50 protein-coding genes and 1 pseudogene (1 of these 51 only partly in view) are annotated in these 57,671 nt (G+C 74.3%); 38 read left to right on the top strand and 13 right to left on the bottom strand.

The features are described 5' to 3' along the window. Window positions 1–21: 21 nt before the first annotated feature. On the top strand, window positions 22–1,659 hold the full coding sequence (locus ACN267_RS02100) for a MinD/ParA family ATP-binding protein (protein ID WP_204959259.1): 1,638 nt from the start codon (window positions 22–24) through the stop codon (window positions 1,657–1,659). A 56-nt stretch (window positions 1,660–1,715) separates the two neighbouring features. Continuing rightward, the gene (locus ACN267_RS02105; protein ID WP_421487786.1) at window positions 1,716–2,678 is read left to right on the top strand and encodes a DUF2567 domain-containing protein; all 963 of its coding nucleotides are present in this window, start codon (window positions 1,716–1,718) and stop codon (window positions 2,676–2,678) included. Here ACN267_RS02105 and ACN267_RS02110 read toward each other — a convergent pair. Next, on the bottom strand, window positions 2,593–3,291 hold the full coding sequence (locus ACN267_RS02110; protein ID WP_204959258.1) for an LON peptidase substrate-binding domain-containing protein: 699 nt from the start codon (window positions 3,289–3,291) through the stop codon (window positions 2,593–2,595). The two genes, ACN267_RS02105 and ACN267_RS02110, sit on opposite strands and share 86 nt — an antisense overlap. Window positions 3,292–3,397: 106 nt before the next feature. On the opposite strand from ACN267_RS02110, the gene hisD reads away from it, so the two are divergent. From hisD to hisF, 12 genes are all read left to right on the top strand, one after another. Continuing rightward, window positions 3,398–4,720, top strand: a complete 1,323-nt coding sequence (hisD, locus tag ACN267_RS02115; RefSeq protein ID WP_281895607.1) for a histidinol dehydrogenase — start codon at window positions 3,398–3,400, stop codon at window positions 4,718–4,720. Further along, on the top strand, window positions 4,717–5,790 hold the full coding sequence (locus ACN267_RS02120) for a histidinol-phosphate transaminase (RefSeq protein ID WP_421487787.1): 1,074 nt from the start codon (window positions 4,717–4,719) through the stop codon (window positions 5,788–5,790). Before hisD ends, ACN267_RS02120 begins: the two co-directional genes overlap by 4 nt. Continuing rightward, a complete protein-coding gene (hisB, locus tag ACN267_RS02125; RefSeq protein ID WP_204959255.1) occupies window positions 5,787–6,398 on the top strand; it encodes an imidazoleglycerol-phosphate dehydratase HisB in 612 nt (203 codons plus the stop codon). Before ACN267_RS02120 ends, hisB begins: the two co-directional genes overlap by 4 nt. Before the next feature lie 31 nt (window positions 6,399–6,429). Further along, on the top strand, window positions 6,430–6,600 hold the full coding sequence (locus ACN267_RS02130; protein WP_204959254.1) for a hypothetical protein: 171 nt from the start codon (window positions 6,430–6,432) through the stop codon (window positions 6,598–6,600). Window positions 6,601–6,614: 14 nt separating this feature from the next. After that, window positions 6,615–7,241, top strand: a complete 627-nt coding sequence (hisH, locus tag ACN267_RS02135) for an imidazole glycerol phosphate synthase subunit HisH (RefSeq protein ID WP_421490374.1) — start codon at window positions 6,615–6,617, stop codon at window positions 7,239–7,241. Between the two features lie 39 nt (window positions 7,242–7,280). Continuing rightward, entirely contained in the window at window positions 7,281–7,604 is a 324-nt protein-coding gene (locus tag ACN267_RS02140; protein ID WP_204959252.1) for a hypothetical protein, read from the top strand. A gap of 16 nt (window positions 7,605–7,620) precedes the next feature. After that, window positions 7,621–8,349, top strand: a complete 729-nt coding sequence (gene priA, locus ACN267_RS02145; RefSeq protein ID WP_421487788.1) for a bifunctional 1-(5-phosphoribosyl)-5-((5-phosphoribosylamino)methylideneamino)imidazole-4-carboxamide isomerase/phosphoribosylanthranilate isomerase PriA — start codon at window positions 7,621–7,623, stop codon at window positions 8,347–8,349. Beyond that, window positions 8,346–8,762, top strand: a complete 417-nt coding sequence (locus ACN267_RS02150) for a RidA family protein (RefSeq protein WP_204959250.1) — start codon at window positions 8,346–8,348, stop codon at window positions 8,760–8,762. The genes priA and ACN267_RS02150 overlap by 4 nt, the downstream gene beginning before the upstream one ends. A 100-nt stretch (window positions 8,763–8,862) precedes the next feature. Beyond that, window positions 8,863–9,309, top strand: a complete 447-nt coding sequence (locus ACN267_RS02155) for a MarR family winged helix-turn-helix transcriptional regulator (protein ID WP_204959249.1) — start codon at window positions 8,863–8,865, stop codon at window positions 9,307–9,309. Window positions 9,310–9,314: 5 nt separating this feature from the next. Beyond that, window positions 9,315–9,746: an organic hydroperoxide resistance protein gene (locus tag ACN267_RS02160; protein WP_239485624.1), complete on the top strand. Its 432-nt coding sequence runs from the start codon at window positions 9,315–9,317 to the stop codon at window positions 9,744–9,746. A gap of 46 nt (window positions 9,747–9,792) precedes the next feature. Beyond that, window positions 9,793–10,791 carry an NADP-dependent oxidoreductase gene (locus ACN267_RS02165; protein ID WP_421487789.1) on the top strand — a complete coding sequence of 333 codons (999 nt, stop codon included), beginning with the start codon at window positions 9,793–9,795 and terminating at the stop codon, window positions 10,789–10,791. 158 nt (window positions 10,792–10,949) lie between these two features. Further along, the gene (hisF, locus tag ACN267_RS02170) at window positions 10,950–11,717 is read left to right on the top strand and encodes an imidazole glycerol phosphate synthase subunit HisF (RefSeq protein ID WP_088643065.1); all 768 of its coding nucleotides are present in this window, start codon (window positions 10,950–10,952) and stop codon (window positions 11,715–11,717) included. Window positions 11,718–11,737: 20 nt separating this feature from the next. Here the strand turns inward: hisF and ACN267_RS02175 are convergent, their stop codons facing one another. Then, window positions 11,738–12,196, bottom strand: coding sequence for a hypothetical protein (locus tag ACN267_RS02175; protein ID WP_204959245.1), 459 nt, complete (start codon window positions 12,194–12,196; stop codon window positions 11,738–11,740). A 57-nt stretch (window positions 12,197–12,253) separates the two neighbouring features. Further along, window positions 12,254–12,964: a YczE/YyaS/YitT family protein gene (locus ACN267_RS02180; RefSeq protein ID WP_281895622.1), complete on the bottom strand. Its 711-nt coding sequence runs from the start codon at window positions 12,962–12,964 to the stop codon at window positions 12,254–12,256. A gap of 58 nt (window positions 12,965–13,022) precedes the next feature. On the opposite strand from ACN267_RS02180, the gene ACN267_RS02185 reads away from it, so the two are divergent. Both ACN267_RS02185 and ACN267_RS02190 read left to right on the top strand, forming a co-directional pair. Further along, window positions 13,023–14,483 (top strand): PLP-dependent aminotransferase family protein, encoded by a 1,461-nt coding sequence (locus ACN267_RS02185; RefSeq protein ID WP_421487790.1) that lies wholly within the window; start codon window positions 13,023–13,025, stop codon window positions 14,481–14,483. Between the two features lie 133 nt (window positions 14,484–14,616). Continuing rightward, the gene (locus ACN267_RS02190; RefSeq protein WP_421487791.1) at window positions 14,617–15,921 is read left to right on the top strand and encodes a low temperature requirement protein A; all 1,305 of its coding nucleotides are present in this window, start codon (window positions 14,617–14,619) and stop codon (window positions 15,919–15,921) included. Window positions 15,922–15,979: 58 nt separating this feature from the next. On the opposite strand, the gene ACN267_RS02195 is transcribed toward ACN267_RS02190, so the two are convergent. From ACN267_RS02195 to ACN267_RS02205, 3 genes are all read right to left on the bottom strand, one after another. Further along, complete coding sequence (locus tag ACN267_RS02195; RefSeq protein WP_421487792.1) at window positions 15,980–17,806, bottom strand: AMP-dependent synthetase/ligase; 1,827 nt, start codon at window positions 17,804–17,806, stop codon at window positions 15,980–15,982. A gap of 89 nt (window positions 17,807–17,895) precedes the next feature. Continuing rightward, window positions 17,896–18,987, bottom strand: a complete 1,092-nt coding sequence (locus tag ACN267_RS02200) for a terpene synthase family protein (RefSeq protein WP_421487793.1) — start codon at window positions 18,985–18,987, stop codon at window positions 17,896–17,898. A 196-nt stretch (window positions 18,988–19,183) separates the two neighbouring features. Further along, window positions 19,184–19,813, bottom strand: a complete 630-nt coding sequence (locus ACN267_RS02205; protein WP_421487794.1) for a TIGR03085 family metal-binding protein — start codon at window positions 19,811–19,813, stop codon at window positions 19,184–19,186. 190 nt (window positions 19,814–20,003) lie between these two features. Between ACN267_RS02205 and ACN267_RS02210 the strand changes: the two genes are divergently transcribed. The 3 genes from ACN267_RS02210 to ACN267_RS02220 all read left to right on the top strand — a co-directional run bounded on the left by ACN267_RS02210 (window position 20,004) and on the right by ACN267_RS02220 (window position 24,651). Further along, a complete protein-coding gene (locus ACN267_RS02210) occupies window positions 20,004–21,878 on the top strand; it encodes an ABC transporter ATP-binding protein (protein ID WP_204959239.1) in 1,875 nt (624 codons plus the stop codon). 101 nt (window positions 21,879–21,979) lie between these two features. Further along, entirely contained in the window at window positions 21,980–23,770 is a 1,791-nt protein-coding gene (locus tag ACN267_RS02215) for an ABC transporter ATP-binding protein (RefSeq protein ID WP_204959238.1), read from the top strand. A gap of 101 nt (window positions 23,771–23,871) precedes the next feature. Then, the gene (locus tag ACN267_RS02220; RefSeq protein WP_204959631.1) at window positions 23,872–24,651 is read left to right on the top strand and encodes a DUF2470 domain-containing protein; all 780 of its coding nucleotides are present in this window, start codon (window positions 23,872–23,874) and stop codon (window positions 24,649–24,651) included. A 117-nt stretch (window positions 24,652–24,768) separates the two neighbouring features. Here ACN267_RS02220 and ACN267_RS02225 read toward each other — a convergent pair whose 3' ends face one another. The 3 genes from ACN267_RS02225 to ACN267_RS02235 are packed head-to-tail and all read right to left on the bottom strand — an operon-like array spanning window position 24,769 to window position 26,956. After that, the gene (locus tag ACN267_RS02225; protein ID WP_281895633.1) at window positions 24,769–25,458 is read right to left on the bottom strand and encodes a TetR family transcriptional regulator; all 690 of its coding nucleotides are present in this window, start codon (window positions 25,456–25,458) and stop codon (window positions 24,769–24,771) included. A 5-nt stretch (window positions 25,459–25,463) separates the two neighbouring features. Next, complete coding sequence (locus tag ACN267_RS02230; protein WP_088643074.1) at window positions 25,464–26,219, bottom strand: ABC transporter permease; 756 nt, start codon at window positions 26,217–26,219, stop codon at window positions 25,464–25,466. Further along, window positions 26,216–26,956: an ABC transporter ATP-binding protein gene (locus ACN267_RS02235; RefSeq protein WP_421487795.1), complete on the bottom strand. Its 741-nt coding sequence runs from the start codon at window positions 26,954–26,956 to the stop codon at window positions 26,216–26,218. The genes ACN267_RS02230 and ACN267_RS02235 overlap by 4 nt, the downstream gene beginning before the upstream one ends. A 192-nt stretch (window positions 26,957–27,148) precedes the next feature. Here ACN267_RS02235 and ACN267_RS02240 point away from each other — a divergent pair, with 192 nt between their 5' ends. The 5 genes and pseudogenes from ACN267_RS02240 to ACN267_RS02260 all read left to right on the top strand — a co-directional run bounded on the left by ACN267_RS02240 (window position 27,149) and on the right by ACN267_RS02260 (window position 31,849). After that, the gene (locus ACN267_RS02240) at window positions 27,149–28,135 is read left to right on the top strand and encodes an aldo/keto reductase (RefSeq protein ID WP_421487796.1); all 987 of its coding nucleotides are present in this window, start codon (window positions 27,149–27,151) and stop codon (window positions 28,133–28,135) included. 683 nt (window positions 28,136–28,818) lie between these two features. Next, window positions 28,819–29,142: pseudogene (locus ACN267_RS02245) on the top strand (phosphoribosyl-AMP cyclohydrolase); the annotation flags it as partial. A gap of 126 nt (window positions 29,143–29,268) precedes the next feature. Further along, window positions 29,269–29,712 (top strand): phosphoribosyl-AMP cyclohydrolase, encoded by a 444-nt coding sequence (hisI, locus tag ACN267_RS02250; protein ID WP_372445994.1) that lies wholly within the window; start codon window positions 29,269–29,271, stop codon window positions 29,710–29,712. Next, a complete protein-coding gene (locus ACN267_RS02255; RefSeq protein WP_204959232.1) occupies window positions 29,709–31,262 on the top strand; it encodes an anthranilate synthase component I in 1,554 nt (517 codons plus the stop codon). Before hisI ends, ACN267_RS02255 begins: the two co-directional genes overlap by 4 nt. Beyond that, the gene (locus tag ACN267_RS02260; RefSeq protein WP_204959231.1) at window positions 31,259–31,849 is read left to right on the top strand and encodes a Trp biosynthesis-associated membrane protein; all 591 of its coding nucleotides are present in this window, start codon (window positions 31,259–31,261) and stop codon (window positions 31,847–31,849) included. The genes ACN267_RS02255 and ACN267_RS02260 overlap by 4 nt, the downstream gene beginning before the upstream one ends. On the opposite strand, the gene ACN267_RS02265 is transcribed toward ACN267_RS02260, so the two are convergent. Beyond that, the gene (locus ACN267_RS02265) at window positions 31,842–32,102 is read right to left on the bottom strand and encodes a hypothetical protein (protein ID WP_204959230.1); all 261 of its coding nucleotides are present in this window, start codon (window positions 32,100–32,102) and stop codon (window positions 31,842–31,844) included. The two genes, ACN267_RS02260 and ACN267_RS02265, sit on opposite strands and share 8 nt — an antisense overlap. A gap of 478 nt (window positions 32,103–32,580) precedes the next feature. Here ACN267_RS02265 and trpC point away from each other — a divergent pair, with 478 nt between their 5' ends. The 5 genes from trpC (at window position 32,581) to ACN267_RS02290 (ending at window position 38,190) form a co-directional block, all read left to right on the top strand. Next, a complete protein-coding gene (trpC, locus tag ACN267_RS02270) occupies window positions 32,581–33,384 on the top strand; it encodes an indole-3-glycerol phosphate synthase TrpC (RefSeq protein ID WP_176738808.1) in 804 nt (267 codons plus the stop codon). Between the two features lie 105 nt (window positions 33,385–33,489). Then, window positions 33,490–34,719 carry a tryptophan synthase subunit beta gene (trpB, locus tag ACN267_RS02275; RefSeq protein ID WP_204959229.1) on the top strand — a complete coding sequence of 410 codons (1,230 nt, stop codon included), beginning with the start codon at window positions 33,490–33,492 and terminating at the stop codon, window positions 34,717–34,719. A 4-nt stretch (window positions 34,720–34,723) separates the two neighbouring features. Beyond that, on the top strand, window positions 34,724–35,527 hold the full coding sequence (trpA, locus tag ACN267_RS02280) for a tryptophan synthase subunit alpha (protein WP_421487797.1): 804 nt from the start codon (window positions 34,724–34,726) through the stop codon (window positions 35,525–35,527). Between the two features lie 255 nt (window positions 35,528–35,782). Continuing rightward, complete coding sequence (lgt, locus tag ACN267_RS02285) at window positions 35,783–36,991, top strand: prolipoprotein diacylglyceryl transferase (RefSeq protein WP_421487798.1); 1,209 nt, start codon at window positions 35,783–35,785, stop codon at window positions 36,989–36,991. A gap of 11 nt (window positions 36,992–37,002) precedes the next feature. After that, window positions 37,003–38,190, top strand: a complete 1,188-nt coding sequence (locus ACN267_RS02290) for an FAD-dependent oxidoreductase (protein ID WP_204959226.1) — start codon at window positions 37,003–37,005, stop codon at window positions 38,188–38,190. 395 nt (window positions 38,191–38,585) lie between these two features. Here ACN267_RS02290 and ACN267_RS02295 read toward each other — a convergent pair whose 3' ends face one another. After that, window positions 38,586–39,431 (bottom strand): GNAT family N-acetyltransferase, encoded by an 846-nt coding sequence (locus ACN267_RS02295; protein ID WP_421487799.1) that lies wholly within the window; start codon window positions 39,429–39,431, stop codon window positions 38,586–38,588. Window positions 39,432–39,577: 146 nt separating this feature from the next. On the opposite strand from ACN267_RS02295, the gene gltB reads away from it, so the two are divergent. Together gltB and ACN267_RS02305 are read left to right on the top strand one after the other, a co-directional pair. After that, entirely contained in the window at window positions 39,578–44,233 is a 4,656-nt protein-coding gene (gene gltB, locus ACN267_RS02300) for a glutamate synthase large subunit (protein WP_421487800.1), read from the top strand. Then, entirely contained in the window at window positions 44,226–45,734 is a 1,509-nt protein-coding gene (locus ACN267_RS02305) for a glutamate synthase subunit beta (protein WP_421487801.1), read from the top strand. Before gltB ends, ACN267_RS02305 begins: the two co-directional genes overlap by 8 nt. A gap of 607 nt (window positions 45,735–46,341) precedes the next feature. Here ACN267_RS02305 and ACN267_RS02310 read toward each other — a convergent pair. Then, window positions 46,342–47,880, bottom strand: a complete 1,539-nt coding sequence (locus tag ACN267_RS02310; protein WP_421487802.1) for a M1 family metallopeptidase — start codon at window positions 47,878–47,880, stop codon at window positions 46,342–46,344. A 200-nt stretch (window positions 47,881–48,080) separates the two neighbouring features. Between ACN267_RS02310 and ACN267_RS02315 the strand changes: the two genes are divergently transcribed. The 4 genes from ACN267_RS02315 to ACN267_RS02330 all read left to right on the top strand — a co-directional run bounded on the left by ACN267_RS02315 (window position 48,081) and on the right by ACN267_RS02330 (window position 54,949). After that, window positions 48,081–48,893 (top strand): SGNH/GDSL hydrolase family protein, encoded by an 813-nt coding sequence (locus ACN267_RS02315; RefSeq protein ID WP_421487803.1) that lies wholly within the window; start codon window positions 48,081–48,083, stop codon window positions 48,891–48,893. 107 nt (window positions 48,894–49,000) lie between these two features. Next, window positions 49,001–51,682: a hypothetical protein gene (locus ACN267_RS02320; RefSeq protein ID WP_421487804.1), complete on the top strand. Its 2,682-nt coding sequence runs from the start codon at window positions 49,001–49,003 to the stop codon at window positions 51,680–51,682. 81 nt (window positions 51,683–51,763) lie between these two features. Beyond that, the gene (locus ACN267_RS02325; RefSeq protein WP_421487805.1) at window positions 51,764–54,271 is read left to right on the top strand and encodes an FtsK/SpoIIIE domain-containing protein; all 2,508 of its coding nucleotides are present in this window, start codon (window positions 51,764–51,766) and stop codon (window positions 54,269–54,271) included. Then, a complete protein-coding gene (locus ACN267_RS02330) occupies window positions 54,272–54,949 on the top strand; it encodes a hypothetical protein (protein WP_421487806.1) in 678 nt (225 codons plus the stop codon). 70 nt (window positions 54,950–55,019) lie between these two features. On the opposite strand, the gene ACN267_RS02335 is transcribed toward ACN267_RS02330, so the two are convergent. Further along, window positions 55,020–55,379 carry a hypothetical protein gene (locus tag ACN267_RS02335; RefSeq protein ID WP_204959218.1) on the bottom strand — a complete coding sequence of 120 codons (360 nt, stop codon included), beginning with the start codon at window positions 55,377–55,379 and terminating at the stop codon, window positions 55,020–55,022. A 388-nt stretch (window positions 55,380–55,767) separates the two neighbouring features. Here ACN267_RS02335 and ACN267_RS02340 point away from each other — a divergent pair, with 388 nt between their 5' ends. The 3 genes from ACN267_RS02340 to ACN267_RS02350 all read left to right on the top strand — a co-directional run. Further along, on the top strand, window positions 55,768–55,989 hold the full coding sequence (locus tag ACN267_RS02340) for a winged helix-turn-helix domain-containing protein (protein WP_204959217.1): 222 nt from the start codon (window positions 55,768–55,770) through the stop codon (window positions 55,987–55,989). Window positions 55,990–56,392: 403 nt separating this feature from the next. Next, window positions 56,393–56,824 carry a hypothetical protein gene (locus ACN267_RS02345; RefSeq protein ID WP_281895665.1) on the top strand — a complete coding sequence of 144 codons (432 nt, stop codon included), beginning with the start codon at window positions 56,393–56,395 and terminating at the stop codon, window positions 56,822–56,824. A gap of 190 nt (window positions 56,825–57,014) precedes the next feature. Beyond that, on the top strand, window positions 57,015–57,671 hold the beginning of the coding sequence (locus ACN267_RS02350) for a DEAD/DEAH box helicase family protein (RefSeq protein WP_421487807.1). 2,781 nt of this gene lie beyond the right edge of the window; 657 of the gene's 3,438 nt are visible here — the first part of the coding sequence; the start codon lies at window positions 57,015–57,017; the stop codon falls past the right edge of the window.

Genomic DNA, 57,671 nt, shown 5'->3' on the forward strand with positions numbered 1-57,671 from the left:
GACGGCGCGGGAGGGCGAGCCTTGGACGGCACCGAGACCGGCTGGGGCCGGTCGGCCGAACCGGCACCGCGATGGCGGACGCTCTTCGAGCGCGCCCGCCTCGGTGGACGCGCCGCCGAACCGGCGGAGCCGGACCGCCGTGGCGGCGACGCGCCCCGGGAGCCGCTGCCCGGCCGGGCGCCCGGTGGCGGCTGGTCCGGCCGGGGGTCGGCCGCCGTGCCGCCACCGCCCGACCCGGGCTACGGCCCCGATCCCGGGTACGGCCCCGATCCGGGCTACCGCCCCGGCGTCAGCTACCCGGTGGACCCGGGCCGTCCGACCGACCAGGGCTACCGGGCTGCCCCGGGCTATCCGGCCGCCCCGGGCCGTCCCGCCGACCAGGGCTATCCGGCCGATCCCGGCTACCGTGCCCCCGGTGGCTACCCGGCCGACCCCGGCTACCTGCCGGAGCCGGCCCGGCCGCCGGAGCCGCCGGTCGTCCCGTCCCGCTACGCGCTGCTCGACAACGGTTACCGGGCCGAGCCGCCGCCCACCGAGTCCCGCTACGCGCTGCTGGACAACGGCTACCGCACGCCCGGCTACGCGCCCCCGGAGCCGACGTACCAGCCGCCGCAACCCGCCTACCCCGAGCCGGCGGCGTATCCCGAGCCCGGATACCCGGCGACGCCGACGTACCAGCCGGAGCCGGTCTACCAGCCCGAACCGACGTACCAGCCCGAGCCCGCCTACCAGCCGGAGCCGACGTACCAGCCGGAGCCGGTGGCGTACCCGCCGGCGGTGACCGCCGACCGGGGCTACCCGGCCCGGATCGAGCCGGCCCGCATCGAGTGGCGTCAGCAGGGTCCCCAGGACGAGCAGGAACGGGCCGCCGGCATCCTCCGCCGCGACCTGGGCACCCCCCGGGTGCTCGCCTTCGCCAACCCCAAGGGTGGGGTGCACAAGACCACCGCCACGGTGCTCGCCGCCGCCACCGTCGGCAGCGTCCGGGGCCGGGGGGTGCTCGCCTGGGACGACAACGAGCTGCGCGGCACCCTCGGGCTGCGCGCCGGCAGCGCCCGACACGCCCGGACGATCAGGCATCTGATCAGCGATCTGGCGCACATCGAGATCCGGGACGGCGCGGAGCTGCTGGAGTCCCTCGACGACTATCTGCGGCACGCCTCCGACGGCTCGTACGACGTGCTGGCCGGGGAGGAGAGCCCCCGGTTCGCCCAGCGGCTCGACCAGTTCACCGTCAAGCGGGTGCTGGAGCTGCTGCGCCGCACCCACGACGTGGTCTGCGTGGACACCGGCAACAACGTGGAGAGCCCCAACTGGCGCACCGTCATGCACGCCGCCGACCAGCTCGTGGTGACCACCGTGCCCCGCGAGGACGCCGCGTTCAGCGCCGACTGGATGCTGGACCTGCTGCACGAGGAGGGCATGGGCGAGTTGGCCGACAACGCGGTCACCCTGATCTCCTGCCCCACCCCCGGCCGGTCCACCCTCCAGGACGACCTGGAGCGGCACTTCGCCACCCGGACCCGGGCCGTCGCCGTCGTGCCGTACGACCCGGTGCTGGAGACCGGCTCGTCGATCGAGTACCACCAGCTCCAGGCGGAGACCCGGGCCGCGTGGCTGCGGGCCGCCTCGGTGATGCTGGAACCGTTCGCCCGGTGAGGGGTGGTACGGGCTCCGCCGCCCCGCCGTGCCACCACGCCTGAGAGGATCATCGGGTGAGCCCGGACACCCCCGATCCGTACCGCCCCGCCGACACCCCGGCGGGTGCCGCGCCCACCCCGCCCGCCGGGCCGTCCGCCGATGGGCCGCCCGCCGCCGAGTCGGCTGCCGCTGAGTCGCGCGGCGACGAGTCGTCTGCCGCCGGAGCACCGGCCGGGCCCGGCCACGACCCGGGTGGGTCGTACCTGCCGTGGCCGCCGCCGTCCGGCTGGCCGGCGCAGCCGGGGGAGCCGGGGGAGCCGCGACCCCGGCACACCCCGGCGGTGGCGGCCGGCCTGGTGCTGGGCCTGACCGCGCTGGGGGTGCCGCTGGGACTGCTCTGGGCCGCGCTGGCCCCGGACACCCCGGTGCTCAAGACCGCCGAGGGCGCCGTCTACGCCCAGCCCCAGCCGGAGCAGCCGATCGCCGCGGACGGCTGGTTCAGCCTGCTCGGGCTCGGCTTCGGGGTGCTCGCCGCGATCGCGGTGTGGATGCTGCTGCGTCGCCGCCGGGGCCCGGTGAACCTGGTCGCGCTGACCGTCGGCGCGCTCGGCACCGCCCTGGTCGCCTGGCAGGTGGGCCGCCGGGTCGGGCTGGACGGCTACCAGCGGCTGCTCGCCACCGCCCCCGCCGGCACGTCCTTCGACAAGCCGGCCGACCTGCGGGCCGGGGGCATCGACCGGCTCTTCGGCGTGCTGCCCGTGCCGTACGGCAACCTGCTGCTGGCCGCGTTCGCCGCCGCCGTCGCGTACACCCTGCTGGCCGGCTGGTCGCGGTGGCCGTCGCTGCGCCCGGAGCCGGAGCCCGGCGGACCCGGCTGGCCGGACGCGTCGGGCGCGGCCGGTGCGCCCGACGGGGGCGGCCCGCCGGGTGCGGTCGGCCCGGCGGGCGGGGTCAGTTGGGGGCCGGCGGGGACGCCAGCTCCGACAGCGGCACCGGAACCGCCCGCACCTGACGCAGCAGGGCCGACTCGCGGTTGAGCAGCCGCAGCTCGGCGCGCAGCCGGGCGGCGGTGTCGTCGATGGCGAGCAGCCGTTGCCGGTCGGCCACGGTCAGCACGGCGGTGGCCGCCACCAGGTGCGACAGCACCGTCGGGTCCTCCGGGAGCTGCTCGGACAGCTCCTGCGGGTCGTCCCGGATCAGGCCCAGGTACTGCCGGAACACCGCGATCACCCGGGCCGCCAGCAGCTCGGCGGCCTCGTCCGGGCCGGTCGGCTCGGGCAGCCACTCGACGTCGGCGGTCAGGTAGGGGGCGGCCTCCCGGTCGACCCCGGCGACCCGGAACCGCCGCCGGCCCACCGTGACGATGTCGAAGCCACCGTCGTCCAGCTCGGTGACCTGACGCAGCTCGGCGGTGCAACCCACCTCGTGCAGGGTCACCTCGCCGCCGCCCGGGGTGGCCCGGCCCCCGGCCGGGGCGACCTCCCAGCCGGAGCGGATGGCCACCACACCGAACTCGCGGGGCATCCCCTCGGGGCGCCCGACCAGGTCCCGTACCAGGTGGCGGTAGCGTTCCTCGAAGATGTGCAACGGCAGCACCAGACCCGGGAAGAGCACCGTTGCGAGGGGAAACACCGGCAGCCGTGCGGTCACGCGTCCGAGCGTAGCCCGATCCGGCGCGGTCGGCGTGTCCCGGCTCACCGTCCCGCGGTACGGGCGGCCCGGGTCGCCCTCCGGGCCGCCGCCTAGACTCGGGGGCGTGTTGAAACGGATCGACCTGCGCGGCGGGGTTTCCGACCCGCGTCGCCTGCTGCCCCGTGCCCAGCTCGACGTCTCCGTGGCGGTCGAGCGGATCCGCCCGCTCGTCGAGGCGGTCCGGGATCATGGGTACCCGGCGATCCGGGAGGCCAGCGAGCGGTTCGACGGCATCTGCCCGCCGGTGCTGCGGGTCCCGACCGAGGCGATCGCCGCGGCCGAGGGGGTGCTCGATCCCGACGTGCGGGCCGCGCTGCTGGAGTCGATCGCCCGCGCCCGCCGGGTGCACGACGACCAGCGCCGCACCGACCACACCACCCAGGTCGTGCCGGGCGGCACGGTCACCGAGCGCTGGGTGCCGGTCGACCGGGTCGGCCTCTACGTCCCCGGCGGGCTGGCGATGTACCCGTCGACCGTGGTGATGAACGTGGTGCCGGCCCAGGCGGCCGGGGTCCGCTCGCTGGTGGTGGCCAGCCCGCCGCAGCAGGACAACGGCGGCCTTCCCGACGCCCGGGTCCTGGCCGCCTGCGCGCTGCTCGGCGTCGACGAGGTGTACGCCGTCGGCGGTGCCCAGGCGGTCGCCATGCTGGCGTACGGGTCGACGGTCGACGCCGCGGGCACCCTGCGCTGCGCGCCGGTCGACATGATCACCGGGCCGGGCAACATCTGGGTGACCGCCGCCAAGCGGCTGCTGCGCGGCGTGGTGGGCATCGACGCCGAGGCCGGCCCGACCGAGATCGCCGTGCTGGCCGACGACACCGCCGACCCGGCGCACGTCGCCGCCGACCTGATCAGCCAGGCCGAGCACGACCCGTTGGCGGCCAGCGTGCTGGTCACCCCGTCGGTCGAGCTGGCCGACGCGGTCGACCGGGAGCTGGCCCGGCAGGTGCCGGCGACCAAGCACGCCGAGCGGGTCGGCACCGCGCTCGGCGGGGAGCAGAGCGGCGTCGTGTTGGTCGACGACCTGGCCGACGGGCTGCGGGTGGTCGACGCGTACGCCGCCGAGCACCTGGAGATCCAGACCCGCGACGCCCGCGACTGGGCGCTGCGGGTGCGCAACGCCGGGGCGATCTTCATCGGGCCGTGGGCGCCGGTGTCGCTCGGCGACTACTGCGCCGGCTCCAACCACGTGCTGCCCACCGGGGGCTGCGCCCGGCACTCGTCGGGGCTGTCCGTGCAGTCCTTCCTGCGCGGGGTGCACCTGGTGGAATACACCCGCGAGGCGCTGCGTGACGTCGCGCCGCACGTGGTGACCCTGGCCACCGTGGAGGACCTGCCGGCGCACGGCCAGGCGGTCGCCGCGCGCTTCGCCGGGGAGGCGTCGTGACCACCCTCGACGACCTGCCGATCCGCGACGACCTGCGGGGCCGCTCGCCGTACGGGGCGCCGCAGCTGGACGTGGCGGTCCGGTTGAACACCAACGAGAACTCCTACGCCGTGCCCGAGCCGGTGGTGGCGGCGATCGGCAAGGCGCTCGCCGCCGAGCTGCGCGGCCTCAACCGCTACCCGGACCGGGAGGCGGTGGCGTTGCGCGCCGACCTGGCCGGCTACCTCGGGCACGGGATCACCGCCGAGCAGGTCTGGGCGGCCAACGGCTCCAACGAGATCCAGCAGCAGCTGCTCCAGGCGTTCGGCGGGCCGGGGCGCAGCGCGTTGGGCTTCGTGCCGGCGTACTCGATGCACCCGTTGCTGTCCCTGGGCACCGGCACCCGGTGGGTGCCGGCGCAGCGGGGGGTGGACTTCGGGTTGACCGCCGACGAGGCCGTCGCCGAGGTCCGGGCGCACCGCCCCGACGTGGTCTTCCTCTGCTCCCCGAACAACCCGACGGGGACCGCGCTCGACCCGGCGGTGGTCGCCGCCGTGCTCGACGTCGCCCCCGGCATGGTGGTCCTCGACGAGGCGTACGCCGAGTTCGCCCGGCCCGGCACGGCCAGCGCCCTGGCCCTGCTCCCCGGGCACCCGCGGCTGGTGGTGACCCGGACGATGAGCAAGGCGTTCGGGTTCGCCGGTGGTCGGCTGGGCTACCTGGTCGCCGACCCGGCGGTGGTGGCGGCGGTGCAGCTGGTCAGGCTGCCCTACCACCTCTCGGCGCTCACCCAGGCCGCCGCCCGCGCGGCGCTGGCCCACCGCGACGTCCTGCTGGGCACCGTCGACGCGATCAAGGAGCAGCGGGACCGGATCGTGACGACCCTGCGGGCCCGGGGGCACCGGGTGGCCGACAGCGACGCCAACTTCGTGCTGTTCGCCGTCGGCGACGACCAGTCGGCGGCCTGGCGGACCCTGCTCGACGCCGGGGTGCTGGTGCGCGACGTGGGCCTGCCCGGCTGGCTGCGGGTCACCGCCGGCACCCCCGCCGAGACCGACGCCTTCCTCACCGCGATGGAGAAACTGTCATGAGTCGCACCGCCCGGGTGGAGCGGATCACCAAGGAGACCAAGGTCCTCGTCGAGATCGACCTCGACGGCACCGGCCGGGCCGAGATCAGCACCGGGGTCGGCTTCTACGACCACATGCTCCACCAGATCGCCAGGCACGGCGGCTTCGACCTGACCGTGCGTACCGTCGGCGACCTGGAGATCGACGCCCACCACACGATGGAGGACACCGCGCTGGCCCTGGGCGCCGCGTTCGACCAGGCGCTGGGGGACAAGGCCGGCATCCGGCGGTACGGCTCGGCCACCGTCCCGATGGACGAGGTGCTCGTCCGGGCCGCCGTCGACCTGTCCGGCCGTCCGTACGTGGTGCACGACGAGCCGGCGCTGGCCCCGTACATCGGGCCGGTCTACCCGACCAGCATGACCCGGCACATCTGGGAGTCCTTCGGCCAGGCGGCCCGGGTCACCCTGCACGTCGACGTGCTGCGCGCGGCCCGGCCGGGCGGCCACCCGGATGCGCACCACGTGGTGGAGGCCCAGTTCAAGGCGGTCTCCCGGGCGCTGCGGGAGGCCACCGCGCTCGACCCGCGTAACGCCGGTGTGGTGCCCAGCACCAAGGGCGCGCTGTGAGCGGCCCGGCCCGGGGCGGAGGGCGGCGCTGATGGGCCCGGTGCTGCCGACCCTGCTGCTGATCCTCGCCGGCATCCTGGTCGGTGGGGCCTGGTCGTTGTACCGGCAGGACGCGCCGCGTGGTGCGATCGTGGTCACCGGGCTGCTCGCCGTGCTGGCCACCGCCGGCGGGGTGCTCTGGCTGCTACCCGGGGAGGGCTGATGGGCGCGCACGGCATGGGCAAGCGGATCGTGGTGCTCGACTACGGGTCGGGCAACCTGCGTTCGGCGCAGCGGGCGCTGGCCCACGCCGGGGCGGACGTGACGGTCACCGCCGACCTGGCCGCCGCCGCCGCGGCCGACGGCCTGGTGGTGCCGGGTGTCGGCGCGTACGCGGCCTGCATGGCCGGGATCGAGGCGCTGGGTGCCGGCCCGGTGATCGCCGAACGGGTCGCCGCCGGTCGCCCGGTGCTCGGCATCTGCGTCGGCATGCAGGTGCTCTTCGCGCACGGCGACGAGCACGGCGTGGTGACCAAGGGGCTGGGGCTGCTGCCGGGCGGGGTGACCCGGCTGCCCGCCGAGCGGCTGCCGCACATGGGCTGGAACACCGTCGCCCCGCCGGACGGGTCGGTGTTGTTCGCCGGGTTGCCCGCCGACAGCCGGTTCTATTTCGTGCACTCCTACGGGGTGCTCGACCAGGCGTCGTTGCGTGAGGCGGGCGCCCGGGTGACCACCGCCCACCACGGCACGGACTTCGTCGCGGCGGTGGAGTGGGGTCCGCTGTCGGCGGCCCAGTTCCACCCGGAGAAGTCGGCCGAGACGGGTGCGGTGCTGTTGCGCAACTGGCTGGCCACGGTTGGCTGAGACCCGGGGCGGGGCCGGCCGGCGCGGGCCGGGTGCGCGGTGAGCAAGGAGCGGGCCCGGCGGCGGGCCGCCCGGGAGGCGCAGGCCGCCCGGGAACGGGTCGTTCGGGAACGTCGGATGGCCCGGCGTCGTCGTCGGCGTGCCCTGGTCCGCCGGGTCACCCCGCAGTGGCGGCGGGGCCGGACGGGCCGGCTGGCCCGGCGTACCCGGGGCGAGCGGGCCGCCATCATCGGGTTGACCGCGGCGGCGCTGGCGCTGATCTGGGTTTTCGTCGACGATCTCGCGCTGCGGGTGGCGCTGGTCGTGCTGTTGCTTCTGGTCCTGCCGGCGATCGTGGTGATCGCCCTGGACCGTCGGATCTGAACGAGGAGTAGGAAACGTGACCCTGACCCTGTTGCCCGCCGTGGACGTCGCCGACGGCCAGGCCGTCCGGCTGGTGCAGGGCGCCGCCGGCAGCGAGACCGCCTACGGCGACCCGCTCGACGCGGCGTTGGCCTGGCAGAACGACGGCGCGGAGTGGATCCACCTGGTGGACCTGGACGCCGCGTTCGGCCGTGGCTCCAACGCCGCCCTGCTGGCCGAGGTGGTCGGCAAGCTGGACGTGCGGGTGGAGTTGTCCGGTGGCATCCGCGACGACGCGTCGCTGCGTGCGGCGCTGGCCACCGGGGCGGCCCGGGTGAACATCGGCACCGCCGCGTTGGAGGACCCGCAGTGGTGTGACCGGATCTGCGCCGAGTACGGCGACCGGGTGGCGATCGGCCTGGACGTGCGGGGTCGTACCCTCTCGGCGCGGGGCTGGACCCGTGACGGCGGTGACCTGTGGGAGGTGCTGGCCCGGCTGGATGCCGCCGGCGCGTCCCGGTACGTGGTGACCGACATCACCAAGGACGGCACGATGCGCGGGCCGAACCTGGACCTGCTGGGTGAGGTGTGTGCCCGTACCGACGCCCCGGTGATCGCCTCGGGCGGCGTGTCGACCCTGGGGGACCTGCGCGCCCTGGCGACCCTGGAGGCGGCCGGCGTGGAGGGTGTGATCGCCGGTAAGGCGCTGTACGCGGGCGCGTTCACGGTGGCCGAGGCGTTGGCGACGCTGCGGGCCGCGGGGTGACCGACGCGGCGGACCCGGACGACGGGACCGTCACCCGGCTCGGCTCGGGCGGCCCGTGGGAGGCCCGCTACGGCTACTCCCGGGTGGTCCGGGCCGGCCGCTCGGCCTGGACGTCGGGCTGCACGTCGACGGTCGACGGGGTGGTGACGCACGTCGGTGACGCGGCGGCGCAGACCGCCCAGGCGCTGCGGATCGGCCTGGCCGCGCTGGCCGAGGTGGGTGCGGGTCCCACCGACGTGGTGCGGACCCGGATGTACGTGACCGACCGGCTCTTCGTCGACGAGGTGGGCCGGGCGCACCAGGCGGTCTTCGGTGCGGTCCGGCCGGTCGCCACGATGGTCGTCGTTGTCGGCCTGCTCGATCCGGACCATCTGGTCGAGATCGAGTTGGAGGCGCATCTCCCGCCGTCCTGACCGCCCCGATCCCGGCCGGGCTCGGTCGGGACCGGGAGACGGCTGTCACTCCCGGCCCAGATGAGTTGTGCACAATTGAATTGCGGGCTACCTTTGCCGGGTGAGTGACCATCTGGTGTTGCGCGATCAGGTCTGCTTCGCGCTCTACGCTGCCTCCCGGGCGCTCACCGACGTGTACCGGCCCCTCCTCGACGAGTTCGGGCTCACCTACCCGCAGTACCTGGTGCTGCTGGTGCTCTGGGAGCGCGGCGACGACCCGCCCACGGTCTCCGAGCTGGGGGCCGCGCTCCGGCTCGACTCCGGCACCCTCTCCCCGCTGCTCAAGCGGCTGGCGGCGGCGGGCCTGGTGGTCCGCACCCGCTCGGCGCTCGACGAGCGGCGGGTGGAGGTGGGGCTGACCGCCGACGGCGCGGCCCTGCGCCAGCGGATGGCCGACGTGCCGCTGCGGGTGGCCTGTTCCACCGGCCTCGACGAGACCGAGCTGGTCGCGTTGCGCGACACCCTCACCCGGGTCACCGAGACGATCCACCGACAGAAGGAGCAGTGATCCCCATGCAGGTGCTCTACACCGCCTCCGCGACGGCCACCGGCGACGGGCGCGACGGCCACGTCCGCACCTCCGACGCCACCCTCGACCTCGACCTGGCCGTGCCGAAGGAGATGGGTGGCGTCGGTGGCGCGGCCAACCCCGAGCAGCTCTTCGCCGCCGGCTACGCGGCCTGCTTCCACTCCGCGCTGCGCGTGGTCGCCCGCCGGGCCAAGGCCGACGTCACCGGCTCGGTCGTCGAGGCCGAGGTCGGCATCGGCGCGAACGGCAGCGGCGGCTTCGGTCTGGCCGTCACCCTGGTGGTGGACCTGCCGGCCGTCGAGCGCGCCGCCGCCCAGCAGCTCGTCGAGGCCGCCCACCAGGTCTGCCCCTACTCCAACGCGACCCGGGGCAACATCGAGGTGACCCTCACCGTGCGCGAGGCGGCTGCGGCCTGACCGCCGCACCGGGCCACGACCATCGGGTACGAGAGGACGAAACCGCATGACCAGCAACCGTGAGATCCACCTGGCCTCCCGCCCACAGGGCTGGCCGACCACCGACAACTTCCGCCTGGTCGACGCCGGGGTGCCCACCCCGGGGCCGGGGCAGATCGTGGTCCGCAACCAGTACATCTCGGTCGACCCGTACATGCGGGGCCGGATGAACGACGTCAAGTCCTACGTGCCGCCGTTCGCCCTCGACGCGCCGCTCGACGGTGGCGCGGTCGGCGAGGTGGTGGCCGGCGGAGGCGACGGGATCAACGTCGGCGACACCGTGCTGCACGGGCTCGGCTGGCGCGAGTACGCCCTGCTCGACGCCGGGTCCGCCCGCCGGGTCGATCCGGACCTCGCCCCGGTCTCCGCCTACCTGGGGGTGCTCGGGATGACCGGGCTGACCGCGTACGCCGGGCTGCTCGACGTGGCGGCGATGCGGCCGGGGGAGACGGTGTTCGTCTCCGGTGCGGCCGGCGCGGTGGGCAGCATGGTCGGCCAGATCGCCAAGCTCAAGGGGGCCGGCCGGGTGGTCGGCAGCGCCGGCTCGCCGGCCAAGGTGGAGCGGTTGACGGCGCTCGGTTTCGACGCCGCCTTCGACTACCACGACGGCCCGGTCCGCGACGCGCTGAAGGCCGCCGCCCCGGACGGGATCGACGTCTACTTCGACAACGTGGGCGGCGAGCACCTGGAGGCCGCGATCGGGGCGATGAACCTGCACGGCCGGGCCGCCATCTGCGGGATGATCGCGCAGTACAACGCGGCCGAGCCGCCGGCCGCGCCGCGCAACCTGGCGCTGGTCATCGGCAAGCGGCTCACCCTGCGCGGTTTCCTGGTCGGCGACCACGGCGGCCTGCGCGAGCAGTTCGTCACCGAGGTCGCCGGCTGGCTGCGCGAGGGGAAGCTCTCCTACGACGAGACGATCGTCGACGGCATCGAGAACGCCCCCGAGGCGTTCCTCGGCCTGCTGCGCGGCGAGAACCTCGGCAAAATGCTCGTCCGCCTCTGACCCACCCCATCCCGTCCCGCCCGCCCGCCCCGTTGACAGTGGTGATCAAGAGGTTTGCGTCAGTTCGATCTCGAAGGATGACGCAAACCTCTTGATCACCGGCGCACCGGCGTACCCGCGTGGGGGTGGCGGGGTGGGGCGTTGGATAGGCTCGGCGTATGACGGTGGCGGTGCGGGTGATCCCGTGTCTGGACGTGGACGCCGGGCGGGTGGTCAAGGGGGTCAACTTCCTCGACCTGCGCGACGCCGGTGACCCGGTGGAGCTGGCGGCGGCGTACGACCGGGCGGGCGCGGACGAGTTGACCTTCCTGGACGTCACCGCCTCCTCCAGCGACCGGGGCACCATGCTCGACGTGGTGCGCCGCACCGCCGAGTCGGTCTTCATCCCGCTCACCGTCGGCGGCGGGGTACGCCAGGTCGCCGACGTGGACACCCTGCTGCGCGCCGGGGCCGACAAGGTGGGGGTGAACACCGCCGCCATCGCCCGTCCCGAGCTGATCGCCGAGATCGCCGACCGGTTCGGCCGGCAGGTGCTGGTGCTCTCACTGGACGTCCGGCGGGCGCCCGCCGGCACCACCCCCAGCGGTTTCGAGGTGACCACCCACGGTGGCCGCCGGGGCACCGGGCTCGACGCGGTCGAGTGGGCGGCGCGCGGGGCCGAGCTGGGCGCGGGGGAGATCCTGCTCAACTCGATGGACGCCGACGGCACCAAGGCCGGTTTCGACCTGACCCTGATCGAGGCGGTCCGGGCGGTGGTCGACGTGCCGGTGATCGCCAGCGGCGGCGCGGGCCGGGTGGCGCACTTCCCGCCCGCGATCGGCGCGGGTGCCGACGCGGTGCTGGCCGCCAGCGTCTTCCACTTCGGCGAGCTGACCGTCGGCGAGGTCAAGGACGCCCTGCGCGACGCGGGCCACCCCGTGCGCTGACCCGCGCCCGCGCGGGTGGTTCAGCGCCCGCTCTGCCCCTCCGGGGAGCGGCGGGGGGCCGGGATCGACCGCACCACGTACTCCTGGACGGCGGCGGCGTGCTCCTCCTCGGCCAGGTGCCAGTCCGCGCTGCCCGGGGCGTGCCGCCGCACCAGCACCCCCTGCATGCTGTCGACCGTGCCACCCACCCCGGCCCGGGGGCGGGTACGCCAGAGCTGCTCACCGTCCGGGGTGATCCGGAACCAGCCGTCGGAGACGGTGACCAGCCCCGCGCCGACCAGTCGCCGGACCGCTGTCTCCACGTCCTGTCGTTCGGGGATCGCCTGGTTGAGGTGGTCGGCGGTGGACAGCACGTCGGTGAGTCGTACCCCCTCCGGGCGGCGGGAGTCCGCCGCCCGCCGGTGCCGTCCGGCCCCGCTGGCGATCACCAGTGACACGAAGATCCAGGCGTCCGTCCAGCGCCACGCGTTCTCCCCCATGCACGAATGATGCCCGTAGGTGTCCGTTGAGGAAACACCTACTTTCCCCCTGTCGTGTCAGCGCAGCTCAGCGTGCCCGGTTCCGGACGCAGCGCCGCACGGCGGGGTGGAAACCGGTGGCGGGGCACCGTTGGCCGGGGTGGTGCGGGCCGTCGCCGGCGGATCGGGGAGGGCGAAGCGGGGGATGAAGAACTGGGCCAGCGGGCCGATGCCGAGCGCGTACGCGACGGTGCCCACGCCGACCGTGCCGCCGAGCAGCCAGCCCAGGGCCAGCACGGTGACCTCGATCACGGTGCGCACGAGCCGGACGGAGCGGCCCGGCCGGCGGGCGACGTATCCGGTCATCAGGCCGTCGCGGGGGCCGGGGCCGAGCCGGGCGCCGAGGTAGAGGCCGGTGGCCGCGCCGTTGGCGACGATCCCGCCGAGCAGCAGGGCGATCCGGGCGGGCAGCGGCCACCCGGCGGGCAGCAGGGCCACCGTGGCGTCCACCACCAATCCGATCACCAGCACGTTGCTCACCGTGCCGAGCCCGGGTCGTTGCCGCAGCGGGATCCAGAGCAGCAGCACCACCGCGCCGACCGCGATGGTCACGGTGCCGAACGACAGGCCGGTCTGCCGGGACAGCCCCTGGTGGAAGACGTCCCACGGGTCCAGCCCGAGCCCGGAACGGATCATCATGGCCATGCTGACCCCGTAGAGGACCAGCCCGGCGTAGAGCTGGGTGAGCCGGCGGCCGGGCCGGTGCCGGAGATTGCCAATCGGAGCCATGCATGCCACCCTAGGGGCCAATATCGCCCACTGAAGAGCCAATTCCGAAGGGGTGGCCGTGACCAGCCAGGTGCGAGGGGTCCAATTGGCGCGGTTGCTCGGGCAGTGGCACGCTCTGCCCGGTCGCCGCCGCAGTCCCGACTACGCCGCCCTCGCCGCCGCCGTCCGGGGCCTGCTCGCCGACGGCCGGCTCCCCCTGGGGGTACGCCTCCCGGCCGAACGGGAGCTGGCCGAGGCGCTGCGGATCAGCCGTACCACGGTCACCGCCGCGTACCGGCAGTTGCGCGAGACGGGCCACCTGGCCAGCCGGCGCGGCGCGGGGAGCTGGACCATGCTGCCCGGCACCCACCGGGTCGCCAGCACCGGCCTGTGGACCCCGATGGACGACCGCGACATGCTCGACCTCGGGGTGGCCGCGCTGGGCGCCCCGCCCGAACTGGTCCCGGTCGCCCGGGCCGCCGTGGAGGACCTGCCGCGGTACCTGTCCGGCGCGGGCTACCACCCCACCGGCATCATCGAGCTGCGCGAGGCGGTCGCCCGGACGTACACCGCGCGGGGGCTGCCCACCAGCGCCGAGCAGATCATGGTGACCAACGGCATCCAGCACGCCCTGGACTTGGTGCTGCGGCTGGCCCTGGTGCCCGGCGGGAACGTCCTGGTCGAATCGCCCACCTATCCGAACGCGCTGGCCGCGCTGGCCGCCCGGCGGGCCCGGATCACCACCCACGGCCTCGCCGTCGACGGGATCGGGTGGGACGCCGACCTGCTGCTGGGCAGCGTCCGGCAGACCCGGCCCAAACTGGCCTACCTGATCCCCGAGTTCCACAATCCGACCGGGCACCTGATGGCCGCCGAACTGCGGGAGCGGCTGGTCGCCACCGCCCACGCCGCCGGCACGGACCTGGTCGTCGACGAGTCCTTCGTGGACCTGCCGCTGGACGACACACCGCTGCCCCCACCGATGGCCGTGTTCGACAGGCACTCCCGGGTGATCTCCATCGGCGGGATGAGCAAGCCCTTCTGGGGTGGCCTGCGCATCGGCTGGGTCCGCGCCTCCGCCCCGCAGGTGCAGCGGCTCGCCGCCGCCCGGGTCGGGGTGGACATGGCCAGCCCGGTGCTCGACCAACTGGTGGCGGTGCACCTGCTCGCCCAGGCCCCGGCCATCGTCGCGGCCCGCCGGGCACAACTGGTCACCCAACGTGACGCGCTGCTCGCCGCACTCGCCGAACGGCTGCCGGACTGGCGCTTCGACGTGCCCCGGGGCGGCGTCACGCTCTGGGTCGAGCTGGACGGCCCGATCTCCAGCGCGCTGGCCCGGGCGGCCGAGGAGGTCGGCGTACGGCTGGCGCCGGGCCCCCGGTTCGGCCTGGACGGCACCCTGGAACGGTTCCTGCGGCTGCCCTTCACCCTGCCCGCCGCCGACCTGGTGGAGGCGGTCGGCCGGCTGGCCGCGATCCGCTACGACCTCGACCGGGGCGCGGGCCGCCCGCGCTGGCGGGAGCCCGCGGTCATCGCCTGAGCCGGCCCGGTCGGGCCGTGACGGTGGCCGGGCCGCAGGCCGCCGCACCGGGCGGGGTGCCCGCCCCGTCGGCCGGGTCGCCGGTCGGGGCGAACCGGCCTGACCGGGCGACCCCGGCTGGGAGACTGCCGGTGTGGGCGGCCCGACGAGCTGGCACGGGGTCCGGCCCGGTGCGCCCGGCTCCCGGACCACCCGGCTGGAACTCTTCTACGACCTGGTCTTCGTCTTCGCGTTCTTCACCGTCACCGCGCTGACCTCGCAGGAGCCCACCGGCGTCAACCTGCTGCGCTGCCTGCTGGTGCTGGGCCTGCTGTGGTGGTGCTGGACCGGTTTCGCCGGCCTGGGCAACGCGGTCCGCGCCGACCAGGGGCCGCTGCCGCTGCTCGGTTTCCTCACCGTCACCGCCACCTTCCTGCTGGCGCTGAGCATGCCGGGGGCGTTCGTCGACGAGCCGGGCGGGTTGGACGGCCCGCTGGTCTTCGCCGGTTGCTACCTCCTCGTCCGGGCCTGTCAGTTGGCGGTCTTCGGCGTGCTGGCCCGGGGCGACCCGGACCGGTGGCGGCGGTGGACCCGGCTCGCGCTGCTGCCGGTGGCCGCCACGGCGCTGCTGGTCGCCTCCGCGCTGCTGACCCGCCGGGTCGCCACGGAGGGCACCGCGACCGCCCTGCAACTCACCCTCTGGACGCTGGCCCTGTTGCTGGAGTACGTGGCCGGGGTACGCCTCGGCGGAACGTACTGGGCGGTGCTCTCCGCCGGGCACTGGGCCGAACGGCACGCCCTGATGGTGCTGATCGCGCTCGGCGAGTCGATCATTGCGCTCGGCGTCGGCCCGAAGTTCGTCACCGGCCTGCCGCTGACCTGGCCGGTGGTGATCGCCGCGGTGCTCGGCATCGCCATCGCGTCAGTGCTGTGGTGGGCCTACTTCGACACCCTGGCGCTCGCCCTGGAACAGGCGTTGCACCGCAGCCGCGACCCGGTGCGCCGGGCCCGGTTGGCCCGCGACGCCTACACCTACCTGCACCTGCCGATCATCGCCGGCGTGATCTTCTTCGCCCTCGGCCTCAAGGACCTGCTCGCCGAGGTGGCCGACCCGGACACCCCGCTCTGGGGGGTGCCGCTGGGCGGCTACTGGGTCCTGGTGCTCTACGGCGGGGTGGGCCTCTACCTGCTCAGCCTCGTCGCCTGCGAGTTGCGGGCGGCCCGGGTGCTGCGCTGGCCGCCGGTGCTGGCGGTGCTGGCCCTGGCGGCGCTCTCCCCGGCCGGGGCCCGGGTGCCCGAGGTGGGCGCGTTGGCCCTGCTGGCGCTGGTCTGCGTCGCCCTGGCCGCGGTGCAGACCAGCGGCCAGGGCCGGCGTCGGCGGCGGGTGCGCCGGCTGGCGCTGGCGCAGGAGGAGGCCGTCGAGGAGGCGCAGAGCCGGTGGCGGCGCGAACACCTGTGACCGGCCGGTGGCCGTGTCCCGGGACGGGAGGACACGGACACCGGCCGGTCGGCGGGGGTCAGATCTCGGCCAGGCTGCCCGCGTACATCCGGTCGATCTCGGCGGCGAAGTTGCTCTCCACACCGCGCCGCTTGATCTTCAGCGAGGGGGTCATCTCGCCGTCCTCGATGGTCAGGTCCCGGGACAGCACGGTCACCTTCTTGATCGTCTCCCAGCGGTTGAGTCTGGTGTTGAGCTGGGCCACGTGCTCCTCGACCATCGCGCGGGCCTCGGGCGAGGCGACGATCTCGGCGTAGTCACGCCCCTGGAGGGGGCCGCCCGCCGCCCAGTCCCGGATCGCGTCCGGGTCCAGGCTGACCAGCATCGTGCAGTAGTTGCGGGCCTGGCCGATGACGATCGCCTGCGAGGTGTACGGGCAGATGGCCTTGAACAGGCCCTCGATGTGCGACGGCGCGATGTACTTGCCGCCGGACGTCTTGACCAGGTCCTTCTTGCGGTCGGTGACGCGCAGGTAGCCGTCGTCGTCGAGGCTGCCGATGTCACCGGTACGGAAGAAGCCGTCCTCGGTGAACGCGGCGGCGGTCTCCTCGGGCAGGTTGTGGTAGCCGCGCATCACCGGCCGGCCGCGGACCAGGATCTCCCCGTCGGTGTCGATCCGGCACTCCAGGTCGCCCATCGCCCGGCCGACCGTGCCGATCCGCAGCCCGTCGGGCGGGTTGATGAAGTTGCCGGCGCTGGTCTCGGTCAGGCCGTACCCCTCGGAGATCGGCAGGTTGGCCGCGGCGAAGAAGGTGGCGATCTCGGCGCTCAGCGGGGCCGCGCCCGAGACGAGCACCCTGATCCGGCCGCCGAGGCGGGCCTGGAGCTTGCTGAACACCAGCTTCTCGGCCAGCGCGTACCGCAGCTTCAGGCCGCCGGGCACCGGCCGGCCGGCCTGCTCCAGGGCGACCTTCTGCTTGCCGACCGCGACCCCCCAGGCGAAGATCTTCGCCTTGACGCCCCCGGCGTCCTGGGCGGTGGTGACCGCCTTGTTGTAGATCTTCTCGTAGACCCGGGGGGCGCCGCACATCAGCGTCGGGCGGATCACCCCGAGCAGGTCGACGAGCTTGTCCACCCGGCCGTCGACGTAGGTGGGCAGCCCGACGTGCGTCGAGCCGCAGAGCAGCGTCTTGCCGAACGAGTGCGACAGCGGCAGCCAGAGGTAGTGCACGTCGTCGTCGCGCAGCAGGCCCGTCTCGGCCTGCACCACCCCCTCCCAGCACCAGCCGCCGTGCAGCAGCTCGACCCCCTTGGGCCGGCCGGTGGTGCCCGAGGTGTAGATCAGGGTGGCCAGGTGCTCGGGGCCGACCGGGGCGATCAGCCGGTCCACCAGGCCCGGGTCGGCGGCGAGCGCCCCCGCGCCCTGCTCCTCCAACTCGGCCAGGGTCAGCTGGGGCACGGCGGCGGTCGGGTCGGGGGTGCCGTCGAAGAGCACCACGTGGGTCAGCGCGGGAAGCTGCGCGCCGGCCACCTTCGCCGCCTGGACCGGGTTCTCGGCGAACAGCACCCGGGAGCCGGAGTCGGCGATGATGTATGTCGCGTCCTGCGGCTCGGTGGTCGGGTAGACGGTGGTGGTCGCGCCGCCCGCGCACATGATGCCGAAGTCGGCGAGGATCCACTCCAGCCGGGTGTTGGCCAGGATCGCCACCGGGTCCTCCAACCCGACCCCGAGCCCGTGTAGGCCGGCGGCGACCGCGTCGGCCCGCCGGCCGACCTGCGCCCAGGTCAACCAGACCGGGCCCGAGTCGTCCGCCGCCGGGTGGGCGAAGGCACGTTGGTCGGGGGTGGCGGCCACCCGCTTGCGGAACATATCGGGGATGGAACGGTATGGGACATCGAGAGCCATCGAGGTTGCCGCCTTCGGGGGTGGATGACGTGACGAGGGTCACGTCGCTGTGCGGTTACCGAAGAGTATTGCCTGCACCCGGGCATCGGCTAGCCCTCGAACCTGTGAGGCGGCTGAGTCCCGGCGGACGCCCCGGGCGGGGTGGCGTACCGGTCCACCCGCATCGACCAGTCGTAGGTGGCGCGCAGCCACGCGCGGCGGGCCGCCAGGTAGGGGGTCACCGCCGGCCCGGCGTGTGCGACGAGCGCCGCCTCCCGCACCAGGTAGCCGGCCAGCCCGTCGTTGAACCAGCCGGCGGCCAGTTGGAAGGCCGACGCCTCGTCCCGCCCGTGTTGCGCGGCCAGGACCGTCACCAGGTTGTGCGGGTCGGCCACCGCGTCCCGTTCCTTGCGGTAGGAGAACAGGTCGTTACACCAGCAGACCAGGTCGACGGCGAGGTCGTCCAACGCGACGAGCGCCGGGTCGACCCGCCGGGCCGGGCCGGGCGGCCGTCCGTACGCCAGGTCGGTCAGGGTGAGGCTGGGGCGTACGCCGCCGGTGTGCCGGCGCATCTGGCGGTACTCGGCGAGCCCGGGGACCCGTCGGCGCTCCCGGTTGGCGGCCTCCCACAGCAGCGCCAGCAGGTACTCCCGCAGTTGGCTCACCAGCCGCAGCAACAGCGTGGGCCGGCGCTGGTCGAGCACCCGCCGGCACAGGTCGGCCAGGGCGACGCCGAGCGCCCCGGCCGGGGTGTCCCGGTCGGCCCGGGGCGCACCGTCGCCGGCCGGCCCGCCGTGGCCGCCCGCCGTCGGAGTGGCGTCCGCCGTCGGAGTGACGCACCAAGCCGCCGTGCCGGCCGGGCCGCCGTGCCGGTCGAGGACGTCCAGCAGCGCGGTGACCGTCGGCGCGAGGGTGGCCGGCGCGCTGCCCAGGCCGTCGTCGTCGCAGACGTCGTCCATCACGAACAGCCAGGAGAACAGGTCGGTGAGCAGGCGCAGCCGGGGCACCGACGCCTGCGGGCAGGCGCGTCCGGCCAGTTCGGCCGCGCCGGCCCGGTGCAGCCGGGAGGCCGACGGTCCGCCCCCGACCAGGCCGTGCCGGCGGGCCCACTCCAGACTCTCCGCCGCCACCCGGTCGGTGGCGACGTGCCGGCGGCTGACGAACGGTGGCTCGTACAGCGCCGAGACGTCGAAGCTTCGCATGGCGTCCCCAGTCGGCCACCCCCCACGAGCGGCGTCGCCGGAGAGTACGGCAAAGAGATCGACACTGGTCGTTGCTGAAGCGGCCGGGGTGACCGATTCCACCCCTGTCGCCAACAGCGACGTCCTTCAGCGCGTCACGTGATCAACCGGCCGCGCAGGGTGTCCGCGCCGGTGGGAACCCGGCGCGCGGTCGGGCTCACAACCCCAGCGCGGCCGTGCGCAGCCGTTCGGTCAGCGCCGGTGGGCCGTCGAGCTGGACCCGGGCCACCCGCTGCCGGCCGGACAGGAAGAGCACCAGCTCACCGGGGGGCCCGACCAGGCGTACCCGGTCACCGCCCCGCCCCGCGGTCAGCTCGCCGTGGCCGGGGGCCTGCACCAGCAGGTCCGCCGGGAAACGCCGGGCCCGGGTGCGGGTCAGCAGGGCCACCGGCTTCCACAGCCGGTCGGCCAGCCCCGCCGGGAGGTCCCGGGGGTGCCAGCCCGGGCGGGCCCGCCGGACGTCCTCGTGGTGGATGAAGAACTCCATCGTGTTGGCCAGCTCGTCGGTCAGCGGGTTGCTGACCGGGCTCCACACCGGGGGCCGGCGCACCTGTGCGACCAGGTCCGGCCAGGGGCGGGCGGCGACCCGCAGCCGCACCCGCTCGGCGTACCCGTGCAGGGGTGGCAGCAGGATGCCGCCGGCGGCGTCGGGGCGGCGCTCCCGCACCACCAGGTGGGCGGCGAGATCCCGGGCGGTCCACCCCTCGTTGATCGTGGGGGCGTCCGGGCCCACTTCCAGCATCAGGTCGGCGAGCGCCTCGCGCTCCGCTCGGGCGTACCGCGGCATGCAGCGATCGTAGGTCGGCGGGCCGCCATCGGCGCGGCGGGAGACCAGCCGGGCCCGGTTGCGGCAGGCCAGCCGGGCCCGGTCGCGGGCGCGGCCGGGACGTGACGGTGGACATAGGCCGCCGGGCGGCGGCGGTGGCCGGGACCGGTAAGGATAAGGGAGATAATTGCGGCTTACGGCGGGGGAGAGCGTGGCGAGCGGGACGAGTCGGGATGTGATCCGCCGGGGGTTGTGGGTCCTCGGCCGGGCGATCCGGGAACAACCGCGCATCTTCGCGGTCGCGGTCGCCGGCAGCGTGCTCTTCGGCGGACTGGTGATCGCCAGCGCGTACGTGGTCGGCGCGGTCGTCGGCGACGTGGTGGTGCCGGCGGTCGAGGCCGGCGAGGTCGGCACCGGCACGGTGGCCCTGGCCGCCGTGGCGCTGTTCGGGATCAGCGTGCTGCGGGTGGTCGGCATCTTCGGCCGTCGGCTCGGGGCCGGTTACATGCAGTTCCGCCTTCAGGCCGCCTACCGTCGCCGGGTCACCCGCCGCTACCTGGACCTGCCGCTGGCCTGGCACCACCGCAACGCCACCGGCACGTTGCTGTCCAACGCCAACTCCGACGTCGAGGCGGCCTGGTACCCGATCGCGCCGCTGCCGTTCGCGGTCGGCACGCTGGTGATGCTGGTCGGCGCGGTCGGCTCGCTGTTCGTCACCGACTGGGCGCTCGCCCTGGTCGGGCTGGCCGTGTTCCCCGCCCTGTTCGCGCTCAACGTGGTCTACTCCCGCCGGATGGCCCCCCGCCAGGCCCGCGCCCAGCGGCTGCGGGCCGAGGTCAGCGGCATCGCCCACGAGAGCTTCGACGGCGCGCTGGTGGTCAAGACCATGGGCCGGGAGGCCCAGGAGACCGCCCGGTTCGCCGGCCGGGCCCGGGAGCTGCGGGACTCGCTGATCTCCGTCGGCCGGCTGCGCGGCGTCTTCGACCCGCTGCTGGAGACGCTGCCCAGCCTCGGCACCCTGGCCGTGCTGGTGGTCGGCACGATCCGGCTGCGGCAGGGCGCGATCACCGTCACCGAACTCGTCAGCGTCGCCTTCCTCTTCACCGTGCTGGCCTTCCCGGTGCGGGCGATCGGCTGGGTGCTGGCCGAGCTGCCGCGCAGCGTGGCCGGGTGGGACCGGGTCAGCCGGGTGCTCGACGCCACCGGCGAGATGCCCTACGGCGAGGTCACCCTCGACGACGCCGCCGGCCCGGCGACCCTCGCCTTCGACGGCGTCCACTTCGGCTACGAGCCCGCCGAGGCGCACCTGCCCGGCACGTCCGTGCTCGGCGAGGTCGCCTTCACCGTGCCCGCCGGGCGGACGGTGGCGCTGGTCGGGCCGACCGGCGCCGGCAAGTCCACCATCGCCTCGCTGGCGGTCCGGCTGGTCGACCCGGACTCCGGCACGGTCACCCTCGACGGGGTGGACGTGCGCCGGCTCACCGCCGCGTCGCTCGCCTCGACCGCCGCGCTGGTCGCCCAGGTGCCGTTCGTCTTCGACGACACCGTCCGGGCCAACATCAGCCTGGACCGGCCGGGCATCGACGACGAGGACGTCTGGGCGGCGCTGCGGCTGGCCGAGGCCGACGGCTTCGTCGCCGCCCTCCCCGACGGGCTGGACACGATGGTCGGTGAGCGGGGCACCTCGCTCTCCGGCGGCCAGCGGCAACGCCTCACCCTGGCCCGCGCGCTGGCCGGCCGGCCCCGGTTACTGGTGCTCGACGACGCCACCAGCGCGGTCGACCCCCGGGTCGAGGCGGCCATCCTGGCCGGGCTGCGCGGCCCGGCACCCGGGCAGCCGGCCGCCGCGTCGATCCTGGTGGTGGCGTACCGGCGGGCCACCATCGCGCTCGCCGACGAGGTGATCTATCTGGAGCAGGGCCGGGTGCTGGCCCGGGGCACCCACACCGAGCTGCTGGCCACCGTGCCCGGCTACGTCGACCTGGTCACCGCCTACGAGCAGGCCGAACAGGAACGCGAACAGAACCGGACGTACGACGAGGTCGCCCCGCTGCCGTCGGGCCTGGAGATCGAGGTGGACCGGTGAGCGCAGCGGAGCCCCGCAGTCGCGAGCGGAAGGGCAATCCGGTGAGCGCGAGGAGTGCAGCGCAGCGGGGTCGTGGGGTCGGGAACGGAAGGTCGACGTCGGTGGGCGAGGGGGGCGGGGACGAGCCGGTCGAGCGGACCGAGGGGACCTGGCAGACGTTGCGGCGGGGGTTGGCGCTCTCGCCCGAGCTGCGTACCGGGTTGGCCGGCACGTTGGCGTTGGCGCTGGTCTACATGGTCGGCCGGGTGGCCGTGCCGGTGGCGGTGCAGCGCGGCATCGACCAGGGGATCGCCGTCCCCGACGGGCCGGATCTCGGGGTGATCGTCACGGTGGTCACCGCCACGGCGGCGGTCCTGGTGCTCACCACCGTCTGCGGTTACCTGATGATGCGGCGGCTGTTCACCGTCAGCGAGACCGCACTGGCCAACGTCCGGACCAGGGCGTTCCGGCACGTGCACGACCTGTCGATGCTGCACCAGCAGTCGGAGCGGCGCGGGTCGCTGGTCTCCCGGGTGACCAGCGACGTCGACCAGATCACCCAGTTCCTCCAGTGGGGCGGGGTCATCCTCATCGTCAACCTGGGCCAGCTCGCGGTCACCACGGCGGTGATGCTGGCGTACTCCTGGCAGTTGACGCTGGTGGTGCTGGTCGCCTTCGCGCCGGCGGTCATGATCATCAGGTTGTTGCAGCGTCGGCTGGCCGGGGCCTACGGGGTGGTCCGGCAGCGGACGGGCACGTTGCTCGGCACGATCGCCGAGAGTGTGGTGGGTGCGCCGGTGATCCGGGCGTACGGGGTTTCCGGGCGGACGGCCCGACGGTTGGACGCGGCGATCGAGGGGCAGCGGTTGGCCCAGCAGCGGGCCATCCGGATCAGCATCATGGGCAGCTCGGTGGGGGAGTTGGCGGCCGGGGTGGCGCTGGCCGGGGTGGTGGTGGTCGGGGTGTCGCTGGGGGTGGACCGGACGCTGTCGGTCGGCCAGCTCACCGCGTTCCTGTTCCTGGTCACCCTGTTCATCCAGCCGGTGCAGATCGCCACCGAGGTGCTCAACGAGGCGCAGAACGCGATCGCCGGCTGGCGGCGGGTGCTCGACGTGCTCGACCTCACGCCGGACGTGGCCGATCCGGGGGAGCAGGGCCGGGACCTGCCGGCCGGCCCGTTGGACATCCGCTTCGCCGACGTGACGTTCGCCTATCCGGGTGGGCCGCCGGTGCTGCACGGCGTCACCCTGGACATCGCGGCGAAGAGCCGGGTGGCGGTGGTCGGTGAGACCGGCAGCGGCAAGACCACCTTCGCCAAGCTGCTCACCCGGCTGATGGACCCGACGCAGGGGCAGGTGCTGCTGTCCGGGGTGCCGCTTGACGAGGTGCGGTTCGACTCGCTGCGTTCCCGGGTGGTGATGGTGCCGCAGGACGGGTTCCTGTTCGACGCCACGGTCGGGGAGAACGTCCGTTTCGCCCGTCCCGAGCTGACCGATGCGGAGTTGACGGCCGCCTTCACCGAGCTGGGCCTGGCCGACTGGTTGGACGGCCTGCCCGGCGGACTGGCCACTGCGGTGGGGGAGCGGGGGGAGGCGTTGAGCGTCGGGGAACGGCAGCTGGTGGCGTTGGCCCGCGCGTACGTGGCCGATCCGGACCTGCTGGTGCTGGACGAGGCGACCAGCGCGGTCGACCCGGCCACCGAGGTACGCCTGCAACGCACCCTGGACGCGGTGACCCGGGGGCGTACGACGCTGGCGATCGCGCACCGGTTGTCCACCGCGCAGGCCGCCGACGAGGTGGTGGTGGTGGACCGGGGTCGGATCGTCCAGCGGGGCCCGCACGAGGAGCTGCTGCGTGATCCCGACTCGGTGTACGCCCTGCTCTACGCGTCGTGGTTGGAGCAGACCCGCTGAACCACCTGTTGCCCACCGGTAGGAGTCACATCTGGTGGACGTGGTCGCCCGGGTGCTCTACTCTGCGGGTTAGGTAAGGCTAACCTTTATCGGAGGTGCCCGTGGCTCCGACCCCTGCTGAGCTGATTCGTACCCTGGTGGCCGGTCGGTTACCCGGCCTGGTGCACCTCGCCCACCGGCCCGGCCCGTTCCACGTCCGGCACGCCACCGACGCGGAGGGGCGGGTGCTGCTGCTCGTCCCGGTCTTCAGCGACCTCGCCGCCGAGCTGGACCCGGCCGCCGCGCGGGACGTCGCCGTGGTGCTCGACGTGCTCGACCTGCCCCCGGCCGCCGGTGCGCCGTCGGCCGGCCGGGCCTGGGTGTCCGGCTGGGCGGTGCCGCTGACCGGTGACCCGGCCCGTCGGGCGGCCGTCGACTTCGCCGCCGTGGACCCCACCGGCGACCTGCTCGACGTCGGGAGCCGGTTCCGGCTGCACCGCTTCGAGGTGGCCGAGGCCCGGCTGGACACCGCCGGCGTGGTGCACCGGGTCGACCCGGGTGAGTACGCCGCCGCCGAACCGGACCCGGTGCACCCCGACGAGGCCGCCCTGCTGGCCGACCTCGCCGACCACCACGGGCCGCAGGTGACGGCGTACCTGCGCCGCCGGCTCGGTCTGGCCGACGGTGAACCCCGGGTGGTCCGCCTCGACCGGTACGGGCTGGTCGTGGCACTCGGCGGCCCCGGCGACAGGCGTCGCGCCCGCCTGCCGTTCCCGCACCCGGTGACCGACCTGGCGGAGCTGTCCCGGCTGCTGCACCCGCTGCTCTGCACCCGCTCCGCCGCCCACCCCCACTCCCGTCCGCACCGCCATCCCGCCAACACCCGGCCCGACCGCGACTAGCCCCGCCACCCCCACCCCACCCCCGTCCCGCCTCCACCCACCCACCCACCCCGTCCCGCCCCGGTGATCAAGAGGTTTGCGCCAATTCGATCTCCCGACATGACGCAAACCTCTTGATCACCGGGGCGCAGCGGGAGGCGTGGGAGGCGCAGCGGGAGGTGTGCGAGGCGCGGCGGGAGGCGTGGGAGGCGCGGCGGGAGGTTCGGTGGGGGAGTGGGGGAGGGGGGCGGTGAGGTAGCGGTGGATGGTGGGGCCGAGGGTGGCGGCCAGGGTGTCGGCGGTGGCGGAGGCGACCGGTTCGAGGCGGATGACGTAGCGCATCATGGCCAACCCGATCATCTGGGTGGCGACCAGCCCGCCGCGTAGCGGCAGCTCCGCCGGGTCCAGGTCGAGCTGGTCGAGCACCCGGCGCAGCACCTGGGTGGTCAGGAACTCGCGCATCAGCCGGGCCGTCCACTCGCTCCTGGTCGCCGAGCGCAGCAGGGCCACCGCCGCCCCACCGGCCGGCGAGTCCCAGACGCCGAGGAACGTGCGCACGAGCCGCTCCCCGATCCCGTCCGGGTCGCCGGCCAGCACGGCGGGCAGCAGCACGGCCGGGTCGATCGGGATGTCGACGGTGGCCCGGAACAGCTCCTCCTTGCTGCCGAAGTAGTGGTGGACCAGGGCCGGATCGACCCCGGCGGCGGCGGCGATCTGCCGGATCGAGGCCGCGTCGAAGCCGCGCTCGGCGAACGCCGACCGGGCGGCGGCGAGGATCGCCTCCCGGGTGTCCTGGTTGCCGGGGCGTCGACCGGTGCGTCGGGCCACCGGGCTCACCCGCTGCGCCGGCGCAGGGTCGCCGCCGCCAGCACCAGGGCCAGCACCGCCGCGCCGGCCACGATCGACACGTCCCGCCACATCAGGCCGGTCGGTGCGGAGTGCGCGCCGACCTCCTGGAGGGCCTCCACCGCGTACGACAGGGGCAGCGCGTCGCTGACCGCCTGGAGCCAGCCGGCCATCTGGTCGCGGGGCACGAACAGCCCGCACAGCAGCAGTTGCGGGGCGACCACGACCGGCATGAACTGCACCGCCTGGAACTCGGTGCGGGCGAAGGCGCTGCAGAACAGCCCGAGCGCGACGGCCAGCACCGCGTTGACCGCGGCGATCAGCACGACCAGCCCGGCCGATCCGGCGGTGGTCAACCCGAGCAGCCGGTACGCCGCGGCGGCGGCGACGGTCGACTGCACCACCCCGGCCAACCCGAACGCGATGCCGTAGCCGAACAGCAGGTCGAGCTTGCCCAGCGGGGTGGTGAGCAGCCGCTCCAGCGTCCCGCTGGTGCGTTCCCGGAGCATCGCGATGCTGGTCACCAGGAACATGATGATGAACGGGAAGAAGCCCAGCATCACCAGGGCCACCCGGTCGAAGGGGGACGGCGCACCGGGCGGGGCCGGCTGGTCGGCGTACATGAAGTAGACCAGGGTGAGCAGCACCGTCGGCACCACCACCAGCAGCGCCACCGTACGCCTGTCGTGCCGTAACTGACGCAGGATGCGGCCGGTGGTGGCGGCCAGGATCGTCGGGTTCACGCCGCCTCCCCGGTGCCCGCCGGGTCGGCCCCGCCGGCCCGGATCAGCCGCAGGAACGCCTCCTCCAGGTCGTCCACCCCGGTGGCGGCGCGGACCGCGTCGGGGGTGTCGTCGGCGATCAGCCGGCCGTGGCGGATCAGCAGCAGCCGGTCGCAGCGGGCCGCCTCGTCCATCACGTGGCTGGACACCAGCAGGGTGGTGCCGGCGGCGGCGAGGGCGTGGAACCGGGCCCACAGGTCGGCCCGCAGCACCGGGTCCTGCCCGACGGTGGGTTCGTCGAGGACGACCAGTTCCGGCTCGCCGACCAGCGCGCAGGCCAGTGAGGCCCGGCTGCGTTGCCCGCCGGAGAGGGTGCCGACGAGCTGGCCGGCGGCGGTGGCCAGGCCGACGTCGGTGACCGCCGCGTCGGCGTCGGCGGCGCTGCGCCCCTGGAGGGTGGCGAAGTAGCGGGCGTTCTCGCGGACGGTCAGGTCGGCGTAGACGCTGGGGGCCTGGGTCAGGTAGCCGACCCGGTGGCGTAGTTCGGCCGCGCCGGCCGGATGGCCGAGCACGGTGACGGTGCCGGAGCTGATCGTCTGCACCCCGACGACGGCCCGCATCAGGGTGGTCTTGCCGCTGCCGCTCGGGCCGAGCAGCCCGGTGACCGTGCCGCGCGGCACCGTGCACCCGATGCCGTCCAGCACCCGTCGTCGACCCCGGTCGACGACGAGGTCGCGGACGGCGATGGCCTGGTCCATCGCCCACCTCCGGTTAACTCATCGCTTGTTGAAATCAACGGTAGTTGAATTCTCCGCCGCCGCGCAACACCCCTGCGGCCGGGGCTGTTCGAGGCGCACCGGTCGGGGTACTGACCCGGGCGGACCCACTGAAGGAGGACTCGAAGTGCGTAACCACGGGATCGACACGTGCCGTCGCCAGGGGGAGGGACGATGATCCGTCGACGGATCGGGGCCAACGGCCCGGAGGTGTCCGCCATCGGACTGGGCTGCATGGGCATGAGCTTCGCCTACGGCGGGCAGAACGACGCCGAGTCGACGCGTACCCTGCACCGCGCCCTCGACCTGGGCGTCAACCACCTCGACACCGCCGACATGTACGGCTTCGGCGCCAACGAGCGGCTGCTCGCCCCGGTGGTGCGGGCCCGCCGCGACGAGGTCTTCCTGGCCACCAAGTTCGGCAACCGGCCGCACGCCGACGGCTCCGGGGCGTACGTCGACAGCAGCGCCGCCTGGGCCCGCGAGGCCTGCGACGCCTCTCTCGGCCGGCTCGGCGTGGACACCATCGACCTGTACTACCTGCACCGCCGGGACCCGGGCACCCCGATCGAGGAGACCGTCACGGCGATGGCCGGGCTGGTCGCGGCGGGCAAGGTACGCCTGCTCGGTCTGTCCGAGGTCAGCCCGGCGACGCTGCGCACGGCCCACGCGGTGCACCCGATCGCGGCCGTGCAGATGGAGTACTCCCTGTTCACCAGGGACGTCGAGGGGGAGATGCTGGACACCTGCCGGGAGCTCGGGGTGGCGCTGGTGGCGTACTCGCCGGTCGGCCGGGGGCTGCTCACCGGGGCGATCACCGGCCGGGACCAGCTCACCGAGGGTGACTGGCGGGCGGCGGCACCCCGCTTCGCGGCGGACAGCCTCGATGCCAACCTGCGGCTGGTGGCCGCCGTCCGGGCGGTGGCTGAGGAGATCGGCTGCACGCCGGCCCAGGCCGCCCTGGCCTGGCTGCTCGCCCAGGGCGAGGACGTGCTGCCGATCCCCGGCACCAAGCGGGTCCGCTACCTGGAGGAGAACGCCGCCGCCGCCGACCTGCGGCTCACCGCCGACCAGCAGGCCCGGCTGCGGGAGGCGGTCCCCGTCGACGCGGTGGCCGGCGAGCGGTATCCGGCGGCCGGGATGCGGACGGTCGGGCACTAGCCCATCGATCGACATCTTCGGACACTTGGCTTCGGACCGGGCGTCAGCCTTCGGACCGGACAGGAAGTCCGCCTTCGGGCATTGCGCCCCGATCGGGCCTACGGCACGATGGCGCGGTGGATCACGCTCCGTTGCCGGAGGCCGCCTTCCTGGCCGACTGGACCGACCGGCTGCGCGCGTCCGCCGAGCGCCCGGTCGTCGGGATCCTGCTGCGGGGCAGCCACGCGCGGCGGGCCGCCACCGCGTACAGCGACGTCGACCTCGACGTCCTGGTGAGCACGACCGGGCCCACCCCGGCGACGACGTCGGGCGGGCCCGGTCCGTGCCGCGCGTCGACCCCGCCTGTGGCACCTGGGCAGCCCTGTGCGGCGGGCCGGTCCGCGCCGGTGGGGCCGTCGGGCCGGGCGGGCGGCGCGCGGCGCGGCGCGACGACCGGCCCGGTCGACCCACCGGCCGGGTCCACCCGCGGCCGGTGGCCGACCGGGACGCCGTACGACGCCCGCCGGGCCTACCTGGCCGAGGTCGACGGGCGGATCGTGCACGTGTCGGTGGCCGCCCGGGACGTCCGCACCTGGGTCGACCGGCTCGGCGAACCCGCCGACTGGGCGTTCGGGCTGCCGGTGACCACCCCCACCCGGCTGCTCTGGGCCGACCCGACCTGGCGTCGCCGGATCGACCTGCCGGTGCTCTGCCAGCCCGCCGACCAGCCCCGCCTGGAGGAGTTGGTGGCCACCCTCGGCAAGGTGGCCGGGGCGCTCGCCGCCGACGACCCGATCGGCGTCCGGCTGGCCGCCGCCGACCTGGCCCGGCTCTGCCCGTCCGTGCTGCGCCCGGCCAACCCGGGGGTGCGGGTGGCGTCCCGCCGGGCGGCCTTCGCCGCCGCCCTGGACCTGCCGGTCGCGCCGGCTGGCTACCGCGACGACATGCTGCTCTGCCTGGGGGTACGCCCCGGCGGCACCGTCGAGGTCGGTGTCGCTGCCGCCCGCCTGGTCAGCGGGGTGCTCCCGCTGGTGCGCCCGTACGCCGACCGGGTCGCCGAGACCGCCGGCCCGGACCTCGCCCGCGCCCTGTGCGACGGTCGGCTGGAGCGGTACGTCGCCCAGCTGTCCCGGGCGGTCGGGGACGCCCCGCAGGTGCCCGCGCCGGGTGCGAGACAATCGGTAACTGTGCCCGTACCTGAATCTTCCCCCCGCGACGGCGGACCCGGCGGCGCGGTCCGCCCCTCCCGTCTCGACCCGGCCGTCGCCGCCCGGCTGCGCCGCACCCCGGACGGCCTGGTCGCCGCAGTCGTGCGCCAGCACGACACCGGTGAGGTGCTGATGGTCGCCTGGATGGACGACGAGGCGCTGCACCGCACCCTCACCACCGGCCGGGCCACCTACTGGTCGCGCAGCCGGCAGGAGTATTGGGTCAAGGGCGCCACCTCCGGCCACCACCAGTACGTCCGCTCGGTCGCCCTGGACTGCGACGGCGACGCGCTGCTGGTCGGCGTGGACCAGGTCGGCGCGGCCTGCCACACCGGCGAGCGCACCTGCTTCTTCACCGAACTCCCGGTGGTGCAGGGGGTCCGACCGTGACCGACGGTGCGCTCAGCCCCGACCTGGCGGGCTTCGTCGAGGCGGCGGCCCGATGGCGGGTGGTACCGGTGACCCGTCGGCTGCTGGCCGACGCGGAGACCCCGGTGGGGGTCTACCGCAAGCTGGCCGGCGGGCCGGGCACCTTCCTGCTGGAGTCCGCCGAGCAGGGCGTGGGCTCCGCCGGGATGGCCTGGTCGCGGTACTCGTTCATCGGGGTGCGCAGCAGCGCCACCCTGGTCGAACGGGACGGTGTCGCGCAGTGGACCGGCACCCCGCCGGCCGGCGTGCCGGTCTCCGGCGACCCGGTGCACGTGCTGCGGGAGACCGTCGCGGCGCTCGCCGGCGGGACGCCGGACCCGGCCGCCGGCCTGCCGCCGCTGACCGGCGGCATGGTCGGCTACCTGGGGTACGACCTGATCCGCCGGTTCGAGCGGCTGCCCGAGCTGACCGAGGACGACCTCGGGGTGCCGGAGCTGGGCATGATGCTCGCCACCGACCTGGTGGTGCTCGACCACTACGACGGCTCGGCGATCCTGGTCGCCAACGCGGTCCTGCCGCCGCTGGATGACCCGGACCGGGCCGAGCGGGTCACCGCCGCCTACCACCACGCGGTGGGGCGGCTCGACGCGATGACCACCGCGCTGTCCCGACCGATTCCGCCGATGATCTCGACGGTGGGCCGGCCGCCGGCCGGTGACGTGGTCAGCCGGACCCCGGACGGCGGCTACCCCAAGGCGGTCGAGGCGGCCAAGGAGGCGATCCGGGCCGGCGAGTGCTTCCAGATCGTGCTGGCCCAGCGGTTCGAGCGGGCCACCGACGCCGACCCGCTGGACGTCTACCGGGTGCTGCGCACGACCAACCCGAGCCCGTACATGTACCTGCTCCGCTTCGACGGGTTCGACATCGTCGGTTCGTCCCCGGAGGCGCACCTCAAGGTCAACACCGACGCCGACGGGCAGCGGCGGGCGATGCTGCACCCGATCGCCGGCACCCGGCCGCGCGGGGCCACCCCGGTGGCCGACGCCCGGCTCGCCACCGAGCTGCTGGCCGACCCGAAGGAACGCGCCGAGCACGTGATGCTCGTCGACCTGGGCCGCAACGACCTGGGTCGGGTCTGCCGGCCGGGCACCGTGCAGGTGCCGGAGTTCGCCACCATCGAGCGGTACAGCCACGTGATGCACATCGTCTCCACCGTGGTGGGCACCCTGCGCGACGACCGGACGGCGTTCGACGCGCTGGCCGCGACCTTCCCCGCCGGCACCCTGTCCGGGGCCCCGAAGGTGCGGGCCATGGAGATCATCGAGGGGTTGGAGCCGGTGCGCCGGGGGCTCTACGGCGGCACCGTGGGCTACTTCGGGTTCGGTGGCGACCTCGATATGGCGATCGCGATCCGGACCGCGCTGATCCGCGACGGCCGGGCGTACGTGCAGGCCGGGGCGGGGGTGGTGGCCGATTCCGAGCCGGCCGCCGAGGACCAGGAGACCCGGAACAAGGCCGCCGCCGTGCTGGCCGCGATCGCCGCCGCCGAGACCCTGCGACCGGCGCGGTGAGCGACGCCGGGGCCACCGCGACGACGGCGACCGACGGCCCGTCGACCGGCCGGCGCGAGCTGACGTACGCGGTGCTGCTCTGCCTGGCCGGCGCGGGCCTGGCGGCCTGGGCGGCGACCCGGACCTGGTCGGTGGAGGTGCTCGCCCGGGGTGCGCTGCCGCCGAGCCGGCAGGAGCGGTCCGGAGCGGACCTGCTGCCGTGGCTGTCGGCGTTGGCGCTCGTCGCGTTGGCCGGCGGCGGCGCGGTGCTGGCCACCCGGGGGCGGGTGCGACGGCTGCTGGGTGGCCTGGTCGCGCTGCTCGGCCTGGCGGTCGCGGCCGGCGGCGGCTACGGGCTGGTCGCCACCGGCGGTGTCGGGGCGCACCGGCAGTGGCCGGCGCTCTGCCTGCTCGGCGGGCTGGTGGCGGCCGGCGGTGGGCTGTTCACCGCGCGGCGTGGCGCGACCTGGCCGGCGATGGGTGCCCGCTACGAGCGGCCGGTGCGCGCCGACGGGCCGGCCCGGCCGGGTGGCCGGCCGATCGCGGAGGGGGGCAACCGGGAGGCGTGGGACGCGCTCGACCGGGGTGAGGACCCGACGGTCAGCTGACCGGCTGGGGCGTGCGGGCGGCCTGCCGGTCCCGGGTGGCCAGCTCGGCGACCAGCCGGTCCAGGGTGGCGCGCTGGTCGGCGCGGGCCCGGTCGGCGCAGACCGCCTCCCAGGCGTTGCCCCGGGCGGTACGCACCCGGCCCTCGCCCACCACGACGCGTTCGACGGTGTGCACCACCTCGACGGCCAGCGCCGCGACGGTCCGGGAGATGGTGGTGAGTCCGATGCCGGCGTTCGGCCCCGCAGTGCTCATAGGTCACCCCGCACGATGAGATCCGATGGTGGGCAGGCGCATCGTCGAGTCTGCCCGACACCGATGCTGCCGGGCTCACGTTTCGCCCGGGTGACGGCCCGGTCAACGGCCCCCACCTGCGTGGCAGGGCCGCTCTTGAGCTTGGTCACAGCCGTCCGGCCGGACCGCCCGAGCTGCGCTCCGGGCCCGGACGTGATCTCATAGCGTATGGGCATCGATCGATGGTCCGGGGTGTCCCGGACGACGGGTGTCGATGACACCCACCGACGGGCCCGGTGGCGCTGCGTGACATTCCGTTCACCGGAGGTCCGGCATCATGCCACAGCCCATCTCGTGAGGAGCGCCATACCCCCGGCGACTGTCGCCAGGTGGCGCCCCCTAGCATCGGCCCATGACACCCGGAGAGGGGAGTCCGTTGGTGACTGCTGAGCATGCGCACGCAGAGGGGGACGGGGCCGGATCGGCGGCGTCCGCAAGCGTGCTCGACGAGATCCTGGCCGGCGTCCGCGAGGACGTGGCCCGGCGGCAGGAGCAGCTTCCGTTGGAGCGGCTGCGCGAACTGGCCGCCGCCGCGCCGCCACCGCTGGACGCGTACGCGGCCCTGCGTAAGCCCGGCGTGGCGGTGATCGCCGAGGTGAAGCGTTCCTCGCCGAGCCGGGGCCGGCTGGCCGAGATCGCCGACCCGGCCGAGCTGGCCGGGGAGTACGCCTCCGGCGGCGCGCGGGCGATCAGTGTGCTGACCGAGGGGCGCTGGTTCGGCGGTTCCCTCGACGACCTGGCCGCCGTCCGGGCCGCCGTGCAGGTGCCGGTCCTGCGCAAGGACTTCGTGGTCTCCAGCTACCAGGTGCACGAGGCGCGGGCGCACGGTGCCGACCTGGTGCTGCTGATCGTCGCCGCGCTGGAGCAGAACGCCCTGGTCGGCCTGCTGGAGCGGATCGAGTCGCTCGGCATGTGCGCGCTGGTCGAGGTGCACACCGAGGAGGAGGCCGACCGGGCCCTGGAGGCCGGCGCGCAGGTGATCGGGGTCAACGCCCGTGACCTGCGTACCCTGGAGGTCGACCGGTCGGTGTTCGAGCGGATCGCCCCCGGCCTGCCCAGCAGCGTCGTCAAGATCGCCGAGTCGGGGGTGCGGGGTCCGCACGACCTGATCCGGTACGCCTCGGCCGGCGCCGACGCCGTCCTGGTGGGCGAGGGGCTGGTCACCCAGAAGAGCCCCCGCGAGGCGGTCGCCGAGCTGGTCAACGCCGGGAACCACCCGGCGACGCCCCGCCCGGCGCGCTGACCCGACGGGCAGATCCGCGCAGCGAGAGGACATCGCGATGAACGAGCGATCCGTCACCGGCGACGCGACGGTGCGTCGGCGCGCGACCGGCCGGGGAGCGGCGGCATGAGCGCCGGGGAGGCGGCCGGGCGGTTCCCCGACTCCGCCGGTCACTTCGGCCGTTTCGGTGGTCGTTTCGTCCCCGAGGCGCTGGTCGCGGCGCTCGACGAGCTGGACGCCGCATACCGCAAGGCGATGACCGACGAGGAGTTCCTCGCCGAGTTCGACGCCCTGCTGCGCGACTACGCCGGCACCCCCTCACTGCTGTACCCCGCCGAGCGGTTCTCCGCCAAGGTCGGTGCCCGGGTGCTGCTCAAGCGGGAGGACCTCAACCACACCGGCGCGCACAAGGTGCGCAACGTGCTGGGCCAGGCGCTGCTCACCAGGCGGATGGGCAAGCGGCGGGTGATCGCCGAGACCGGCGCCGGCCAGCACGGGGTGGCGACCGCCACCGCCGCCGCCCTGTTCGACCTCGACTGTGTGGTCTACATGGGTGAGGTCGACACCGAGCGGCAGGCGCTCAACGTGGCCCGGATGCGGATGCTCGGCGCGACAGTGATCCCGGTGACCACCGGCTCGCGGACCCTCAAGGACGCGATGAACGAGGCGATGCGGGACTGGGTCGCCAACGTCGACGACACCCACTACCTGATCGGCACCGCCGCCGGCCCGCACCCGTTCCCGGAGCTGGTCCGGGACTTCGTGCGCGGCATCGGCGACGAGGCCCGCCGGCAGTGCCTCGACCTCACCGGCGGGCTGCCCGACGCGGTGCTGGCCTGCGTCGGCGGCGGCTCCAACGCGCTGGGCATCTTCCACGCGTTCGTCCCCGACACCGACGTGCGGCTGTACGGCTTCGAGGCCGGTGGCGAGGGCGTGGAGACCGACCGGCACGCCGCCAGCATCACCGGCGGCACCCCCGGGGTGCTGCACGGCGCCCGCACCTACGTGCTCCAGGACGCCGACGGCCAGACCGTCGAGTCGCACTCGATCTCCGCCGGGCTGGACTACCCCGGGGTCGGCCCGGAGCACGCCTGGCTGCACGACACCGGCCGGGCCCGCTACCTGCCGGTGACCGACGCCGAGGCGATGGCCGCGTTCGAGCTGCTCTGCCGTACCGAGGGGATCATCCCGGCGATCGAGAGCGCGCACGCGCTGGCCGGCGCGGTGCAGGTCGCCCCGCAGCTGGCCGCCGAGCTGGGCCGGGAGCCGGTCCTGGTGGTCAACCTCTCCGGTCGGGGCGACAAGGACGTGCACACCGCCGGTGAGTACTTCGGCATCCTCGACAAGGAGCAGTGAGACCGTGAGCCGGATCGGGGTGGCCTTCGACAAGGCCCGTGCCGACGGTCGGGCCGTCCTGGTCGGCTGCATGCCGGCCGGGTTCCCCACCGTCGACGGCAGCATCGCCGCGATGACCGCGATGGTCGAGGCCGGGGTGGACGTCATCGAGGTGGAGATCCCCTACTCCGACCCGGTGATGGACGGGCCGGTGATCCAGAAGGCCAGCGACATCGCCCTGGCCGGTGGCGTCCGCACCGCCGACACGCTGCGCATCGTCGAGGCGGTCGCGGCCACCGGCGCGCCCGTGGTCACCATGACCTACTGGAACCCGATCGAGCAGTACGGGGTGGACGCGTTCGCCAGGGACCTGGCCGCCGCCGGCGGCACCGGCCTGATCACCCCGGACCTGATCCCCGAGGAGGCCGGCGAGTGGCTGGCCGCCTCGGACGCGTACGGCCTGGACCGGACGTTCCTGGTCTCCCCGTCGTCGACCGACGCCCGGCTGCGGATGACCGTCGAGCACTGCCGGGGCTTCGTCTACGCCACCGCCATCATGGGGGTCACCGGGGCCCGGTCGCAGACCTCCGACGCCGCGCCGGTGCTGGTGTCCCGGGTGCGGGAGGCGACCGAACTGCCCGTCGGGGTGGGGCTGGGTGTCGGCACCGGGGCGCAGGCGGCCACCGTCTCCGGGTACGCCGACGGGGTGATCGTGGGCAGCGCGCTGATCCGCCGGTTGCTGGACGCGCCGGACCTCGACGCGGGGCTGGCCGCCCTGCGTACCCTCTCCGCCGAGCTCGCCGAGGGTGTGCGTAACCCGGCCCGCTGACCCGCCGGCCCGTTCCACCCCGCCGTCCGTCGCCGAGGTGCGGGACGGCCCGGGTTGGTCGACGGCTCGGGTTGATCGGCTCGGTGGGAGTGGAACGGCGGTGTCCGCTGCGGCGGAATGCCGCCATCTCGCCGCACGGGTGGCATCCGTCGGGCGACGGGCCGACCGGGTTGCGCCGGGGTGGCGTGGTCCGGTGGCGGGTCTGACCGGACCGGGGTGCCACGGCGGGCGTCCGCAGCGGTAGCCTGTGCACCCGTGACCCTCGTCTCGATGACGCCCCTGGCGGCGCTGCCCAGCCCGAGCACCGCCGTCTGGCAGCTCGGGCCGGTCCCGCTGCGGGCGTACGCCCTCTGCATCGTCGTCGGCATCGTGGTCGCCTGCCTGGTGACCGAGCACCGGCTGCGCCAGCGGGGCGTCGCCCCCGGTGCGGTGCTCGACATCGCGGTGTGGGCGGTCCCGACCGGCATCATCGGTGCCCGGATCTACCACGTCGTCACCTCACCCGAGAAGTACTTCGGCACCGGCGGTGACCCGTGGAAGGCGTTCGCCATCTGGGAGGGCGGTCTCGGCATCTGGGGGGCGGTGGCCGGTGGCGCGATCGGCGCCTGGATCGCCGCCCGGCAGCTCGGCATTCCGCTGACGGTGGTGGCCGACGCGCTGGCCCCGGGTCTGCCGCTGGCCCAGGCGGTGGGTCGGCTGGGCAACTGGTTCAACAACGAGCTGTACGGCGGGCGGACCGACCTGCCGTGGGGCCTCCAGATCCACCGGATGGACCCGGACAACCCGGGCCACGCGCTGCGCGACGACGCCAACCAGCCCATCCTGGAACCCGGCCTCTACCATCCGACGTTCGCCTACGAGGCGCTGTGGAACCTCGGCGTCGCCGGCCTGGTGTTCGCCCTGGACCGGCGGTTCAAGCTGGGACGCGGCCGGGCCTTCGCGCTCTACGTGATGGGCTACACCGCAGGCCGGTTCTGGATCGAGCTGATGCGCACCGACGAGGCGAACCGCATCCTCGGTCTCCGGCTCAACGTGTGGACCGCCGGCCTGGTCTTCCTCGGTGCCTTGATCTACTTCCTGCGGGTGCGGGGCCCTCGCGAGTACCTGGTCCCGCTCGACGTCCCCGCGGCCGTTCCGGTCACCGACGGGGCGGGCAGCGACGTCTCCCAGGTCGACCTCGCCGCCACCGGGAAGGGGTCCCCGACGGCCCCACCGCCGGCGGGGTACCGGGTGGTCGACGAGGAACAGTTCACCGCGTACCGGGAAAGCGGGGTGCTGCCCGACGCACCGGGCGTCCCGGCGGCCGACGACCGGCCCGCCGGGCCGGCGGCCGATGACCCCGACGCCGACGACGGGCTCTCCGACGCCGACGACGGGCCCTCCGGGGCCGGCGGTGGCGACGGGCCCGCCGGTGCCGAGCGGTCCGCCGGTGCCGCTGGCCGGTCCGTCGACCGGGACAGCTGAGCGGGCGCGGCATGCGCAGCGCGGTGGTGGTCGGGGCCGGCCTCGGCGGTCTGGCGGTGGCCGGCGCGCTGGCCCGCTCCGGCTGGCAGGTCACTCTGCTGGAACGGGCCGACCGGGTACGCCCGGAACCCACCGCCGTGGTGCTGTGGCCCAACGGGGTACGCGCGTTGCAGGTGCTCGGCGTCGGTGCCGGCCTGGACGCCATCGCGACCCCGCTGCCCGACGGCGGTATCCGCCGCCCCGACGGTCACTGGCTGGTGCAGCCCCGGCCCACCCCGGCCGACCGGATGCCGGTGGTCGTACACCGGGAGGACCTGCACGACGCCCTGATCGCCGGCCTCGGTGACCGGGTCGAGCTGCGCACCGGGGTCGCCGTGGACAGCGTCCGGGCCGAGGCCACCGAGCGGCCCGGGGTCGGGTGGAACGGCCAGTTCGTCGAGGCGGACCTGGTGGTGGCCGCCGACGGCACGGACAGCGTGCTGCGCCGCCAGCTCGCCCCCGAGGCTGCCGTGGTCAGCTCCGGCTGCGCCGCCTGGCGGGCGGTGATCCCCTGGTACCGGGCCCCCCTGCCGGCCGACCAGCCGGTCGGGGGGGAGGTGCTGGGCGCCGGCTACCGGTTCGTGGCCGCCTCGCTGGGGGAGCGCGGCTCCTCCGGGGCGTCGCGCCGGGGTGGCGTCTACTGGGTGGCCACCGCCGCCGGAGCGCCCCGGCCGGAACCCCCGCAGACCCAGCTCGCCCTGCTGCAACGCTGGTACGCCGGCTGGCCCGCGCCGATCGGTGAGCTGCTGGCCGCCACCGACCCCGCCGACCTGGTGCAGCAGGAGATCCGTGAGCTGCGCCCGCTGCCCCGGGCGTACGGCTTCCCGGCCGGGCCGGGCGGGGTGGTGCTGCTCGGTGACGCCGCCCACGCCATGCCGCCGCACCTGGGGCAGGGCGCGTGCCTGGCGTTCGAGGACGCGGCCACCCTGTCGTCGTTGCTGCGCGAGTCCCGGCTCCCCGACGCGGTGCTGGCGTACGACCGGGTGCGGCGGCCCCGCGCGGCCACCGTGGTCCGACAGACCCGACGGATGTCGGCGGTGCTCCAGACCCGGGGCCGACTGGCCCTGCGCGCCCGCGACGCGGCCCTCGGCACGATCACCCCCCGCCTGCTCTCCGGCGCCGCCGCCACCGCCGCCACCTGGCGTCCCCCCACCCCCTGACCCACTCTCCCCCCGCCCCGCCCCACCGCCCCCGTGCGGTGGCCGCCCCCGTGCGGTGGCCGCCCCCGTGCGGTGATCAAGAGGTTTGCGTCACTTGTGTGGTGATCAAGAGGTTTGCGTCACGGTGAGCGCGTGAGGTGACGCAAACCTCTTGATCAAACCGCAAACCTCTTGATCACCAAGGCGAACACCGGGTCGGGGCAGCGCCGGTCGGGGCAACGCCGGGCCGGGTCAGCGCCGGTCGGGGCAGCGCCGGGCCGGCTCAACGCCGGGTCGGGGCAACGCCGATCGGGGCAGGGCTGGGCCGGGTCAACGCCGGGCCGGGGCAACGCCGATCGGGGCAGGGCTGGGGCCGGGGAGCGAGGCAGGCGGGCAGGAGAGGGCCGGGCCGGGGGTCAGATGAGGGCGGTGGGTTCGGCTATGCAGGCGGTGCCGATGCGACGGAAGCCGACGCGCAGGTAGATCCGGGCGACGTCCTCGCTGCCGGCGGAGAGGAAGACCAGGTCGGTGCCGGCGGCGCGCAGGGTGCGGGCCAGGGTGGCGGTGACCGCGGCGGCGAGCCCCCGGCGGCGGGCGGCCGGCAGGGTGGCCACCCCGGCGATCTCGGCGACGTCGTCGACCCGCATCGCCATCCCGCTGGCCAGTGCGCCGTCCTGCGGCGTCCAGGCGACCGCCGACAGGCGTCGGCCGGCGGCGATCGCGGCCCGCTCCTCGTCCAGCGCGGCCACGTCCAGTTCGGTCATCGCGGCGTCCCGTTCGGCCGGGCCGGCGTCGCCGGGGACGGTGCCGGCGGCGGAGAACCCGACCGCGGCGACCGCGCGCCGGGCCGCCACGTCGAGCGCGAAGCCTGGCGCGTCCGGGTCCAGCACCCGCACCGGTACGTCGGTGAGCGTCGTCGGGTCGGGCGGGGTGACCTGCGGGTCGAGCACCATCAGCGGGGCCTCCAGCACGCTCAGGCCGGCGGCCCGGGCGGTGGCGAGCAGGTCCGGGGTGGTCTCGTGCACCCATTCGAACGCCTCGGGCAGGCCCAGCTCACGTTGCCGTTCCCGGACGGTGTGCAGGTCGGCCAGCGAGGGTGGCCCGTCGGCGTCGAGGCGGGGGCGGGCGTAGAACGGCCAACCCGCCCCGTCCCGGGCGAACAGCACCAGACCGCCGTGTTCCTCGGCGCGGGCGACGTCCCGGGGCACCGCGTCGTAGAAGCGTTCCAACCGGTCGAACAGGTCGCGGTGTGCAGGATCCACCGCGCGAGACTACACGTCCCAGAGTCTGGAAGGTGTGATCAATCTGCACTGGCCCTGCCCGGGTCGCCCTAACGTAGACTCAACAGACCGCCCAGGGCCGACGTCGTCCCGACCATGCAACAACCTGAGTGACGACAGGAGACCCGGTGGCCCTTCCGTACCCGCACAGCCCGCAGCCGGTCCCTTCCGCGACCGGTCTGTACGACCCGGCGCACGAGCACGACGCGTGCGGGGTGGCCTTCGTGGCCGACCTCTACGGGCGGCGCTCCCACGCGGTGGTGGCCAACGGCCTCGGCGCGCTCTGCCGGCTCGACCATCGTGGCGCCCGGGGCGCCGAGCAGAACACCGGCGACGGCGCGGGCATCATGATCCAGGTGCCGGACGCGTTCCTGCGCGCGGTGGTGGACTTCCCGCTGCCCCCGGCCGGCCAGTACGCCACCGGCCTGGTCTTCCTGCCCGATGACGACGGCGGCGAGGCGCGCGCCCGTCAGGTGGTGGAGAAGTACGCCCTCGTCGAGGGGGCCGAGGTGCTCGGCTGGCGCGACGTGCCGACCGACCCCAGCGGCCTGGGCGAGACCGCGCTGGCGGCGATGCCCCGGATCCGGCAGCTCTTCCTGGCCGCGCACCGGCTCACCGACACCCCGGCCGGCCCGGCGGGCTCCCCGCTGGCCGGCATCGACCTGGACCGGGTGGCGTTCTGCGTCCGCAAGCAGGCCGAGCGGGAGACCGCCGAGCGCGGGGTGACCGCCTACTTCCCGTCGCTGTCGGCGCGGACGATGACCTGGAAGGGCATGCTCACCCCCGACCAGCTGCCGGAGTACTTCCCGGAGTTGACCGACGAGCGGGTCGACAGCGCGATCGCCCTGGTGCACTCCCGGTTCTCCACCAACACGTTCCCGTCCTGGCCGCTGGCCCACCCGTACCGGTTCATCGCGCACAACGGCGAGATCAACACGATTCGCGGCAACCGGAACTGGATGCAGGCCCGCGAGGCGCTGCTGCGCAGCCCGCACCTGCCCGGCAACATCCGCCGGGTGTTCCCGGTCTGCACCCCGGCCGCCTCCGACTCGGCCAACTTCGACGAGGTGCTGGAGCTGCTGCACCTGGCCGGCCGTAGCCTGCCGCACGCGGTGCTGATGATGATCCCGGAGGCGTGGGAGAACGACCCGGCGATGCGCCCGGACAAGCGCGCGTTCTACCGGTTCCACGCCAGCCTGATGGAGCCGTGGGACGGGCCGGCGTCGGTCGCCTTCACCGACGGTGAGATCGTCGGCGCGGTGCTGGACCGCAACGGCCTGCGGCCGGGGCGCTGGTGGCGTACCGCCGACGGGCTGGTGGTGCTGGGCAGCGAGGCGGGCGTGCTCGACCTGGACCCGGCCACGGTGGTCGCCAAGGGCCGCCTCCAGCCGGGCCGGATGTTCCTGGTCGACACGGTCAACGGCCGGATCGTCTCGGACGACGAGATCAAGACCGAGCTGGCCGCCGCCCAGCCGTACGACGAGTGGCTGCACGCCGGCCTGATCGAGCTGGACGACCTGCCGCCCCGCGAGCACGTGGTCTACACCCACGACTCGGTGCGTCGGCGGCAGCAGACCTTCGGCTACACCGAGGAGGAGCTGAAGATCCTGCTCGCCCCGATGGCCCGTACCGGGGCGGAGCCGCTGGGCTCGATGGGCACCGACACCCCGATCGCGCCGTTGTCGACCCGGCCCCGGCTGCTCTACGACTACTTCCACCAGCTGTTCGCCCAGGTCACCAACCCGCCGTTGGACGCGATCCGGGAGGAGTTGGTGACCAGCCTGGCGTCGACCATCGGCCCGGAGGGCAACCTGCTGGACCCGGGCGCGGCGAGCTGTCGGCAGATCGTGCTGCCCTACCCGGTGATCGACAACGACGAGTTGGCGAAGCTGCTCGACGTCGACGAGGACGGCGACCTGCCCGGCTTCAAGGCGGTCCGGGTGTCCGGGCTCTACCGGATCCGCGACGGCGGGGCCGGGATCAAGGCCCGGCTGACCGAGATCTGCCGGCACGTCTCCGAGGCGATCGAGGACGGCGTACGGATCCTGGTGCTGTCCGACCGGGACTCCAACGCCGACCTGGCCCCGATCCCGTCGCTGCTGCTCACCGCGGCGGTGCACCAGCATCTGGTGCGCGAGCAGACCCGGACCCAGGTGGCGCTGATCGTGGAGTCCGGTGACTGCCGCGAGGTGCACCACGCGGCGGTGCTCATCGGGTACGGCGCGGCGGCGGTCAACCCCTACCTGGCCTTCGAGTCGGTGGAGGACATGATCGCCACCGGGGCGCTGGTCGGGGTGGAGCCGGCCAAGGCGGTCCGCAACTACGTCAAGGCGCTCGGCAAGGGCGTCCTCAAGATCATGTCCAAGATGGGCATCTCGACGGTGTCGTCGTACTGCGGGGCGCAGGTCTTCGAGGCCGTCGGCCTGGACACCCGCCTGGTCGACCGCTACTTCCGGGGCACTCCCAGCACCATCGGCGGGATCGGGCTGGCCGGGATCCACACCGAGGTCGCCGCCCGGCACGGGCAGGCGTGGCCGACGCCCGGCACCGCCGGCTCCGCCCGGCTGGAGGTGGGCGGCGAGTACCAGTGGCGGCGCGAGGGTGAGCTGCACCTGTTCAACCCGGAGACGGTCTTCCTGCTCCAGCACGCCACCCGCAGCCGCCAGTACGACGTGTTCCGCCAGTACACCGCCAAGGTCGACGAGTTGGCCGCCCAGGCCGGTTCGCTGCGCGGGCTGTTCACCCTGCGGACCGGGCTGCGCCCGGCGGTGCCGATCGAGGAGGTCGAGCCGGCCACCGAGATCGTCAAGCGGTTCGCCACCGGCGCCATGTCGTACGGGTCGATCTCGGCCGAGGCGCACGAGACGCTGGCCATCGCGATGAACCGGCTGGGCGGCAAGTCCAACACCGGCGAGGGCGGCGAGGACGTCGACCGGCTGCACGACCCGGCCCGCCGCTCGGCGGTCAAGCAGATCGCCAGCGGGCGCTTCGGGGTGACCAGCGAATACCTGGTCAACGCCGACGACCTCCAGATCAAGATGGCGCAGGGCGCGAAGCCGGGCGAGGGCGGGCAGCTGCCCGGCAACAAGGTCTGGCCGTGGATCGCCCGGACCCGGCACGCCACCCCCGGCGTCGGCCTGATCTCCCCGCCGCCGCACCACGACATCTACTCCATCGAGGACCTCGCCCAGCTCGTGCACGACCTCAAGTGCGTCAACCCGGCCGCCCGGGTGCACGTCAAGCTGGTCAGCGAGGTCGGTGTGGGCACGGTCGCGGCCGGGGTCGCCAAGCTCAAGGCCGACGTCATCCTGATCTCCGGGCACGACGGCGGCACCGGCGCGTCCCCGCTCAACTCGCTCAAGCACGCCGGTACCCCCTGGGAGCTGGGCCTGGCCGAGGCGCAGCAGACGCTGCTGCTCAACAAGCTGCGTGACCGGGTCACCGTGCAGGTCGACGGCCAGCTCAAGACCGGCCGGGACGTGGTGGTGGCGATGCTGCTCGGCGCGGAGGAGTTCGGCTTCGCCACCGCCCCGCTGATCGTCGAGGGCTGCGTGATGATGCGGGTCTGCCACCTGGACACCTGCCCGGTGGGCATCGCCACCCAGAACCCGGTGCTGCGGGAACGCTTCACCGGCCGGCCGGAGTTCGTGGAGAACTTCTTCCTCTTCCTCGCCGAGGAGGTGCGGGGCTATCTGGCCGAGTTGGGCTTCCGCAGCATCGAAGAGGCGATCGGGCAGACCGAGGTGCTCGACGTCGTACCGGCGATCGAGCACTGGAAGGGCCACGGCCTCGACCTGGCCCGGGTGCTGCACACCCCGCAGCTGCCCGAGGGCGCGGCCCGGCGCGGGGTCCGTGCCCAGGACCACGGCCTGGAGCTGGCGCTGGACAACGAGCTGATCGCGCTGGCCGAGCCGGCGCTGCGCGACGGCAGCCCGGTGCGGGTGGAGGTGGCGGTGCGCAACGAGCACCGCAGCGTCGGCGCGATGCTCGGCGGCGAGGTGACCCGCCGGCACGGCGGTGCCGGCCTGCCCGACGACACCGTCGAGTTCGTGCTGCGCGGCACCGCCGGGCAGTCCTTCGGCGCGTTCCTGCCGCGCGGGGTGACCCTGCGGCTGCACGGCGACGCCAACGACTACGTCGGCAAGGGGCTCTCCGGCGGGCGGATCGTGGTCCGCCCGGACGCCGCCGCGCCGTTCGTCGACCCCGAGGCCACCGCCGGGCAGCGCGCCGAGGACCAGATCATCGCCGGCAACACCATCCTGTACGGGGCCACCGGCGGCGAGTTGTTCCTGCGCGGCCGGGTGGGGGAGCGCTTCGCGGTCCGCAACTCGGGCGCGGTGGCCGTCGTCGAGGGCGTCGGCGACCACGGCTGCGAGTACATGACCGGCGGCACGGTGGTGGTGCTCGGCGAGACCGGCCGCAACTTCGCCGCCGGCATGTCCGGCGGTACGGCGTACGTGTACCGGCTCGACACCGGGCGGGTCAACGCGGAGCTGGTCGACCTGTCCCCGCTGCGTGACGCCGAGCGGGAACTGCTGCACGACCTGGTGCAGCGGCATGTCGCCGAGACCGACTCGGCGGTCGGCGCGGAGCTGCTCAAGCGCTGGCCGGAGGCGGTCGGGGAGTTCACGGCCGTGGTCCCGAGGGACTACCGCCGGGTGATGGAGATCATGAAGGCCGCCGAAGCCGCCGGCCGCGACGTCGACGACGCGGTCATGTCTGCGCTGACCGCGTCGGTGCCGCCCGTCCCGCGGGTGGTCGCCCAGGAGGTGGCTCGTGCCTGACCCGAACGGTTTCCTGCGCTACGAACGCCGGTTGCCGGCCCGTCGACCGGTGGCGGTGCGGATCACCGACTGGCGTGAGGTCTACCCGCCCGCCGGGGAGGAGTTGATCCGCGAGCAGGCCACCCGGTGCATGGACTGTGGTATCCCGTTCTGCCACGACGGCTGCCCGCTGGGCAACCGCATCCCGGACTGGAACGACCTGGTCCGCACCGGCAGCTGGGACGCCGCGGTGGAGTCGCTGCACGCCACCAACAACTTCCCCGAGTTCACCGGCCGGCTCTGCCCGGCCCCGTGCGAGGCGGCCTGTGTGCTGGGCCTGGGCGGTCAGCAGCCGGTCACCATCAAGCAGGTCGAGGTGGAGATCGCCGACGCGGCGGTGGCCCGGGGCGGGCTGAACCCCCGTCCGGTGCCGGCGTCGACCGGCCGGTCGGTCGCCGTGGTCGGCTCCGGGCCCGCCGGGCTCGCCGCCGCCCAGCAACTCGCCCGCGCCGGTCACGCCGTCACCGTGTACGAGCGGGACGACGCGATCGGCGGCCTGCTGCGGTACGGCATCCCCGACTTCAAGCTGGAGAAGCAGCACATCGACAGGCGGCTGGCCCAGCTCGCCGCCGAGGGTGTGCAGTTCCGTACCGGGGTGAACGTGGGCGTCGACGTGACCGCCGAGGAGCTGCGGGCCCGGCACGACGCGGTGCTGCTGGCGTGCGGCGCGCTCCAGGGCCGGGACACCCCGGAGACGCCCGGTCGGCCGCTGCGCGGCATCCACCAGGCGATGACCCACCTGGTGGCCGCCAACCGGGTGGTCGCGGCGGCCGGGGACGGCCGGCCCGCCCCGGCGGAGCTGCCCGACGGTACGCCGATCGACGCGGCCGGCAAGCACGTGGTGATCATCGGTGGTGGCGACACCGCCGCCGACTGCCTGGGCGTGGCCCACCGGCAGGGCGCGGCCGGCGTTCACCAGCTCGACCTCTACCCGGAGCCGCCGCACGGCCGGGACGCCGAGCGGGATCCGTGGCCGACCTGGCCGTGGGTGCTGCGTAACTACCCGGCGCACGAGGAGGGCGGCGAGCGGGTCTTCGCGGTCGCGGTGCAGGAGTTCGTGGACGACGGCACCGGCCAGGTCAAGGGCGTCCGGATCGCCGAGGTGACGGTGGAACGGCGCGACGGCCGGCGGATCGTCACCGCGCTGCCCGGCTCCGAGCGGGAGCTGCCGGCCGACCTGGTGCTGCTGGCCATCGGCTTCGAGGGCACCGAGGAACAGCCGCTGCTGGCCCAGTTCGGGGTGACCCGCAACGCCCGGGGCGCGGTCGACGCCAGGCCCGACTGGCAGACCGACGCCGACGGGGTGTTCGTCGCCGGGGACATGCACCGGGGGGCGTCGCTGATCGTCTGGGCGATCGCCGAGGGGCGGGCCGCCGCGGCGGCGATCCACTCCTACCTGGGTGGGGTGGGTGACCTGCCGGCCCCGGTCGACCCGGCCCGCCAACCCCTCGCCGCCCGCTGATCCCCACCCGCCTGCCGGTCCGTCTGGTCGGCTGGCCTGCCTGACCTGCCGGTCCACCGTGTCGGGCAGTTCGATCGGTGGCCGTCAGCCGACCCGGTCTCCGGGTCGGCTGACGGCCCGGCCGTGTGGCCCGGCCACCGTCTCGCCCGCTGCGCCCTGCCGGCGCACAGCCGCTTCTGCGGCACCACCTGTCCCGGCCCTGCTGTTGCAGCGTCCCGAGGCGTCGGCACCGGCCCGCCGAGAGTGCGTATCACCACGGAGAGCGGTATGCCTGACAGGCATAGTTATGACTGTCAGGCATACCGCTCTCCGGAACCACCGTTGCGTCCCGACGCCGCCCGATCGGCATCGACCGGAGCCGGCTCGACCGGACCCGGCCCCCACCAGCCCAGAGTCGGCCCCGGGCCCGGCCAGGCCGCGAGCAGACCGGACCCGACCTCGGGCCGAAACCGCGCCGCGACCGAGCCGAGCCGAGCCGCGACCGAGCCGAGCCGCGCCGCGACCGAGCCGCGCCGCGGCCGGCCCGGGTGCCGGAAGGTCACGGTTGCGGGCCGGTTCGGGCTGCCCGCACCGGTGCCGGGGGGCGGGCAGCCCGAACCGGGGTCGGTCAGCGCGCCAGCAGTTGGTGCGCCGCCCGGATCTGGGTCCACGACTTCGGCTGCGCGGGTGCGGTCGTGGTGCGGGTGGCGGCGGCCGGAGTGGGCCGGCCGGGGGTGAACAGCCAGGTGGTGAAGACCGGGTCCAGGTCGAGGCCGGAGATCTGCTCGGCAAGGGCCTGGAACTCGGCGATGGTGCCGTTGCCGTACCGGTGGGCGGCGGTCCAGGCGGGCAGGATCCGGAAGAACGCGTCGTCGCCGACGGCCAGCCGGAGCTGGTGCAGCGCCATCGCGCCCCGGTCGTAGACCGCGCCGTCGAAGACCGCGCCGGCACCCGGATTGCCCGGCAGGACCTGCCAGAACGCGTCGTCGGCCGGGTAGTCGGCGTAGGTGAAGTCGAACAGCTCCTGTGCGGTGCCCTCACCCTGCGCCTCCGACCAGAGCCACTCGGCGTACGAGGCGAAGCCCTCGTTCAGCCAGATGTTGCTCCAGTTCGCCACCGAGACCGAGTCGCCGAACCACTGGTGGGCGTTCTCGTGCACCACCACGTACGGGTTGCTGCCGCGTCGCCAGAAGCCGGGCCCGTACACCGGGCGGGTCTGCGTCTCCAGGGCGAAGCCGAGACTGTCGATCGGCGCGGCCACGCCCCCCTGCGCCTCGAACGGGTACGGTCCGAAGATGCCGCTGGCCCAGTCGACGACCTCGGCGGTGCGTTCGATGCTGGCCCGGGCGGCCGGCTTCCGGTCGCCCAGCGTGGTGCTGTAGGCGTTGATCACCTGCTGCCCGTTCGGGGCGGTGTCGGTGACGATGTCGTACTGGCCGATCGCCAGGAACGCCAGGTAGGTGGCCCCGGGCTTGGTGCTGCGCCAGCCCCAGCGCATCCGGTTGCCGGCCTCGGCCAGCGGGGGCCGGGGCTGCACGCCGTTGCTGATCACCTCGACGCCGTCGGGCACCGACACCGAGATGTCCCAGGTGGCCTTGTCCAGCGGGTGGTCGTTGGAGGGGAACCACCACCAGGCCGACTCGGGTTCGTTGACGGCGAGCGCGCCGTCGACGGTGCGGGTCCACCCGGAGTAACCGTCCACCAGGGTCTCCGACGGCACCCCGGAGTAGGTGACCACGACGGTCATCGGCTGACCGGTGGTGAGGCCGCGCGGCGCGGTCACCACCAGCTCGTGGACGCCCTCCCGGTCGAACCGGGCGGTCCACCCGTTGACCCGCACCGACTCCACGTCGAGCAGGAAGTCGAGGTTGAACCGGGAGAGGTCCTGGGTGGCGGTGGCCAGGATGGTGGTGGTGCCGCTGAGCCGGTCGGTGGCCGGCTCGTAACGCAGCCGGACGTCGTAGTGGTCGACGTCGTAGCCGCCGTTGCCGTAGTCGGGGAAGTAGGGGTCGCCGAGGCCGGGGCTGCCGGGTTTCGGGGCGGCCGAGACCGCGACCGACCGGCTCTTGCCCGGTCGGGCGTCGGCCTGGCCGGGGGTGCCGGTCACCAGGGTGCCGGCGGTGGTGACGGTCAGGGCGGCGATGGCCGCCGTGAAAACACGTCGCACGGGGTGGACTCCCTCCATCGGGGTGTTCGCACCGACAACCTAATCGACGGCGGTGGAAACGTACGCCCCGGATGGCAGGGATCGGCTGTTCTCATCCCGTCGATGTTTCGCTAGCATTACCGACTAGTAACAACGCCTCACCCCCCTGGCCACGCGCGCGGTCCAGAGGCTTCCCCCGTTGCTGCCCCTGGAGGATCGTCATGCTCCACCGCGCCCTACCCCGCCGCGCTCTGGCCCGGGCCGTCACCGCCCTGGCCGCCGTCCTCGCCACCGTCACCGGCGTCCTGCTCGTCCCGACCGCCGCCCAGGCCGCCACCGTCCACTACGTCGCGCTGGGCGACTCGTACTCCTCCGGTGTCGGCGCCGGGCCGTACGACTTTTCCACCTGCCTGCGCAGTCAGAAGTCGTACGCCCCGCTGTGGGCCGCCGCCAACGCGGTGACCAGCTTCGCCTTCCCCGCCTGCGGCGGCGCGGTAACCGCCGACGTGATCACCAAGCAGGTCGGCTCGTTGAGCGCCACCACCAGCCTGGTCACCATCACCATCGGCGGCAACGACGCCGGTTTCGCCGACGTCATCACCAGCTGCCGGTTCGGCACCACGGCGACCTGCACCGCGGCGGTCGACAAAGCCAAGAGCTTCGCCACCTCGACGCTGCCCGGCCGGCTCGACGCCACCTACGCCGCGATCCGCGACCGGGCCCCGAACGCCCGGCTGGTGGTGCTCGGCTACCCCCGGCTGTTCGAGACCGGCTCCTGTGGAGTGCTGGCGATGAGCAGCTACAAGCGGACCATCCTCAACGAGGCCGCCGACGTGCTCGCCACGGTCACCGCCGCCCGGGCCGACGCGGCCGGCGCCACCTTCGCCGACGCCCGCCCGTTCTTCGCCGGGCACGGCGTCTGCGCCGCCGCCCCGTGGATCCGTGACGTCAGCGGCGTCATCGAGGCGTACCACCCGAACGCCGACGGCTACCGGTACGGCTACCTGCCGACGCTCACCGCCGCGCTGGGCTGACCGGGCCGGCCGGGTCACCGGCGGCATCCCACCGGACACCCTCGGTTGCCTCCGTCGTCGACAATGGGAACTCTTTCCTGGTTCCTGTCGGCGGCGGAGGTGCCCGTATGCGCGAACCGGTGACCCCGCCGCAGCCCCGGTCGCCCGCTGTGGACGGCCCCCCGGTCGGCGGCACCGAACTGCTCGCCCTGCTCACCCGGCTGCTGCGCCGGCCGCGTCGGGGCGACCGCCGGTTGCCGGTGCTCTGGCTGGTCCGGGCCGCCACCGGCGGTGACCCGGGTGCCCTGCTGCGCCGTTTCGTCGGGCGGGGCGCGGGTCGCCGGGTCCCGCACGCCGTGCTCGACCTGGCCGCCCGCCCCGACCTCGCCGACGTCCCGGGGGTGCTGCGGGAACTGCACCGGCAGCTGTCGCTGGAGGCGTTCGGGGCGGCCCGGCTGCGGTTCCGCCACCACCCGCTGGCCGACTGGCTGATGCAGCAGACCCTCGACGTGGGCGTCGACGCCGCCGACAGCGGCCGGGCCACCCTGGTCCGTCGGCTGCGCGACTGGCGGGGCCGGCGTCCCGTCGAGGAGCCGCAGGTCGGCGGGGAGTCGGGGGTCGGCACGGCGCTTCAGGTGCTGCTCTGGCTGCTGCGCCGGGCGGTGCCCAGCGTGGTGTTCCGGATCGCCGTCTCCGGCCGGGTGCCAGGCGTCGGCGGCCAGTACCGGTGGTTCATGCGGCAGCAGTATCTTGCCCCCCGCCAGTCGGTGACCTTCCTCGGGTTCGCCGAACGGCTCACCGCCGGCTGGCGCGACGGCGAACAACCCGCCCAGGTGGACAAGCTGCTGCTGCACGCCTTCCTGGAGGACCTGCGGCAGGCGTACCGGCGACGGGCGTGGCGGCCCGGGGACTGGCGGCGCACCGCGTACCCGGTGCTGCTGCTCGACGGGGTGGACGTCGACGGCGTCGGGCACACCCTGGTCCGGCTGCTCACCGACGTGCGTAACGAGACGGGCCGCAACGATCCGCTGCTGGTGGTGGCGCTGGCCGCCGTGCCGCCGCCGGAACTGCCGGGCACCCGACCGCTGCGCGAGGCGGACGACGCCTACGACGAGTGGGCCGAGGCGCTGCCCGAGACCCGGCGGCTGCGGCGGGCCGCCGCCTGGCTGGTGGCGCTGCGCCCCGACGACGAGGACGCCACCCCGCCCCCGGGGGTCGTTCCGCCCGCGCTGGTCGCCCCCGACCCGCCGTGGTGGGCACGGCGGTTCCTGCCGGCGGCGGTGGCGGTGGTCGTGCTGGCCGGGACGGTCGTGTGGGCGGACAGCAGGTGGACGCTGGACTGCCATCCGACGCCGATCGGCCAGGTACGGGTGCAGGTGCTCGCCGGGGAGTGCGTCGGCTACAGCGACACCGCCGCCCAGGTGTTCAACAGCGAACCCGGCCAGGAGCGGCTGCGCGCGGTGCAGCAGCGGATCTTCGCGCAGAACCGGGCCGCCGAGGAGGTGTGGCGGCGCAGCGACCAGCGTCGGCCCTATCTCACCCTGGTCTACCTGGGCACCCTCACCGGCAACCGGACCCGGGCCGACGAGGAGTCCTACGTCTCCGAACGCGAGGAGCTGGAGGGCCTGGCGACCGCCCAGTACGCCCTGCTCAAGGAGTCCGCGGCAGCCGACGGCGCGGCCCTGCTGCACGTGGTGGTCGCCAACGGGGGCCGGCAGATGCGCCACGCCGGGCCGGCGGTGGCCATGCTGGAACGGCTGGCCCACGACGACCCGACAGTGCTCGGGGTGGTCGGGCTGGTGGAGAGCCGCACCAGCACCGCCGTGGCGTTGCGGGAACTCAACCGGGTCGGCCTGCCGGTGCTCGCCCCCACCCTGTCGGCCGACCGGATGGACGTCAACTCCAGCCTCTACCTCCAGGTCTCCGCGCCGAACAGGGACCAGGCCGCGATGATCGAGACGTACGCCCGGCAGGTGCTGCGGGTGACCGAGGCGCACGTCTACTACACCACCGGCGAGGCCAGTTCCCTGGCCGAGGACCTCTACGTCGGCACCCTCGTCGACGGGCTGCGCCAGCGGTTCGGCAGCCGGCTCACCCGGCTCGACGAGTGGAGTACCGGGCGTCGGTTGACCGCCGAGTGCGGTTTCCGGGGGGTGCTGCTGTTCGCCGGGCGCTGGTCGGAGTTCGACGGGTTCCTGCGGGCATTGAAGGAGTGCGGCAACGACCCGCCCCGGCACCTCGTCGCCGACGACTCGGTCAACCGCTACATGGCCAACCCGGGCCTGCGGGCCAGCGCCCCGGGCAACCTGCCGGTGACGTACGTGTCGAAGGCGGCGCTGGCCACCTGTGCCGCGCTACGGGCCGCGCAGGCCGCCCGGGACGACGCCCGGGACAGCTTCCTGACCTGGGTCGGCGCCGACGACCTGCTGGACCCGCCGCGCTGCCGCGACGGTGCCGGCGCACCCGTCGGCGAGCGGGTCAGCCTCGCCTACGACGCGGCGATGATGATGGTGCGGGCGGTGGAGAGCCTCGCCGCCCGGCTGCGCCACGCCGACACCGGCCGGCGCTGGGAGCCCCGCTCGGTCAACCCGGTCGGCGTGCACGCCGAGGTGTTGCGGCAGAACGCCGCCGCCGGCTACCCGGGGGTCGCCGGGGTGATCCGGTACGCCCCCGACTCGGGCGAGCCGGTCGCCAAGCGGCTGGCGTTGCTGCGGGTGGAGCGGGTGCCGGAGGTGGCCGCCGAGCCGGTCGAGGTGTTCCACTGTGGCGCGGCCGACAGCGGACCGGACCCGGGCTGCCGACCCGTCTGACCCGTGGGCGGGTCGTGCGTGCGGACCCGCCGGGGCGCTAGGGTTCCCTCGATTCGTCCGCACGTGGGTGGGGAGCAGTGGGTGGGCAGGCTCGCATCGGCGTACGGGCAGGCGGTCGCCGCGCACCGGCAGGCCCGGCAGCGGTGGACGGCGGCCCGTGCCCTGCTGGAACGGCTGGCCGGGCAGCCCGTCCCGGAGCGTACCGCCGACCTGGTCGCCCGGCTGGCCCGGCTGGCCGACGCGCTGGCCGCCCCGCCGCCCGGCGGCACCGGCGACGGGCCGGCGGCGGTGCGCATCGGTGAGGCGTCCACGGCGGACGGCCGGTTCCCGCTGCTGCTGCCGTTGGGCGCCGGCCGGCACCTGGCGGTCGACGGCGACGCCCGTGATCCCCGGGTGGCGGTGCTGCTGCGGGTGCTGGTGCTGCGGTTGTTGACCACGGCCGCCCCGGGCAGCGTGCGGGTGGTCGGCATCGACCCGGCCGCCTGGGGGGCCACCTTCATCCCGTTGCGTCCGCTGCGCGACGCCGGGGTGCTCGGCACGGTCGCCACCACCGAGGCCGAGATCGGCGTGTTGCTGGACGCCGCCGAGGCGCACGCCCGCGCGGGGGAGGCCGAGCTGCTGCTGGTGGTGGCCGCGTCCGCGCCCGGCCCGCGTGAGTTGGCCCGGCTCGCCGCGCTCACCCACGCCGGGCCGACCGCCGGGGTGTGCGTGCTGTTCGCCGGGCGCGCGGTGACCGCGCCCGGCCAGGCTCCACCCGTGCTGGGCGGCACCACCGAGGTACGGCTCGACGAACGGTACGCCCGGGTCGGCGATCCGCCGGGGTACCCGTTCAGCGCCGACCGCACCGGGCTGCCGGTGCCGGTGCTGCTCGACGGTGACCCGCCCGCTGCCGCCGTCCAGGCGCTCGCCGACCGGCTGGGCGAGCAGTTACGCCGGGACACCGCCCTGCACCTGGCCGACCTGCTGCCCGAGCACCGCTGGACCGGCTCCGCCCGGGGCGGCCTGTCGACGGTGGTCGGCCGCAGTGGGCGTACCCCGGTCAGTCTGGCCTTCGACGACGCGACGCCGCACTGGCTGGTCGGTGGCCGCACCGGCGCGGGCAAGACGGTCTTCCTGCTCGACGTGCTCTACGGCCTGGCGGCCCGCTACTCCCCGGCGCAGCTGCACCTGTGGCTGCTCGACTTCAAGGAGGGGGTGAGCTTCACCGAGTTCGTCCCCACCGACCGGGACCCGTCGTTCCTGCCGCACGCGCGGGCCGTCGGCGTCGAGTCCGACCGGGAGTACGGCCTGGCCGTGCTCCGCGAACTGCGCCGGGAGCTGGGCCGGCGGGCCGGGCTGTTCAAGCGGCACGGGGTGACCAAGCTCGCCGACCTGCCGGACACCGAACCGGTGCCCCGCACGGTGGCCGTGATCGACGAGTTCCACGTGCTGTTCGCCGGCAACGACAGGCTGGCCCGGGAAGCCGTCGACCTGCTGGAGGAGCTGGCCCGCAAGGGCCGCTCGTACGGTGTGCACCTGGTGCTGGCGAGCCAGAGCACCAGCGGCGTGGAGGCGCTGTACGGCCGGGCCGAGTCGCTGTTCGGGCAGTTCGCGTTGCGGGTGGCGCTGCCCGGCGGTGAGGCGGTGCTCGGCCCCCGGGCGACCGTCGCCGGCCCGACCCGGATCGGCACGGCGCTGGTCAACACCGCCGCCGGGGCGGCCGGCGCGGACACGCTGCTGCGGTTCCCCGACGCGCACGCCGACGCCCGCCAGCTCGCCCGGCTGCGTTACGAGCTGTGGGACGCGCGCCCCGACGACGTCGGCCCGCCCGAGGTCTTCCGGGGTTACGCCACCGCCCACCTGGAGGACGAGCCGACGCCGCCCGTCCCGGCCGGCCGTCGTCCGGCGGTGCTGGTGGGCCGGACGGTCGACGTGGCCGGCAGCACCGCCCGGTTCGACCTGGACGCCTCCCCGGGTCGGCACCTGGCCGTGGTGGGCACCTCGGTCACCGGCGCGCACGTGCTGCGGGCCGCCGCGCTGAGCCTGGCCGGGCAGCACCGGCCCGGGGAGGCCGGGTTCGTGCTGGCCGCGCTGGTGGCCGCCGCCGACGAGCTGGCCGACGACACCGCCGCCGGGCTGAAGGCCGCCGGGCACCCGGTGACCCAGGTCGACGCGGCCGGGCTGCGCGCCCGCGTCGCCGGGCTGGCCGCCGGCCCCGGGGAACGCGGCCGGACCTACCTGGTGGTCTTCGGGGTGGACGCGGCCCACGCGGTGCTCGCCGCCGCCGACCCGGACACGTACCGGACCGGCCACGACGACCTGCGGGCGCTGTTGCGGGCGGGGCCGGGGCACGGGGTGCACCTGCTCGGCTGGTGGCGGGGCCTGCCCCGGCTCGCCGACGACCTCGGCGGCAGCCAGAACCGCGACGACGTGGCCTGCCTGGTGGCGCTGAACGTGCCCGCCGACGATCTCGGGCTCTACCTCGGGGTGACCGACCTGGCCTGGAACCCGCGCCCGGACCGGGCGCTGCTCGTCGACAGGCACGCGCACCGCACCGCGCTGATCGTGCCGTTCGTCCGCCCCGGGTACCGCCCCGAAGAGGAGCGCTGAGTGACCGGCTACGACGAGTACGCGGCGGCGGTCCGGCAGCTCTCCGCCCGGATCCGGGAGGGCGAGCGGGGTGCCGCCGCCGAGGCGGAACGCCGCCGTGACCTGCACACCGGGGTGACCCGGCTCGGTCAGCGGCTGGCCGCCCAGGAACAACGGCTCGGCCAGCTCGGTGCCGCCGCTGGCGTGTCCCCGGCGACCGACCCCGCTCCCGGGTCCGGGGTGGAGGCCGGGGCCGGTGCGGCTGTCGGGTCCGGGGTGGACGGTGATCCGGCGGTGGTGCTGGCCGAGGCGGCCCGGCTGGTCGACGAGGTCGACCGGCTGGGGCAGCAGGCCGAGGCGCTGGCTCAGCGGCCCGCTCTGCTGCCCACCTGGTCGCCGACGGCCCGCGCGGTCGCCGTCTACGTCGGCTGCGCCGCCGTGGGGGTGCTGGCCATGCTGGTGCTGCTGGTCGCCAACGGCATCGGCGTGGTCGACGGCGTGACCCTGGGCGCGCTGACCTGCGCCGGGCTGCCGCTGATCTCCTTCGTCGCCGGCTGGCTGATCCTCGGGCGGTGGGGGCGGCCGGCGCTCGCCGACACCGACCCGCCCCGGTACGCCCCGCTCGGCTTCGTGATCTGCGCCCTGCTGGTGCCGTTGGCGTACTGCGTGACCCTGCTGCTGTTCCGCCTGGTGCGTTGAGTGGGCTCCGGCTTCGCTGGCCTGCCTGCGGCGGTCTGCCCGGCGGGGCACCGGCGTGGCTCGGTGACGATCAGCGAGGCCCCCGGGCAGCCTTGATCAATCGGGCGTACCGCACCTGCTCGCACGGGTAGTCATCGCCGCAACCGCACACCTTGCGGGTCACCACGTGCGGGGGATGGGCGAAGAGGATGTCGTCGGCGTCCTCGACGTCCTGGTCGGACACGAGCAGGCCGAGGTCCCCGCCGGACTCCGGCGGACTGTCCTCGTCCGAGCGGCGCTCGTGGTACGGGCGCCGGTTGTCGTGGGGGTGCTTGGTGTCGTGCCGGTGCTGGTTGTCCCGATGGTGCTTGTCGTCGTGGGGATGGCGGTTGTCGTGCTGTGGTCGGGTGGGGTGTCGCTCGGGGTGGTGCGGGTCGGGTTGGTCGTCCATCGGGGCAGCTCCTGGTCGAGTTCCGTTGGTGAGGGTGGGGCGGCCGTGATCGGATTGCGATTTCGCGTACTCGCCTCGGCGTGTCGTCTACAAAACTGCAATCTGATCTTGAATTCGCCCTGAGTTACGGGCGTGGTGCGGGCGGGTTGCGGCCCGGGGTGTGTGGGTGGGTGCTGGTGGGTGACCGCGCGCCCGGTCGGGCCGGGGGGATGACCCGACCGGGCGCTCTGTGCGGGTGAGGAACAGACCAACTCCGGGTTTGCAGACCTGGGGAGTAGGTCGAGGGGAGCTTTACACATCTAGTCACACATGGCAAGCACGACAACACGTTACTTGTCACGGGTAGTGACACGTGATCGAATGGCGGGGCAGACCTGGGAGTACACACATGCCCGTCAAACCCAAGTGGCAACAACTGGCGGACCGCATTCGTGGTCAGATCGAATCGGGAGAGCTCGCGCCGGGGGATCAGCTACCCTCCACCATTCAGCTCAAGACCGAGCACGGCGTCTCGACGACAGTCGTTCGGCAAGCCATCCTCGTCCTACAGACGCAGGGATGGGTGCAGGGTGTCCACGGGCTCGGGGTGTTTGTCGCCGAGCGGGAGTGACCGAGGCGGCTTCCCGTCGACGGGCCGTCGGTGGCGCTGACCCTGCCGTTCGGGATGTGGTTCCGTCGGGGGTAGCTGCGGTCGGTGTTCACCTCGTAGGCTCTCGGTGGTCATCGTCGATGCGGCGGGGTGACTGTGGTGTGTCGACAGACCTGGGGAAGTGTGTGTGAGCGCGGTACGCGCGCTGGGAAACTGAGCGGGCGCTCATGACCGGTGTGGTCGGCCCGGCGGCGGCCGGACCCGTGTGTACGTGTGATCGTCGACCTACCGGACGGCCGTGTGGGTAACGCGTGTCGACGATGTGACCCGCCGGCTCCGTGGTGCCGATTCTTCGCAAAGTCAGTACCACCGCCAGCCTCGGCGCTGGCGGTCGACCAGTTGGACACGATCGAGGCGGTGGGCGATGACGGTGCAGGGGCGTGACGGTGGCGATCTGGACGGCTTCCACGTCGGGTGGGTGCCGGAGGGTGCGGGCGACCTGGTGTCGGACTTCGCCTCCGAGTGGGACGACGTCACCTTCGCCACCCGGGTCTGGGAACGGGCGGTCGACGACGGCCACCGGGTGGACCTGCGGGTGCACGTGCTGCGCGGCGATCGGCTGACCTCGCTGGTGCAGGTGCGCGAGTTCCTGGCCGGCTACCACGAGCGGGATTCCGCCGAGTGGCCGCTTGCCGAGTTCGGTCGCGCCGAGGGCGTCGGGCTGGCCGGCGGGGGCGAGGCGTTCTGGCTGGTCCGGCCGGGCCTTGCGGTCGACGTGCTGGTGGACGTCGAGCGGTTCGACGGGGAAACCGCGATCGAGGTCGCCAGCTCCATCACGGAGCTGCCCCACGGCTGACCCTGGGCCGGCGGCACCCCGGCGCTCCCGGACGCTTCCCGAGCGCTGTCGGGTTTCCGATAGCTTGCGGGATACCGAAGATGTACGCCCGTTCATATCCTGACGTGTTCACCGTCGCTTATGGACGTGGAGAGTCGTGGATCCTCGACAGGTACGCCGTTTGGCGGAGCAGTCTGCCAACTTCGGGTTCTTGAAGAACCATCCTCTGCTGGTCTGGTACGGCGCAGGGGCCGAGCTGCTCGTCTACGTCGATGCCCAGTCGGCGATGTTCAAGGCTCGCGCGTTCGGCGACGTGCTCGCCCGGGAACTGGTCCGCCGTACCGACGCCACACCGCACGGCAAGAGCTTCTTCCACCAGGTGGAGGTGCTGTATGCCAACGGCGCACTCACCGCCAAGGTCTACGCCGCGTTCGACCGGCTGCGGGACACCGGCAACCAGGCCGTCCACGATCACCTGGGTGAGGTGCGGGAAGCCCTCGAACTGCTGCGTACCTGCTTCGAGTTGGGGCTCTGGTTCCACCGGGCGGTGACCGATGACCGGGCGCCGATCGGGTTCGTGCCACCCACCCCGCCGCAACGGCAGGTGTCGGCCGCTCTGGTGAGCGGCCTCCAGGCCGAGATCGAGCGCTACAAGCAGGAGCTTGCCGAGACGAAGTTGCTGCTGGACGGTCAGCCGTCACTGGCCCTCGCCCAGGCGGCGGCCACGGTCGCCGCCGAGCAGGCGGTACGCGACGCCGACGCCCGACGGCCGCAGGCCGCCGCGCTGCTCGCCAGCCTGGAACCGGCCGCCGAGGCGGCGCAGCAGGCATTTGACAGCGCCAAGCCGGTGAAGGTGTCGGCGGCCAAG

This window comes from Micromonospora sp. WMMD734, assembly GCF_049178975.1.
In the GTDB taxonomy this organism is placed as follows: Bacteria; Actinomycetota; Actinomycetes; order Mycobacteriales; family Micromonosporaceae; genus Micromonospora; species Micromonospora wenchangensis.

Bases quoted from the DNA above. Each gene is read 5' to 3' on its own strand.
- hisB (WP_204959255.1), top strand. From the start codon at position 5,787: ATGAGTCGCACCGCCCGGGTGGAGCGGATCACCAAGGAGACCAAGGTC.
- ACN267_RS02130 (WP_204959254.1), top strand. From the start codon at position 6,430: ATGGGCCCGGTGCTGCCGACCCTGCTGCTGATCCTCGCCGGCATCCTG.
- hisH (WP_421490374.1), top strand. From the start codon at position 6,615: ATGGGCAAGCGGATCGTGGTGCTCGACTACGGGTCGGGCAACCTGCGT.
- ACN267_RS02160 (WP_239485624.1), top strand. From the start codon at position 9,315: ATGCAGGTGCTCTACACCGCCTCCGCGACGGCCACCGGCGACGGGCGC.
- ACN267_RS02165 (WP_421487789.1), top strand. From the start codon at position 9,793: ATGACCAGCAACCGTGAGATCCACCTGGCCTCCCGCCCACAGGGCTGG.
- hisF (WP_088643065.1), top strand. From the start codon at position 10,950: ATGACGGTGGCGGTGCGGGTGATCCCGTGTCTGGACGTGGACGCCGGG.
- ACN267_RS02175 (WP_204959245.1), bottom strand. From the start codon at position 12,196: ATGGGGGAGAACGCGTGGCGCTGGACGGACGCCTGGATCTTCGTGTCA.
- ACN267_RS02180 (WP_281895622.1), bottom strand. From the start codon at position 12,964: ATGGCTCCGATTGGCAATCTCCGGCACCGGCCCGGCCGCCGGCTCACC.
- ACN267_RS02195 (WP_421487792.1), bottom strand. From the start codon at position 17,806: ATGGCTCTCGATGTCCCATACCGTTCCATCCCCGATATGTTCCGCAAG.
- ACN267_RS02200 (WP_421487793.1), bottom strand. From the start codon at position 18,987: ATGCGAAGCTTCGACGTCTCGGCGCTGTACGAGCCACCGTTCGTCAGC.
- ACN267_RS02205 (WP_421487794.1), bottom strand. From the start codon at position 19,813: ATGCCGCGGTACGCCCGAGCGGAGCGCGAGGCGCTCGCCGACCTGATG.
- ACN267_RS02235 (WP_421487795.1), bottom strand. From the start codon at position 26,956: ATGGACCAGGCCATCGCCGTCCGCGACCTCGTCGTCGACCGGGGTCGA.
- ACN267_RS02240 (WP_421487796.1), top strand. From the start codon at position 27,149: ATGATCCGTCGACGGATCGGGGCCAACGGCCCGGAGGTGTCCGCCATC.
- ACN267_RS02265 (WP_204959230.1), bottom strand. From the start codon at position 32,102: ATGAGCACTGCGGGGCCGAACGCCGGCATCGGACTCACCACCATCTCC.
- trpB (WP_204959229.1), top strand. From the start codon at position 33,490: ATGAGCGCCGGGGAGGCGGCCGGGCGGTTCCCCGACTCCGCCGGTCAC.
- ACN267_RS02290 (WP_204959226.1), top strand. From the start codon at position 37,003: ATGCGCAGCGCGGTGGTGGTCGGGGCCGGCCTCGGCGGTCTGGCGGTG.
- ACN267_RS02315 (WP_421487803.1), top strand. From the start codon at position 48,081: ATGCTCCACCGCGCCCTACCCCGCCGCGCTCTGGCCCGGGCCGTCACC.
- ACN267_RS02320 (WP_421487804.1), top strand. From the start codon at position 49,001: ATGCGCGAACCGGTGACCCCGCCGCAGCCCCGGTCGCCCGCTGTGGAC.
- ACN267_RS02335 (WP_204959218.1), bottom strand. From the start codon at position 55,379: ATGGACGACCAACCCGACCCGCACCACCCCGAGCGACACCCCACCCGA.
- ACN267_RS02340 (WP_204959217.1), top strand. From the start codon at position 55,768: ATGCCCGTCAAACCCAAGTGGCAACAACTGGCGGACCGCATTCGTGGT.
- ACN267_RS02345 (WP_281895665.1), top strand. From the start codon at position 56,393: ATGACGGTGCAGGGGCGTGACGGTGGCGATCTGGACGGCTTCCACGTC.